This is a genomic window from Streptomyces sp. NPDC048255 (assembly GCF_040652415.1).
Lineage (GTDB): Bacteria > Actinomycetota > Actinomycetes > Streptomycetales > Streptomycetaceae > Streptomyces.
Window position 1 is genome coordinate 170987 of record NZ_JBEZMA010000004.1, and the last position, 55822, is coordinate 226808.

At 71.9% G+C, this 55822-nt stretch carries 52 protein-coding genes and 2 riboswitches (2 of these 54 cut by a window edge); of the genes, 18 read left to right on the forward strand and 34 right to left on the reverse strand.

Annotated elements, in window-relative coordinates; genetic code table 11:
- Positions 1-350 carry the 3' portion of a GNAT family N-acetyltransferase gene (locus tag AB0D94_RS06135; protein WP_362046477.1) on the forward strand. Its footprint begins 448 nt before the window's first position, so the window shows 350 of its 798 coding nt (coding positions 449-798); its start codon lies off the left edge, out of view; it ends in the stop codon at positions 348-350.
- A gap of 143 nt (positions 351-493) precedes the next feature.
- On the forward strand, positions 494-994 hold the full coding sequence (locus AB0D94_RS06140; protein WP_362046196.1) for a DinB family protein: 501 nt from the start codon (positions 494-496) through the stop codon (positions 992-994).
- A 57-nt stretch (positions 995-1051) separates the two neighbouring features.
- On the opposite strand, the gene gatB is transcribed toward AB0D94_RS06140, so the two are convergent.
- The 10 genes from gatB to AB0D94_RS06190 form a co-directional block, all read right to left on the reverse strand.
- Positions 1052-2566, reverse strand: coding sequence for an Asp-tRNA(Asn)/Glu-tRNA(Gln) amidotransferase subunit GatB (gene gatB / locus AB0D94_RS06145; protein WP_362046199.1), 1515 nt, complete (start codon positions 2564-2566; stop codon positions 1052-1054).
- Positions 2567-2582: 16 nt separating this feature from the next.
- Positions 2583-2828, reverse strand: a complete 246-nt coding sequence (locus AB0D94_RS06150) for a hypothetical protein (RefSeq protein ID WP_362046202.1) — start codon at positions 2826-2828, stop codon at positions 2583-2585.
- Positions 2825-4321 carry an Asp-tRNA(Asn)/Glu-tRNA(Gln) amidotransferase subunit GatA gene (gatA, locus tag AB0D94_RS06155; protein ID WP_362046205.1) on the reverse strand — a complete coding sequence of 499 codons (1497 nt, stop codon included), beginning with the start codon at positions 4319-4321 and terminating at the stop codon, positions 2825-2827. Before gatA ends, AB0D94_RS06150 begins: the two co-directional genes overlap by 4 nt.
- Positions 4322-4326: 5 nt before the next feature.
- Positions 4327-4623 (reverse strand): Asp-tRNA(Asn)/Glu-tRNA(Gln) amidotransferase subunit GatC, encoded by a 297-nt coding sequence (gene gatC / locus AB0D94_RS06160; protein ID WP_030010586.1) that lies wholly within the window; start codon positions 4621-4623, stop codon positions 4327-4329.
- Between the two features lie 301 nt (positions 4624-4924).
- Positions 4925-7105 carry a bifunctional diguanylate cyclase/phosphodiesterase gene (locus AB0D94_RS06165; protein ID WP_362046209.1) on the reverse strand — a complete coding sequence of 727 codons (2181 nt, stop codon included), beginning with the start codon at positions 7103-7105 and terminating at the stop codon, positions 4925-4927.
- A gap of 388 nt (positions 7106-7493) precedes the next feature.
- A complete protein-coding gene (gene ligA, locus AB0D94_RS06170; protein ID WP_362046212.1) occupies positions 7494-9695 on the reverse strand; it encodes an NAD-dependent DNA ligase LigA in 2202 nt (733 codons plus the stop codon).
- A 30-nt stretch (positions 9696-9725) separates the two neighbouring features.
- Positions 9726-10709, reverse strand: a complete 984-nt coding sequence (locus AB0D94_RS06175; RefSeq protein WP_362046215.1) for a methionine synthase — start codon at positions 10707-10709, stop codon at positions 9726-9728.
- The gene (locus tag AB0D94_RS06180) at positions 10706-11395 is read right to left on the reverse strand and encodes an SDR family oxidoreductase (protein ID WP_362046218.1); all 690 of its coding nucleotides are present in this window, start codon (positions 11393-11395) and stop codon (positions 10706-10708) included. Before AB0D94_RS06180 ends, AB0D94_RS06175 begins: the two co-directional genes overlap by 4 nt.
- Before the next feature lie 158 nt (positions 11396-11553).
- Positions 11554-11898, reverse strand: coding sequence for a DUF1330 domain-containing protein (locus AB0D94_RS06185; protein WP_362046221.1), 345 nt, complete (start codon positions 11896-11898; stop codon positions 11554-11556).
- Positions 11899-11986: 88 nt separating this feature from the next.
- Positions 11987-12973, reverse strand: coding sequence for a helix-turn-helix domain-containing protein (locus AB0D94_RS06190; protein WP_362046224.1), 987 nt, complete (start codon positions 12971-12973; stop codon positions 11987-11989).
- 103 nt (positions 12974-13076) lie between these two features.
- On the opposite strand from AB0D94_RS06190, the gene AB0D94_RS06195 reads away from it, so the two are divergent.
- The gene (locus AB0D94_RS06195; protein ID WP_362046227.1) at positions 13077-14027 is read left to right on the forward strand and encodes an NADP-dependent oxidoreductase; all 951 of its coding nucleotides are present in this window, start codon (positions 13077-13079) and stop codon (positions 14025-14027) included.
- On the opposite strand, the gene mnmA is transcribed toward AB0D94_RS06195, so the two are convergent.
- Positions 14024-15154 carry a tRNA 2-thiouridine(34) synthase MnmA gene (gene mnmA, locus AB0D94_RS06200; protein ID WP_362046230.1) on the reverse strand — a complete coding sequence of 377 codons (1131 nt, stop codon included), beginning with the start codon at positions 15152-15154 and terminating at the stop codon, positions 14024-14026. The two genes, AB0D94_RS06195 and mnmA, sit on opposite strands and share 4 nt — an antisense overlap.
- Before the next feature lie 69 nt (positions 15155-15223).
- Between mnmA and AB0D94_RS06205 the strand changes: the two genes are divergently transcribed.
- A complete protein-coding gene (locus AB0D94_RS06205; protein WP_362046233.1) occupies positions 15224-15892 on the forward strand; it encodes a peptidoglycan recognition family protein in 669 nt (222 codons plus the stop codon).
- 24 nt (positions 15893-15916) lie between these two features.
- Here the strand turns inward: AB0D94_RS06205 and AB0D94_RS06210 are convergent, their stop codons facing one another.
- From AB0D94_RS06210 to AB0D94_RS06260, 11 genes are all read right to left on the reverse strand, one after another.
- Positions 15917-17080 carry a cysteine desulfurase family protein gene (locus AB0D94_RS06210; RefSeq protein WP_362046236.1) on the reverse strand — a complete coding sequence of 388 codons (1164 nt, stop codon included), beginning with the start codon at positions 17078-17080 and terminating at the stop codon, positions 15917-15919.
- A gap of 187 nt (positions 17081-17267) precedes the next feature.
- Positions 17268-18125 carry a thioesterase family protein gene (locus AB0D94_RS06215; protein WP_362046239.1) on the reverse strand — a complete coding sequence of 286 codons (858 nt, stop codon included), beginning with the start codon at positions 18123-18125 and terminating at the stop codon, positions 17268-17270.
- A 47-nt stretch (positions 18126-18172) separates the two neighbouring features.
- Positions 18173-18829 (reverse strand): trimeric intracellular cation channel family protein, encoded by a 657-nt coding sequence (locus AB0D94_RS06220; protein ID WP_362046242.1) that lies wholly within the window; start codon positions 18827-18829, stop codon positions 18173-18175.
- Positions 18830-19243: 414 nt separating this feature from the next.
- On the reverse strand, positions 19244-20332 hold the full coding sequence (locus AB0D94_RS06225; RefSeq protein WP_362046480.1) for a dipeptide ABC transporter ATP-binding protein: 1089 nt from the start codon (positions 20330-20332) through the stop codon (positions 19244-19246).
- 5 nt (positions 20333-20337) lie between these two features.
- Positions 20338-21360 (reverse strand): ABC transporter ATP-binding protein, encoded by a 1023-nt coding sequence (locus AB0D94_RS06230; protein ID WP_362046484.1) that lies wholly within the window; start codon positions 21358-21360, stop codon positions 20338-20340.
- A gap of 89 nt (positions 21361-21449) precedes the next feature.
- Complete coding sequence (locus AB0D94_RS06235) at positions 21450-22451, reverse strand: ABC transporter permease (RefSeq protein WP_362046245.1); 1002 nt, start codon at positions 22449-22451, stop codon at positions 21450-21452.
- Positions 22452-22597: 146 nt separating this feature from the next.
- Positions 22598-24364: an ABC transporter substrate-binding protein gene (locus AB0D94_RS06240; RefSeq protein WP_362046248.1), complete on the reverse strand. Its 1767-nt coding sequence runs from the start codon at positions 24362-24364 to the stop codon at positions 22598-22600.
- A 41-nt stretch (positions 24365-24405) separates the two neighbouring features.
- A complete protein-coding gene (locus tag AB0D94_RS06245; protein WP_362046251.1) occupies positions 24406-25398 on the reverse strand; it encodes an ABC transporter permease in 993 nt (330 codons plus the stop codon).
- 474 nt (positions 25399-25872) lie between these two features.
- Positions 25873-26613, reverse strand: coding sequence for an enhanced serine sensitivity protein SseB C-terminal domain-containing protein (locus AB0D94_RS06250; RefSeq protein ID WP_031150347.1), 741 nt, complete (start codon positions 26611-26613; stop codon positions 25873-25875).
- A gap of 61 nt (positions 26614-26674) precedes the next feature.
- The gene (locus tag AB0D94_RS06255) at positions 26675-27421 is read right to left on the reverse strand and encodes an enhanced serine sensitivity protein SseB (RefSeq protein ID WP_362046255.1); all 747 of its coding nucleotides are present in this window, start codon (positions 27419-27421) and stop codon (positions 26675-26677) included.
- Between the two features lie 149 nt (positions 27422-27570).
- Positions 27571-28251, reverse strand: a complete 681-nt coding sequence (locus AB0D94_RS06260; RefSeq protein ID WP_362046488.1) for an AAA family ATPase — start codon at positions 28249-28251, stop codon at positions 27571-27573.
- A 181-nt stretch (positions 28252-28432) separates the two neighbouring features.
- Positions 28433-28536: riboswitch (glycine riboswitch) on the forward strand.
- Positions 28537-28701: 165 nt separating this feature from the next.
- On the opposite strand from AB0D94_RS06260, the gene gcvT reads away from it, so the two are divergent.
- The 4 genes from gcvT to AB0D94_RS06280 all read left to right on the forward strand — a co-directional run bounded on the left by gcvT (position 28702) and on the right by AB0D94_RS06280 (position 33257).
- Positions 28702-29817 (forward strand): glycine cleavage system aminomethyltransferase GcvT, encoded by a 1116-nt coding sequence (gcvT, locus tag AB0D94_RS06265; RefSeq protein ID WP_362046258.1) that lies wholly within the window; start codon positions 28702-28704, stop codon positions 29815-29817.
- A gap of 112 nt (positions 29818-29929) precedes the next feature.
- Positions 29930-30310 (forward strand): glycine cleavage system protein GcvH, encoded by a 381-nt coding sequence (gene gcvH / locus AB0D94_RS06270; protein WP_362046261.1) that lies wholly within the window; start codon positions 29930-29932, stop codon positions 30308-30310.
- A gap of 15 nt (positions 30311-30325) precedes the next feature.
- Positions 30326-31582 carry a serine hydroxymethyltransferase gene (gene glyA, locus AB0D94_RS06275; RefSeq protein WP_362046264.1) on the forward strand — a complete coding sequence of 419 codons (1257 nt, stop codon included), beginning with the start codon at positions 30326-30328 and terminating at the stop codon, positions 31580-31582.
- Between the two features lie 292 nt (positions 31583-31874).
- Positions 31875-33257: an L-serine ammonia-lyase gene (locus AB0D94_RS06280; protein ID WP_362046267.1), complete on the forward strand. Its 1383-nt coding sequence runs from the start codon at positions 31875-31877 to the stop codon at positions 33255-33257.
- Positions 33258-33412: 155 nt separating this feature from the next.
- Here AB0D94_RS06280 and AB0D94_RS06285 read toward each other — a convergent pair whose 3' ends face one another.
- Positions 33413-34030, reverse strand: a complete 618-nt coding sequence (locus AB0D94_RS06285) for a hypothetical protein (protein WP_362046270.1) — start codon at positions 34028-34030, stop codon at positions 33413-33415.
- A gap of 213 nt (positions 34031-34243) precedes the next feature.
- Here AB0D94_RS06285 and AB0D94_RS06290 point away from each other — a divergent pair, with 213 nt between their 5' ends.
- Positions 34244-34771 carry a hypothetical protein gene (locus tag AB0D94_RS06290; RefSeq protein ID WP_362046273.1) on the forward strand — a complete coding sequence of 176 codons (528 nt, stop codon included), beginning with the start codon at positions 34244-34246 and terminating at the stop codon, positions 34769-34771.
- 41 nt (positions 34772-34812) lie between these two features.
- Here AB0D94_RS06290 and AB0D94_RS06295 read toward each other — a convergent pair whose 3' ends face one another.
- Positions 34813-35529 (reverse strand): hypothetical protein, encoded by a 717-nt coding sequence (locus tag AB0D94_RS06295; protein ID WP_362046276.1) that lies wholly within the window; start codon positions 35527-35529, stop codon positions 34813-34815.
- Positions 35530-35591: 62 nt separating this feature from the next.
- Entirely contained in the window at positions 35592-35972 is a 381-nt protein-coding gene (locus tag AB0D94_RS06300; protein ID WP_362046278.1) for a hypothetical protein, read from the reverse strand.
- Positions 35973-36112: 140 nt separating this feature from the next.
- Between AB0D94_RS06300 and AB0D94_RS06305 the strand changes: the two genes are divergently transcribed.
- Positions 36113-39067, forward strand: coding sequence for a BTAD domain-containing putative transcriptional regulator (locus AB0D94_RS06305; protein ID WP_362046280.1), 2955 nt, complete (start codon positions 36113-36115; stop codon positions 39065-39067).
- Positions 39068-39074: 7 nt separating this feature from the next.
- Here AB0D94_RS06305 and AB0D94_RS06310 read toward each other — a convergent pair whose 3' ends face one another.
- Both AB0D94_RS06310 and AB0D94_RS06315 read right to left on the reverse strand, forming a co-directional pair.
- Positions 39075-39788, reverse strand: coding sequence for a flavodoxin family protein (locus AB0D94_RS06310; RefSeq protein ID WP_362046283.1), 714 nt, complete (start codon positions 39786-39788; stop codon positions 39075-39077).
- A gap of 62 nt (positions 39789-39850) precedes the next feature.
- The gene (locus AB0D94_RS06315) at positions 39851-40768 is read right to left on the reverse strand and encodes a methylglyoxal synthase (RefSeq protein ID WP_362046287.1); all 918 of its coding nucleotides are present in this window, start codon (positions 40766-40768) and stop codon (positions 39851-39853) included.
- A 130-nt stretch (positions 40769-40898) separates the two neighbouring features.
- Positions 40899-41094, forward strand: a riboswitch (cobalamin riboswitch).
- Between the two features lie 28 nt (positions 41095-41122).
- On the opposite strand from AB0D94_RS06315, the gene AB0D94_RS06320 reads away from it, so the two are divergent.
- Genes AB0D94_RS06320 through AB0D94_RS06340 form a run of 5 tightly spaced genes read left to right on the forward strand, consistent with a single transcriptional unit; the run spans position 41123 to position 44385 of the window.
- The gene (locus AB0D94_RS06320; RefSeq protein WP_362046290.1) at positions 41123-41833 is read left to right on the forward strand and encodes an energy-coupling factor ABC transporter permease; all 711 of its coding nucleotides are present in this window, start codon (positions 41123-41125) and stop codon (positions 41831-41833) included.
- Positions 41830-42198 carry an energy-coupling factor ABC transporter substrate-binding protein gene (locus AB0D94_RS06325; protein ID WP_362046293.1) on the forward strand — a complete coding sequence of 123 codons (369 nt, stop codon included), beginning with the start codon at positions 41830-41832 and terminating at the stop codon, positions 42196-42198. The genes AB0D94_RS06320 and AB0D94_RS06325 overlap by 4 nt, the downstream gene beginning before the upstream one ends.
- Positions 42199-42201: 3 nt before the next feature.
- Complete coding sequence (gene cbiQ / locus AB0D94_RS06330; protein WP_362046296.1) at positions 42202-42951, forward strand: cobalt ECF transporter T component CbiQ; 750 nt, start codon at positions 42202-42204, stop codon at positions 42949-42951.
- Positions 42948-43769: an ATP-binding cassette domain-containing protein gene (locus AB0D94_RS06335; RefSeq protein WP_362046299.1), complete on the forward strand. Its 822-nt coding sequence runs from the start codon at positions 42948-42950 to the stop codon at positions 43767-43769. Before cbiQ ends, AB0D94_RS06335 begins: the two co-directional genes overlap by 4 nt.
- A gap of 55 nt (positions 43770-43824) precedes the next feature.
- On the forward strand, positions 43825-44385 hold the full coding sequence (locus AB0D94_RS06340; protein ID WP_362046302.1) for a PadR family transcriptional regulator: 561 nt from the start codon (positions 43825-43827) through the stop codon (positions 44383-44385).
- Positions 44386-44524: 139 nt separating this feature from the next.
- Here the strand turns inward: AB0D94_RS06340 and AB0D94_RS06345 are convergent, their stop codons facing one another.
- Positions 44525-44737, reverse strand: a complete 213-nt coding sequence (locus AB0D94_RS06345; protein WP_362046306.1) for an EF-hand domain-containing protein — start codon at positions 44735-44737, stop codon at positions 44525-44527.
- Between the two features lie 254 nt (positions 44738-44991).
- Here AB0D94_RS06345 and AB0D94_RS06350 point away from each other — a divergent pair, with 254 nt between their 5' ends.
- Positions 44992-45795, forward strand: coding sequence for a tRNA-dependent cyclodipeptide synthase (locus AB0D94_RS06350; RefSeq protein WP_362046309.1), 804 nt, complete (start codon positions 44992-44994; stop codon positions 45793-45795).
- The gene (locus AB0D94_RS06355) at positions 45776-47014 is read left to right on the forward strand and encodes a cytochrome P450 (protein WP_362046312.1); all 1239 of its coding nucleotides are present in this window, start codon (positions 45776-45778) and stop codon (positions 47012-47014) included. The genes AB0D94_RS06350 and AB0D94_RS06355 overlap by 20 nt, the downstream gene beginning before the upstream one ends.
- Before the next feature lie 73 nt (positions 47015-47087).
- Here AB0D94_RS06355 and AB0D94_RS06360 read toward each other — a convergent pair whose 3' ends face one another.
- The 6 genes from AB0D94_RS06360 to AB0D94_RS06385 all read right to left on the reverse strand — a co-directional run bounded on the left by AB0D94_RS06360 (position 47088) and on the right by AB0D94_RS06385 (position 53680).
- On the reverse strand, positions 47088-48275 hold the full coding sequence (locus AB0D94_RS06360) for a YncE family protein (RefSeq protein WP_362046316.1): 1188 nt from the start codon (positions 48273-48275) through the stop codon (positions 47088-47090).
- A complete protein-coding gene (locus AB0D94_RS06365; protein WP_362046319.1) occupies positions 48272-49069 on the reverse strand; it encodes a polysaccharide deacetylase family protein in 798 nt (265 codons plus the stop codon). The genes AB0D94_RS06360 and AB0D94_RS06365 overlap by 4 nt, the downstream gene beginning before the upstream one ends.
- Before the next feature lie 389 nt (positions 49070-49458).
- Positions 49459-49962: an ATP-binding protein gene (locus tag AB0D94_RS06370; protein WP_266934163.1), complete on the reverse strand. Its 504-nt coding sequence runs from the start codon at positions 49960-49962 to the stop codon at positions 49459-49461.
- A gap of 247 nt (positions 49963-50209) precedes the next feature.
- Positions 50210-50977, reverse strand: coding sequence for an enoyl-CoA hydratase-related protein (locus AB0D94_RS06375; protein ID WP_362046324.1), 768 nt, complete (start codon positions 50975-50977; stop codon positions 50210-50212).
- An 87-nt stretch (positions 50978-51064) separates the two neighbouring features.
- A complete protein-coding gene (locus AB0D94_RS06380; protein ID WP_362046491.1) occupies positions 51065-52282 on the reverse strand; it encodes an Ig-like domain-containing protein in 1218 nt (405 codons plus the stop codon).
- Positions 52283-52483: 201 nt separating this feature from the next.
- On the reverse strand, positions 52484-53680 hold the full coding sequence (locus AB0D94_RS06385) for an Ig-like domain-containing protein (RefSeq protein ID WP_362046327.1): 1197 nt from the start codon (positions 53678-53680) through the stop codon (positions 52484-52486).
- 373 nt (positions 53681-54053) lie between these two features.
- Here AB0D94_RS06385 and glgX point away from each other — a divergent pair, with 373 nt between their 5' ends.
- Positions 54054-55822 carry the 5' portion of a glycogen debranching protein GlgX gene (gene glgX, locus AB0D94_RS06390; RefSeq protein ID WP_362046494.1) on the forward strand. 439 nt of this gene lie beyond the right edge of the window, so the window shows 1769 of its 2208 coding nt (coding positions 1-1769); it begins with the start codon at positions 54054-54056; its stop codon lies beyond the right edge, outside the window.

The window sequence follows — 55822 nt, forward strand, 5'->3', positions numbered from 1 at the left end:
TCGGCGCCGAGCACCCGCACATCCGCGAGCAGATGCTCAGCCGGCTCACGCACGAGCCGGACACCATCACGGCCGTGCTGGCGATGGCGGGCGACACCCCGGTGAGCGCGGCCCGGATGGAGATGCGGGCGGGGACCTCGTTCGCGGGCCTGTGGGGCGGCGGCACGGTCCCGCAGTGGCGCGGCCGCGGCATCTACCGCCTCCTGGTGGCCCATCGCGCCCGCGTCGCGGCCGAGCGCCGGATCCCGTACCTCCAGGTGGACGCGTCGGACGACAGCCGCCCGATCCTGGAACGGCTGGGATTCGGCGTCCTGGGCGTGACGGTGCCGTACCTGTGGACGGCCGCGTAGCCGCTACGGGAACACGGCGCGGCGCGGGCGGGGCCGAGCACCTCGGCAGGGACCCGGCAGGGCGGGCACCGCGTGCGTCGGCAGGCGCCCAGGTCCGCCCCGCGCCCTTCCGCCCCCGCCCGGGCACCCGGCAGGATCACCGCATGGAACGCATCAGCCCGCCGATGACCGGCGACGAACGCGAAACCCTCCGCGCCTACCTCGACTTCCACCGGGCCACCCTCGCCATGAAGTGCGAGGGCCTCACCGACGAGCAGCTGCGCCGCGCCTCGATGCCCCCGTCCACCCTGTCCCTGCTGGGGCTGGTCCGGCACATGGCGGAGGTCGAGAGGCACTGGTTCCGCCGGGTCCTGAGCGGCGAGGACCTTCCCCACCTGTGGTCGGACACGCACGACTTCCAGGCCGCCTACGACGCCTCCGGCTCCAGCCGCGCCGAGGCGTTCACCGCCTGGGAGGCGGAGGTGGCCCGCTCCCGCCGCATCGAGGCCGCCGCCGAGTCCCTGGAGGTGACGGTGCTCGTACCGCGCTGGGAGGAGAAGGCCTCGCTGCGCCTGCTGATGCTCCACCTCATCCACGAGTACGCCCGTCACAACGGCCACGCCGACTTCCTGCGCGAGGCGATCGACGGCACGACCGGCGCCTGAGCTGCCGAAAGGGCCCCGCACCCTCATGGGTGCGGGGCCCTTCGCGGAGTACGGGGATCAGCCCTCGGAGACGCCCAGGCGCTCCAGGATGAGCTCCTTGACGCGGGCCGCGTCGGCCTGGCCGCGGGTGGTCTTCATGACCGCGCCGACCAGGGCGCCGACGGCGGCGACCTTGCCGCCGCGGATCTTGTCCGCGATGGCCGCGTTGCCGGCGATGGCCTCGTCCACGGCCGCGCCGAGCGCGCCCTCGTCCGAGACGACCTTCAGGCCGCGCTTCTCGACGACCTCGTCCGGGGTGCCCTCGCCGGCGAGGACGCCTTCGAGGACCTGGCGGGCCAGCTTGTCGTTCAGCTCGCCGGCCGCGACCAGCGCCGCGACCCGGGCGACCTGCGCCGGGGTGATCGGCAGCTCGTCGACGACGACGCCCTGCTCGTTGGCGTTGCGGGCGAGCTCGCCCATCCACCACTTGCGCGCGGCGGCCGAGTCGGCACCCGCCTCGATCGTGGCGACGATGGAGTCCACCGCGCCCGCGTTGAGGATCGACTGCATGTCGTGCTCGCTGACGCCCCACTCCTCGCGGAGCCGGTTGCGGCGCACGCGCGGCATCTCGGGCAGGCCGGCGCGCAGCTCCTCGACCCAGTCGCGGGCCGGGGCCACGGGGACCAGGTCGGGCTCCGGGAAGTACCGGTAGTCCTCGGCGTTGTCCTTGATGCGGCCGCCCGTGGTGGAGCCGTCCTCCTCGTGGAAGTGCCGGGTCTCCTGCACGATCGAGCCGCCCGACGAGAGCACCGCCGCGTGGCGCTGGATCTCGAAGCGGGCCGCGCGCTCGACGGAGCGCAGGGAGTTGACGTTCTTGGTCTCCGAGCGGGTGCCGAAGGGCGCCTCGGGGTTCGGGCGCAGCGACAGGTTCACGTCGCAGCGCATCTGGCCCTTGTCCATGCGGGCCTCGGAGACGCCGAGCGCCTTGATGACCTCGCGCAGCTCGGCGACGTACGCCTTGGCGACCTCGGGGGCCCGCTCGCCCGCGCCCTCGATGGGCTTGGTGACGATCTCGATGAGCGGGATGCCGGCCCGGTTGTAGTCCAGCAGCGAGTGGGACGCGCCGTGGATACGGCCGGTGGCGCCGCCGACGTGCAGCGACTTGCCGGTGTCCTCCTCCATGTGGGCGCGCTCGATCTCCACGCGGAAGATCTCGCCGTCCTCCAGCTGGACGTCCAGGAAGCCGTTGAAGGCGATGGGCTCGTCGTACTGGGAGGTCTGGAAGTTCTTCGGCATGTCCGGATAGAAGTAGTTCTTCCGGGCGAAGCGGCACCACTCGGCGATCTCGCAGTTGAGCGCGAGGCCGATCTTGATGGCGGACTCGATGCCGATCGCGTTGACGACCGGGAGCGCGCCGGGCAGGCCCAGGCAGACCGGGCAGGTCTGCGAGTTGGGCTCGGCGCCCAGCTCGGTCGAGCAGCCGCAGAACATCTTGGTCCTGGTGCCGAGCTCGACATGGACCTCAAGGCCCATGACGGGGTCGAACGAGGCGAGAGCGTCCTCGTACGACAGCAGTTCGGTGAAGGTGGTCACGGTGAAACTTTCCCTCTCAGCCCAGCAGGACGTCGTCGTCGCCCAGGCGCTTCAGCTCGCGGTACAGGATCGCGAGGCCGGTGACGATGGCGGCGGCGGACACGGCGGCGTCGACGAGCTTCAGCACGTCGTGCTCGGTGCGGGCCTTCTTGACCTGCTTGATCACGCCGAGGGCGCCGAAGGCGGTGGTGCCGATCGACAGGTAGGTGCCGGTCTTGGACTTCTTGAAGCCCTTGGCCTTGGACAGTGCACTGGTGCTCACAGCGACGGTGCCTCCTCAAGCAGCGGGTGACCCCAGCGGGCGACGAAGGCGGCCTCGACGGCCGCGCCGACCTTGTACAGCCGGTCGTCCTTCATCGCCGGGGCGATGATCTGCAGTCCGACCGGGAGGCCGTCCTCCGGTGCCAGGCCGCAGGGGAGCGACATGGCGGAGTTGCCGGCCAGGTTGGTCGGGATGGTGCACAGGTCCGCGAGGTACATCGCCAGCGGGTCGTCGGTGCGCTCACCGATCGGGAAGGCGGTGGTCGGGGTCGTCGGGGAGACGATCACGTCGACCTGCTCGAAGGACTTCTCGAAGTCCCTGGTGATGAGCGTGCGGACCTTCTGGGCGGAGCCGTAGTACGCGTCGTAGTAGCCGGAGCTGAGCGCGTACGTGCCGAGGATGACGCGGCGCTTGACCTCGTCGCCGAAACCGGCTTCGCGGGTCAGGGCGGTGACGTCCTCGGCGGACTTGGTGCCGTCGTCGCCGACGCGCAGGCCGTAGCGCATGGCGTCGAAACGGGCCAGGTTGGAGGAGCACTCGGACGGCGCGATCAGGTAGTACGCGGCCATCGCGAGGTCGAAGGACGGGCAGTCCAGCTCGACGATCTCGGCGCCGAGCTCCTTGAGGAGCTCCACCGACTCGTTGAAGCGCTGGACGACGCCGGCCTGGTAGCCCTCACCGGCGAACTGCTTGACCACACCGACGCGCATGCCGGCGACGGAGCCGTTGCGGGCGGCCTCGACGACCGGCGGGACCGGGGCGTCGATGGAGGTGGAGTCGAGCGGGTCGTGGCCGGCGATGACCTCGTGGAGGAGCGCGGCGTCCAGGACCGTACGGGCGCAGGGCCCGCCCTGGTCGAGGGAGGAGGAGAAGGCGACCATGCCGTAGCGGGAGACGCCGCCGTACGTCGGCTTCACGCCGACGGTGCCGGTGACGGCGGCGGGCTGGCGGATGGAACCGCCGGTGTCCGTGCCGATGGCGAGGGGCGCCTGGTACGCGGCGAGCGCGGCCGCGGAGCCGCCGCCGGAGCCGCCGGGGATCCGGGTGAGGTCCCAGGGGTTGCCGGTGGGGCCGTACGCGCTGTTCTCGGTGGAGGACCCCATGGCGAACTCGTCCATGTTGGTCTTGCCGAGGATGACGACGTCGGCTTCCTTGAGCTTGCGCGTCAGGGTGGCGTCGTAGGGCGGGATCCAGCCTTCGAGGATCTTCGAACCGACGGTGGTCGGGACCCCGACGGTGGTGAAGATGTCCTTGAGGGCGAGCGGTACGCCGGCCAGCGGGCCGAGCTTCTCGCCGGCCGCGCGCTTGGCGTCGACGGCGCGGGCCTGGGCGAGCGCGCCCTCGCGGTCGACGTGCAGGAAGGCGTGGACCTTCTCGTCGGTCGCGTCGATGCGGGCCAGGTGGGCCTCGGTGACCTCGACGGCCGTGAGCTCGCCGGAGGCGATCTTCTCGGCGGTCTGGGCTGCCGTGAGCTTGATGATCTGGTCGTTCATGGTTGTTAGTCCTCCCCCAGGATCTGCGGCACCTTGAAACGCTGCTGCTCCTGGGCGGGAGCGCCGGAGAGCGCCTGCTCGGGGGTGAGCGACGGACGGACCTCGTCCGCGCGCATGACGTTCGTCAGCGGCAGCGGGTGGGAGGTCGGCGGGACGTCTTGGTCGGCGACCTCGGAGACGCGGGCGACCGCGCCGATGATGTCGCCGAGCTGTCCGGCGAAGTGATCCAGCTCGTTGCTGGACAGCTCAAGGCGCGCCAGCCGAGCGAGGTGGACGACCTCCTCGCGCGTAATGCCAGGCATGCAGCGATCCTCTGGGGGTGGGTGGATGTTTCGTTTCGGACCCAATCCTATGGGGCCCGGCCCCCGGCCTGCGAAACGGTTTGGCGCTGATGCCGGTACGGGGCGGGGCGCGGGCCGCTGCGCGGGGCTTCCCCGGCTCCGCCCGGCCCCGCGCCTCAAACGCCGGCGGGGCCGAAATTGCCGCTGCGCGGCGATCCAGCCGCGCCGGGCAGGCAGCATCAGCCAAATCCAGCCCCGGCCGGCGTTTGAGGCGCGGGATCTGGGGCGGAGCCCCAGCAGCGGCGGCGCGCCCGCGGGCTCGTCAGACGGCGTCGGCCTCGGCAGCGGCCAGCTCGGCCGTGATGTCCGCCGGACGGCGCCAGCCGCGCTCGCCGCGGGCCAGCAGCCACGCCGTGGCCTCCTGCGGCGGCATCGCGGCGGCGACCAGCCAGCCCTGCACCGCGTCGCAGCCCAGGTCCCGCAGCCGTTCCCAGGTCTCGTCGTCCTCGACGCCCTCGGCCACCACCAGCAGGCCCAGCGAGTGGGCCAGGTCCACCGTGCAGCGGACGATCTCCGCGTCCTGGGCGTCGACCGCCAGCCGGCCCACGAAGGACCGGTCGATCTTCAGTTCGCTGACCGGCAGGCGGCGCAGGTGCACCAGCGAGGAGTAGCCCGTGCCGAAGTCGTCCAGGGACATCTTCACGCCGTGGCCGGTGAGCCCTGCCATGGTGTCCGCCGCCCGCTGGGGGTCTTCGAGGAGGACGTGTTCCGTTATCTCCAGCTGGAGGCCGCTCGCCGGGACCCCGTGCCGGGCCAGCCGCGCGGCCACCGCCCCCGCGAAGCCCGGGGTGTGGACGTCGCGCGGCGAGACGTTGACGGCGACGGGCACCTTCAGGCCCTGGGCCCGCCAGCGGGCCACCTGGGCGAGGGCCGTCTCCAGGACGTACTCGGTCAGGTGCGGCATCAGTCCGGAGGTCTCGGCGATCGCGATGAACTCGTCGGGCGATACCCGGCCGCGTTCCGGATGCACCCAGCGGACCAGTGCTTCCAACCCCGCGACCTGTCCGTCGAAGCGGACCTTCGGCTGGTAGTGGAGTTCCACTTCACCGGCGTCCAGGGCCCGGCGGAGGTCGCCGAGGAGGCCGAGGCGGTCGGGGGTGTTGCAGTCCCGCTTGGACTCGTACACCTCCACGCCCGTGCGGTCGCGCTTCGCCTGGTACATCGCCACGTCGGCGCGCCGCAGCAGCCCCTCCGCGTCGAGGGCGTGGTCGGGGAAGACGGCGAGCCCTGCGCTGGCCTCCAGTACGAGCGTGAGGCCGTCCAGGTCCAGGGGGGAGCTGAGCTCCGCGACCAGGTGGCGGGCGACCCGCTGGGCGCTGGTGGTGGAGTCGGCGACGGGGAGCAGGACGGCGAACTCGTCACCGCCGAGCCGGGCCGCCTCGGCGTCCTCGGGCAGGGCCTGGCGCAGCCGGTCGGCGATCTGGAGGAGCAGCCGGTCGCCCGCGAGGTGACCGAGGGTGTCGTTGACCGCCCGGAAGCGGTCCAGGTCGATCAGCACAAGAGCTGACCGGGTGCCCAAACGTTCAGCCTCGTCCAGCGCGCTCCAGGCCCGCTCCAGCAGCCACTGCCGGTTCGGCAGCCCGGTCAGCGGGTCCCGCAGCTGTTCCTCGGCGCGGGCGCGGGCGATCCACAGGGTGGAGTCCAGCGCGATCAGCGGTACGGCGAACAGCGGCAGCAGCACCGGCTGCGTCACGGCGACCACGCAGATCAGCGGGGCGATGCCGAGCAGCGCGACGGCCACCAGGGCCTGCCGCAGCAGGGCCGTACGCGCGATGGTGGGCAGGCCCGCCACCTGCGGGGACAGCGCCAGCCACAGCAGGAACCGCGTGACGAGGAGGTAGGCGACCGCCACCAGGACGATCTCGGGTACGGCTTCCAGCCCCCAGGTGGCGGGCTTCCACGGCTTCTCCACGGTCGGCGACTCGCCGAAGGCGGCGAGTACGAGGGCCCCCGCGCCGATGCCGAGGATGTCGACGGAGCCGTGCAGCAGCCCCTGCCGCCAGCGGTGCCGGCGCGCGGCCCCGACCAGGGAGACCACCGCGAGCGAGACGAGTCCCGCCGGCACCCATCCGTAGAGGAGCAGGACGCCGAGGGTGAGCGCGGCGCCCGATCCGGTGCCGCCCCACCAGCGGTCGCGGCCGAGCGCGACGAGGTGGCCGACGATGACTCCGGTGAGGAGGGCGAGCGCCCAGCCCACCGCGCCTCCGGGGAACAGAGCGTGACGGCTCGTCAGCGCGGACACGATGCCGGCCGCGAGCACCACGACGGAGAGGCCCACGATGACGAAGGGCAGCGCGGTGGGCCGCTTCGGCCCGCCCGTGCAGGCGTCGAGCGGCCGCGTCTCCGGCGTCCTGGCACCCAGGACGCCGAACCGGCCCGCCCGCATGGACGGGAGGTCCCCGCCGAACTCAGGTGGCGGGTCGGCGCTTTCGGTGGGTTTCATGCCCGTCCCTCTCAGAGCCGGCGATGCCGATGTCACGCGATGGCCCCGATGTCATGCCATCACGGCTGGAATCGCACCACGCAGCCGTGCACGACAGGCGCACCCCTCAACAGTAGGACGCGAGAGGCTCCCAGGGGCAGCGGTCGGCGGCGGTTGCCCGAATGCGACCCAGCCATCCTCATCAGTACGGTATCCGCCGAACGGGTGAGTTTGGACTCGGCCCCCCCTGTCACCCCTCCGATGATCCGACAGGTCACCGCCCTGCGACCAGGCTTGTACCAGCCGTTTACCACCGGCCAACGCGCCTGGCGTGCGCCCGCACGTACGGCCGCACGCCACGCATCGGTCCGCATGCGCTACTCCTTGGGGACGGGCCCCCCTTGGGGTATTACTCCGCTCCGGCGTCGCCGTCCACCGGGAGCGCGGCCTCCCGCGCCGCGTCCGGGCCCTGTTCGAGCAGCACCGCGAAACCGGCGTCGTCGAGGATGGAGAGCTTCAACTGCACCGCCTTGTCGTACTTCGACCCCGGGTTGTCGCCCACCACGACGAACGAGGTCTTCTTCGACACGGAGCCGGTGACCTTGGCGCCGCGGCTCTGCAGGGCCTCCTTGGCCCCGTCGCGGGTGTGGCTCTGCAAGGTGCCGGTGACGACGACGGTCAGCCCCTCCAGCGGCCGCGGCCCCTCCTCCTCGGCGGAACCTTCCTCCTCCATCCGGACCCCGGCCTCCCGCCACTTGCGCAGGATCTCCTGGTGCCAGTCGACGGCGAACCACTCCTTGAGGGAGGCCGCGATGATCGCGCCCACCCCGTCGGTCGCCGTCAGCTCCTCCTCCGTGGCCTGCTCGATGCGCTCGATGGACCGGAACTCGCGGGCGAGCGCCTCGGCGGCGACCGGCCCGACATGACGGATCGACAGGCCGTTGATGATCCGGGCGAGCGGGCGCTCCTTCGCGGCCGCGATGTTCTCCAGCATCGCCAGGGCGTTCTTCTTGGGCTCGCCCTTCTGGTTGGCGAAGACCGTGACGATCTTCTCCTCGCCCGTCTTCGGGTCCCGCTTGGGCAGCCCGCTGTCCGGGTCCAGGACGTACGCCTTGATGGGCAGCAGGTCCTCGATGGTCAGGCCGAAGAGGTCGCCCTCGTCCAGCAGCGGCGGCCGGGCGGGCTCCAGCGGGGCGGTCAGCGCGGCCGCCGCCACCATGCCGAAGTTCTCGATGTCGAGGGACTGCCGGCCGCCCAGGTAGAAGAGCCGCTCGCGCAGCTGGGCCGGGCAGGTCTGCGCGTTGGGGCACCGGACGTCGATGTCCCCCTCCTTCATCGGCCGCAGCTCCGTCCCGCACGCGGGGCACTCGGCCGGCATGACGAACTCCCGCTCGCTGCCGTCCCGCAGGTCCACCACCGGCCCGAGGATCTCGGGGATGACGTCGCCCGCCTTGCGCAGCACGACGGTGTCCCCGATGAGCACGCCCTTGGCCTTGACGACCTCCTGGTTGTGCAAGGTCGCGAACTCGACCTCGGAGCCGGCCACCGTCACCGGCTCCACCTGCGCGTACGGGGTCACGCGGCCGGTGCGGCCGACGCCGACCTTGATGTCGATCAGCTTGGTGTTGACCTCTTCGGGGGCGTACTTCCAGGCGATCGCCCAGCGCGGGGCGCGCGCAGTGGAGCCGAGCCGCCCCTGGAGGGCGATCTCGTCGAGCTTGACGACCACGCCGTCGATCTCGTGCTCCACCGAGTGCCGGTTCACGCCGAAGCGGGTGATGAACTCGCGGACCTCCGCGAGCGTGGACACCACCTCGTTGTGCCGGGCGGTGGGCAGGCCCCACTCGCGCAGCAGCTCGTACGCCTGCGACTGGCGCTCGATCTCGAAGCCCTCGCGGGCGCCGATGCCGTGCACGACCATGTGCAGCGGGCGGGTCGCGGTGACCTTGGGGTCCTTCTGGCGCAGCGAACCGGCCGCCGCGTTGCGCGGGTTGGCGAAGGGCTTGCCCTCCGCCTCCACCAGGCGCGCGTTGAGCTCCTCGAACTTCTCCATCGGGAAGAAGACCTCGCCGCGGATCTCGACCACGGCCGGGATCCGGTCCCCCTTGAGCCGGTCCGGGATCTCCGCGATCGTGCGGACGTTGGGCGTGATGTCCTCGCCGGTGCGGCCGTCGCCGCGGGTGGCCGCGCGGGTGAGGCGGCCGTTCTCGTACGTGAGGTTCACGGCGAGGCCGTCGACCTTCAGCTCGCACAGGTAGTGGTAGTCCGAGGTGTTCACGTCGCGGGCCACCCGCTCGGCCCAGGCGGCCAGTTCCTCGTCGTCGAAGGCGTTGTCGAGGGAGAGCATCCGCTCCCGGTGCACGACGGAGGCGAAGTCGGTCTCGTACGCCCCGGCCACCTTCTGGGTGGGCGAGTCGGGCGTACGCAGCTCCGGGTACTGGTCCTCCAGCGCCTCCAGCGAGCGCAGCAGCTTGTCGAACTCGGCGTCGCTGACGACCGGCTGGTCGTTCACGTAGTACCGGAAGCGGTGCTCCTCGACCTGCTCGGCCAGCAGCGCGTGCTGCTCACGCACTGCCGTCGGTACTGCCGTGTCCTGCTGTTCGGCTGCCATGCCGTGTCCTCCCGTGGCCCGTCTCGACCGTCACTCAGGGTTGTCGGCGAGCGACCTCGCCGCCCTGACGCAGTGCGCCTGCACCGCGCGGGCGTAGGCGGGTGAGGCACCTGCCAGACCGCACGACGGGGTGACCACGACGGACTCCGCCAGAGTCCCCGGGGCCAGCCCCAGCCTGCGCCAGAGCTTCCTGACACCCATGACGCTACCGGCAGGGTCTGACAACGGGCCGTCGGTGCCGGGCACCACTCCGGCGAAGAGTTTCGTACCGCCTTCGACGGCCTCGCCGATGGCGTCGTCCTCGCGCTCGGTGAGCAAGGAGAAATCGAACGACACGCCCGTCGCCCCGGCCCGCCGCAGCAGTCCGAAGGGGACCTCGGGCGCGCAGGAGTGGACGACCACCTCCCCGTCGTGGACGGCGAAGAGCTCGCGCAGGGTGCCCTCCACCACCTGCCGGTCCACGGCGCGGTAGGTGCGGTATCCGCTCGCGGACCGGACGCGGCCCAGCAGTACGGCGGTCAGGGACGGCTCGTCGAACTGGAGCACGACCTCGGCGCCCGGGATGCGCTTGCGGACGTCGGCCAGGTGCCCGCGCAGGCCCTCGGCGAGCGATCCGGCCAGGTCGCGGCAGGCTCCCGGGTCCTGGAGCATCGCCTCGCCGCCGTGCAGCTCCAGGGCGGCGGCCAGCGTCCAGGGCCCGACCGCCTGGATCTTGAGGCGGCCTGTGTACCCCTGGGTGAACTCCTCCAGGGCGTCGAGGTCCTCGCCGAGCCAGGACCGGGCCCGGCGGGTGTCGCGTCCGGGGCGGTCGCTGATCCGCCAGCCGCTGGGCTCGACGTGCGCGTACATCTCGACGAGCAGCCCGAGGGAACGCCCGATCATGTCCGCGCCGGGCCCCCGGGCGGGCAGCTCGGCGAGGTACGGGAACTCCTCGAAGGACCCGGTCACGGTCTTGGCCGCCTCGCGGGCGTCGCCGCCGGGCAGCGAGCCGATGCCGGTGGCGCCCGCGCTCATCGGCCCGGCCTGACGCTCAGGTCGTTGACCTCGGCGTCGCGGGGCAGGTCGACGGCCATGACGATGGTGGTCGCCACCGACTCGGGGTCGATCCAGGCGGCGGGGTCGTACTCCTTGCCCTCCTGGGAGTGCACCTTGGCCTGCATGGGGCTGGCGGTGCGGCCCGGGTACACGGAGGTCACCCGGATCCCGTTGGCCTTCTCCTCCTCGCGCAGCGAGTCGGCGAGGGCCTTCAGCCCGTGCTTGGAGGCGGCGTACGCGCTCCAGTCCGCGTGCGCGTGCAGCCCGGCCCCGGAGTTCACGAAGACGATGGTGGCGTGCGAGGCCCGCAGGGTGGGCAGCAGCAGCCGGGTGACCTCGGCGGGGGCGATCAGGTTCACGTTGAGCTGCTGGTGCCAGGTCTTGGGCCGCAGCTCCCCCACCGGTCCGAGGTCCACGATCCCGGCGATGTGCAGCAGGGAGTCGATCCGCTCTGGGACGGCCTGCTTGGAGAAGGCCCACGAGAGCCGGTCGGGATCGGCGAGGTCGCCCACGAGGGCCGCGGCGCCGGGGTAGCGGTCGACGAGCTCGCGGGCGCGGCCGGCGTCACGGGCGAGGAGGACGAGGTCGTCGCCGCGGGCGTGCAGCCGGGCCGCGACGGCGGCGCCGATGCCGGAACCGGCACCGGTGATCAGGTGAGTAGCCATGAGGCCCATGCTCGCACCCCCGGCCCGCCCGGCCGGTACGGGCGGTACGGGCGGGCGGTGGGCGCCGCCTTCCGGCCGGCCTCCCCTCCGCTCGGGCGGGGCCGGCGGGCGCCCGGCCGCCCGGTGCGGAGGGGCGTGGTGCGGAGGGGCGTGGTGCGTCAGAGGCCGGCGGCCTCGCGCAGGGCGGCGGCCGTCTTGCGCGCGTCGTAGCCGGCGGGAACCCCTTCGACGAGGATGGCCGTGCCCTCGATGTGGTCGGTGCGCAGCGGGAGGAGCGCCTGGTAGGCGGGTGAGGCGTACCAGGCGCGGGCCTGCTCGATGTCCGGGAAGCCGATCATGACGACGGTGCCGGGGAAGGGGCCCTCCAGGACCTCGACCTCGGCGCCGTGGACGAGGAAGCGGCCGCCGAAGGGCTCCATGGTCGGCTGGATCTCCTCGATGTAGCGGAGGATGTCCTCGTTCATGGTCTCGGGGCGTATGTGGGCGATGGCGTACGCGGTCATGGTGGTCTCCCCTGTCAACCAGCCCGGCGATCCGGGCTGTTGACTCCATCCTGCTCGAACGCCACAGCCGGGGCGATTACCCCGGACGTCATGCCGGGGCGGCGGCGGGGGCGGGGGCGTGCGGCTGGAAGGTGCGTCGGTAGGCGATCGGGGAGATCCCGAGGGAGCTCCGCATGTGCTGGCGCAGGGAGTTGGCGGATCCGAAGCCGGCCCGGTGGGCGACCAGGTCCACGGGCAGGTCGCTGGACTCGAGCAACTGGCGGGCGATCTCGAGGCGTTGGACGGTGAGCCACTGGACCGGGGTCATGCCGACCTCGTCGCGGAACCGCCGGGTGAAGGTGCGCAGGCTCATCCGGGCGTGGGCGGCGAGCTCCGCGAGGGCGATCGGCTCGCCGAGGCGCTCCAGGGCCCAGGCGCGGGTGGCGGTGGTGGTGGCCACCGTGGGCTCGGGCACGGGCCGGTCGATGTACTGGGCCTGCCCGCCGTCGCGCCAGGGCGGTACCACGCACAGCCGGGCGGCGCGGTTGGCGACGGCGGCGCCGTGGTCCTGGCGGATCATGTAGAGGCAGAGGTCGACGCCGGCGGCCACGCCCGCCGAGGTGAGGATGTCCCCGTCGTCGACGAAGAGCACCTCCTCGTCGAGTCGGACCCGCGGGAAGCCGCGCTGGAACTCGGGTGCGTGCATCCAGTGCGTGGTGGCGGACCGGCCGTCGAGCAGCCCGGCGGCGGCGAGGACGTACGAGCCCGTGCACAGGGAGACCAGCCGGGTACCGGGCCGGATCGCGGCGAGGGCGTCGCTCAGCGCCTGCGGCAGGGGGGCGCCCTGTGCGAGCTCGTCCATGGCGTGCGTGGGCGTGATGATCACGGTGTCGGCCGCGGCGAGGGCCTCGGGACCTGCCGAGACGCCGACGGTGAAGCCCGCGTCGCTGGTCACGGGCTGCCCGTCGGCGGTGCAGACGGTCATCTCGTACAGCGGGTTCCCGGCCTCGTCGCGGGCATTGCCGAAGACCCGGGAGGGGATCCCGAGCTCGAACGGGGGGACGCCTTCGAGGGCCAGTACCGCAATCCTGTGCATGGCCAGATCCTGACACATGGTGGCCGTCCGGCCAATACTGCGGCCTCGCTCCCGCGCCGAAGCTGGTTCCACAGCAGCACCGGACACACCTGAGGAGAAACACATGCGCGCCGTCGTCGTCAGCCAGTGGGGCGGGCCCGAGGTACTCACCGAGACCGAGCTGGAGCGGCCGGAGCCGGCCATGGGCGAGATCCTGGTACGGGTCCACGCGGCCGGGGTGAACCCGGTCGACTGGAAGACCCGCGCCAGCGGCGCCCTGATCCCCTGGGGCCCCGTCCCGCAGGTCGGCTGGGACGTCTCCGGCACGGTGGAGGCGGTCGGGCCGGGCGTGACGCTGTTCCAGCCGGGCGACGAGGTCTTCGGCATGCCGCGGTTCCCGGCCCAGGCGGGCGGCTACGCCGAGTACGTGACGGCCACGGCCCGGCACTTCACCCGCAAGCCCGGGACGCTCGACCACGTCCAGGCGGCCGCCCTCCCGCTGGCCGCGCTCACCGCCTGGCAGGCGCTGACCGACACCGCCGGGCTGAAGGCCGGGCAGCGGGTCCTGGTCCACGCGGCGGCCGGCGGCGTCGGGCACTTCGCCGTCCAGATCGCCAAGGCCCTGGGCGCGTACGTGATCGGGACCGCCAGCGCCGCCAAGCACGAGGTGCTGCGCTCGCTCGGTGCGGACGAGCTGATCGACTACCGGACCACCGACTTCGAGGACGCGGTGTCCGGGGTCGACGTCGTGATCGACGCCATCGGCGGCGACTACGGAACCCGCTCCCTGAAGGTGCTGCGGCCCGGCGGACACCTGGTCACCCTCAACGGCCCGGACGACGTGCCGGCCGGGGCCGAGGGCTTCCGCACCGGCTGGACCCTCGTCGAGCCGGACTCCGCGGGTCTGAAGGCCATCGCCGCCCTGGCCGAAGAGGGCAGGCTCCGCCCGGTCATCGACACCGTCCTGCCGCTGGAGCAGGCCGCGAAGGCCCACGAGATCGGCGAGCAGGGCCGTACCACCGGCAAGATCGTCCTGACGGTCGCACCGGCCGCACCGGCCGCACCCGTCGCCTAGACGGCGGCGGTGGCCCGGGTGGTCGTGGCGATGGTGGCGGAGCCGACCACGCGGGTGCCGTCGTAGAGGACGATCGCCTGGCCGGGGGCCACGCCGCGGACCGGTTCGGTGAAGGAGACGCGCAGCTCGCCGTCCACGAGCTCGGCGAAGACCTCGGTCTCGCCGCCGTGGGCGCGCAGCTGCGCGGTGTAGGTGCCCGGGGCGGCGGCGGTCGAGCCGCACCAGCGGGGGCGGATCGCGGTCAGTGCGGTGACGTCCAGGGCCTCGACGGGGCCGACGGTGACGGTGTTGTTCACCGGGGAGATGTCGAGGACGTAGCGCGGCTTGCCGTCGGCGGCGGGGTGGCCGATGCGCAGGCCCTTGCGCTGGCCGATGGTGAAGCCGAAGGCGCCCTCGTGGGTGCCGACCTTCTCGCCGGACTCGTCGACGATGTCGCCCTCGGCCTTGCCGAGGCGGTTCGCGAGGAAGCCCTGGGTGTCGCCGTCGGCGATGAAGCAGATGTCGTGGCTGTCGGGCTTCTTGGCGACGGCCAGGCCACGCTCCTCGGCCTCGGCGCGGATCTCTTCCTTGGTGGTGAGGGTGTCGCCGAGCGGGAACAGCGCGTGGGCGAGCTGCTTCTCGTCGAGGACGCCGAGGACGTACGACTGGTCCTTGGCCATGTCGGAGGCCCGGTGCAGCTCGCGGGAGCCGTCCTCGTTCAGTACGACGGTGGCGTAGTGGCCGGTGCAGACGGCGTCGAAGCCGAGGGCGAGGGCCTTGTCGAGCAGCGCCGCGAACTTGATCTTCTCGTTGCAGCGCAGGCAGGGGTTCGGGGTGCGCCCGGCCTCGTACTCCGCGATGAAGTCCTCCACGACATCCTCGCGGAAGCGCTCGGCGAGGTCCCAGACGTAGAAGGGGATGCCGATGACGTCGGCCGCGCGGCGGGCGTCGCGGGAGTCCTCGATCGTGCAGCAGCCGCGGGCGCCGGTCCGGAAGGACTGCGGGTTCGCGGAGAGCGCGAGGTGGACGCCGGTCACGTCGTGCCCGGCTTCGACCGCGCGGGCGGCTGCGACGGCGGAGTCCACGCCGCCGGACATGGCGGCCAGGACACGGAGGGGGCGGGCGGTGCGCGGCAGGTTCTCAGTCATAGCACCGTCCAGAGTACGGGGAACCGCGCGGGGTCACAGCGCGTTATCGGGTGCAGGGGGGTGGATCACATGGGGATCAAGGACGAGAAGGCCGGAGCGGGGCGCGGCAGGACCCGCAGAGCCGTGCTGTTCGGCGGGCTGGGGGTGCTCACGGTCGCGGCCGTCGCCGGCCGGGAGGAGATCGCGCGGGGCTGGTGGCTGCTGCCGGGGGTGTCCAAGCCGCGCAAGGAGGGCGAGCTGGACCACGCGGGCGCGAGCTGGACCGCGGCCTCTCCGGCGAACTGGCGGCTGGCGGACCGGCCGGACGACTACCGGGTGGACCGGATCGTCGTCCATGTCACACAGGGCGGCTTCGAGTCCTCGGTGGACGCCTTCAAGAACCCGTGGCACAAGGCGTCGGCGCACTACATAGTGCGCCAGGACGGGCACATCGAGCAGATGGTGCGCGAGCTGGACGTAGCCTTCCATGCGGGCAACCGCTCGATGAACGAGCGCAGCATAGGCATCGAGCACGTGGGCTTCGTGGACCGCCCCCGGGACTTCACGGACGCGATGTACGCGGCCTCGGCGCGGCTGGCGGCCGACATCTGCCGCCGGTACGGCATACCGGCGGACCGCACCCACATCGTGGGCCACTCGGAGGTCCCGGGCGCCGACCACACGGACCCGGGCCGCCACTGGGACTGGGACCGCTACGTCCGCATGGTCGGCGAGGCGCTGCGGACCCAGGCCGCCTGAGGGTGTCCTCCTGGGCTCACAGCACTAGCTGAGTCCTGCCGTGCGGGCGCGTTCCACCGCCGGGCCGATGGCGGCGGCCAGGGCGGCGACGTCCTCCTTGGTGGAGGTGTGGCCGAGCGAGAAGCGCAGGGTGCCGCGGGCCAGTTGCGGGTCGGTCCCGGTGGCGAGCAGGACGTGGCTGGGCTGGGCGACGCCGGCGGTGCAGGCCGATCCGGTGGAGCACTCGATGCCCTGGGCGTCGAGCAGGAGCAGCAGGGAGTCGCCCTCGCAGCCGGGGAAGCTGAAGTGGGCGTTGGCCGGGAGCCGGTCGTCGGGGTCTCCGCCGAGGACCGCGTCCGGCACGGCCGCGCGGACGGCGCCGATCAGCTCGTCCCGCAGGGCGCCGACCTCGGCGGCGAAGCGCTCGCGCCGCTCGGCGGCGAGGACGGCGGCCACCGCGAAGGCGGCGACGGCCGGCACGTCGAGGGTGCCGGAGCGGACGTGCCGCTCCTGGCCGCCGCCGTGCAGGACGGGTACGGGGCTCTGGTCCCGGCCGAGGAGCAGGGCGCCGATGCCGTACGGGCCGCCGATCTTGTGGCCGCTGACGGTCATGGCCGCGAGGCCGCTGTCCCCGAAGCGGACGTCGAGCTGCCCGAAGGCCTGGACGGCGTCGGAGTGCAGCGGGATCCCGTGCTCCCGGGCGACGGCGGCCAGTTCGCGCACCGGCATCACGGTGCCGATCTCGTTGTTGGCCCACATGACGGTGGCCAGGGCCACGGTGTCGGGGGCGCGTTCGACGGCTTCCCGGAAGGCCTCGGGGTGCACCCGCCCGTAGCGGTCCACGGGCAGGTACTCGACCTGCGCGCCCTCGTGCTCCGCGAGCCAGTGGACGGCGTCGAGGACGGCGTGGTGTTCGACGGGGCTGGCGAGGACCCGGGTCCGGCGGGGATCGGCGTCCCGGCGGGCCCAGTAGAGGCCCTTCACGGCGAGGTTGTCGGCTTCCGTGCCGCCGGCGGTGAAGACCACCTCGCTCGGGCGGGCGCCGATCGCCTCGGCGAGGGCCTCGCGGGCCTCCTCGACGGTGCGGCGGGCGCGGCGGCCGGCAGCGTGCAGGGAGGACGCGTTTCCCGTGGCGGCGAACTGCGCGGTCATCGCCGCAGCGGCCTCCGGCAGCATCGGCGTGGTGGCGGCGTGGTCGAGGTAGGCCATGATCCCCCGATTCTACGAGTCCGCCGGCGGGTCTCCGCCCCGCGGGGCCATGCCCTGTGGGGCGGGGGCGAGTGGGGCCGCTGCGCGGAGCCGGTCCCCGCCCCGCCCTTTCTCCGCTTCCTGGGGCTCCGCCCCGGACCCCGCGGCTCGAACGCCGGCGGGACCGGGGTTGCCGGGCGGCGCCGGCCTACTGCTGGCGCGGCGCGCGGGCCAGCTGGCGGGACTGGGCCACCAGGCGGTCCGCCGAGTCCCAGACCTCGGCGTCCTCCTCGAGGAAGCCGCCGGCCAGGTTGCGGGTGGTGATGGAGACCCGCAGCGGGCCCGGGGCGGGGCGGCGGCGGATGTGGGTGGTGAGTTCGACGGTCGGCGCCCAGCCGATCAGGCCCAGGTCGAAGGCGGTGGGCGGCAGCGCGTCCACCGCGAGGAGCATGGACAGCGGATCGGCGTCGCGGCCGTCGGCCAGCTCGAACCAGGCGCGCATCTCCCCCTTGCCCGAGGGCGCGCCGACGGCCCAGCCCGCAGTCGCCGGGTCCAGCCGGAGCCGCAGCCGGTCCACGATGGCGGAGCTGCCGGGGATCGGGGCCGGGCCGGCCTCGGCGCCGAGGCAGTCCTCGTAGGCGGGCATGGCGGGCGGCAGCGCGACCGTGCGCACGTCGTCCGGCAGGGCCCCGAGGTCGCCGTAGGAGGCGAGGACGCGGATGCGCTCGATCTCGGCGCCGCTCTCGTCGTACTGGAAGAGGGAGGCCTGCCCGGTGGAAAGGGTGCGGCCGATCCGCACAACCTGCGTGCGGATCACGGCGGGGCCGGGCACGGAGGAGGTCAGGTAGTGCGCGGAGACGGTGAAGGGGTCCGGGTGCGGCAGGGCCGCCGACAGGGCCCGGCCGACCAGGGCCAGCAGATATCCGCCGTTGACGGCGGTGATGATCGTCCATCCCGCGGAGAGCTCCGCGTCGTACACTCCGGGCTCGTCCGCGCGCGGGACGATGGTGGTGTCGCGGTCGAACTCGCTGTCGCCGATGGATGCCTGGGCCGCTGCGTATGACATGAAATCGACGGTACACCGGCTTGCTACTAAGCGGTAGCTTTCTTTTGTTACGGCTCTTCGGCCACTGCCGACCGGCGGTTCCAGGCCAGCGGCGCCCGCCAGTGGTACCGCATGGCGAGGAGCCTCAGGACGAACGTGGTCACGATGGCGAGGCCGGTGGTGAAGGCGTTGAGGGCGTCCAGGCCGATGGAGACGGCGACCATCGCGGCGCCGACCGTGGCGGGTACGGCGTACATCTCGCGGTCGCGCAGCAGCGAGGGCACCTCGTTGACGAGGACGTCGCGCAGGACGCCGCCGCCGACGGCCGTGGCCAGGCCGAGCGCGGCGGAGGCGGTGAGGCCGAGGCCGTACTCGTAGGCCTTGGTGGTGCCCGTCACGCAGAACAGCGCGAGGCCGGCCGCGTCGAAGACGTTGATGGCCCGGTTGATCCGCTGGACCTCGGGGTGCAGGAAGAAGACGAGCGCGGCGGCGACCAGCGGGGTGACGAAGAAGCTGAGCTCGCCGAAGGCGGCCGGCGGGACGGCGCCGATCACCAGGTCGCGGAAGAGGCCACCGCCGAGGGCGGTGACGAGGGCGAGGACGGCGATGCCGAAGACGTCGAAGTTCTTGCGGACGGCGAGCAGGGCGCCCGCGGTGGCGAAGACGAAGATGCCGGCGAGGTCCAGGGCATGCTGGATCCCGGGCGGGAAGAGATCGTGGAGCACCGGGTCATTGTCGCCCGGCGATGGCGCGGGGCGCGCACGGCGGGGCTGGGCGGGGGCTCTGGCCGCCGTGGCTCCGGCCGCCGTGGCTCCGGCCGCCGTGGCTCCGGCCGCCGTGGCTCCGGCCGCCGTGGCTCCGGCCGCCGTGGCTCTGGCCGCCGTGGCTCTGGCCGCCGGGCCGGTGCGGGTTCAGGACCTGGGGCTCCGCCCCGGACCCCGCGCCTCAAACGCCGGCGGGGCTGGATTTGCCCCCGCCGGCCTCAGCGCGCGGCAAGGCTGGAATTGCCCCCGGCGGCCTCGGAACATGGCAAGGCCGGACGGCCCGACGCAGGCTCGGCCCTCGGCGGGGCTGGATGTGCCCGCAGGCGGGGCCGGGGCGCTGTGCGCGGTTCCGGCCCCGCCTGGGCGTGGCGGTCGTTACTCCGTCACCAGCGCCACCGCATCCGCGGCGCCCGGCAGGGGCTGGTCGCCCGGGGCCTGGTCCGGGGCGTTCTCCGGGTGGTGGCAGGCGACCTGGTGGCCCGTCTTCAGGGCCAGCATCGGCGGTTCCTGCGTGGTGCAGATCTGCGTCGCCTTCCAGCACCGCGTGTGGAAGCGGCAGCCGCTCGGCGGCGAGATCGGCGACGGCACGTCGCCCTTGAGCAGGATGCGGCCGCTCTTGGCGCCCCGCCTCCTCGGGTCCGGAACCGGTACGGCCGACAGCAGGGCCCGGGTGTACGGGTGCATCGGGGACTCGTACAGCGACTTGCGGTCGGTCAGCTCCACGATCTTGCCGAGGTACATCACCGCGATGCGGTCGGAGACGTGCCGGATGACCGACAGGTCGTGCGCGATGATCACGTACGTGAGGCCGAGCTCCTCCTGGAGGTCGTCCAGCAGGTTGACCACCTGGGCCTGGATCGACACGTCCAGCGCCGAGACCGGCTCGTCGGCCACGACCAGCTTCGGGTTCAGCGCCAGCGCCCGCGCGATGCCGATGCGCTGGCGCTGGCCGCCTGAGAACTCGTGCGGGTAGCGGTTGTAGTGCTCCGGGTTCAGACCGACCAGGGACAGGAGCCGCTGCACCTCCCCCTTGATCCCGCCGTCCGGGGTGACGCCCTGGAGCTTGAACGGGGCGGAGACGATCGCGCCGACCGTGTGCCGCGGGTTCAGCGATCCGTACGGGTCCTGGAAGATCATCTGCACATCGCGGCGCAGCGGCCGCATGCCCGCCACCCCGAGGTGGGTGATGTCCTTGCCCTCGAACTCGACGGTTCCGCCCGTCGGTTCGAGCAGCCGCGTGATCAGCCGGCCCATGGTGGACTTGCCGCAGCCGGACTCGCCGACCACGCCCAGCGTCTCACCGCGCCGGACGTCGAAGTCGATCCCGTCCACGGCCTTGACGGCCCCGACCTGCCGGCGCAGCAGCCCCTTGTTGATGGGGAAGTGCTTGACCAGCCCGGTCACCTTCAGCAGCGGTTCCGCGGACGCCTCTCCGGAGGCCTCCGGCGCGCCGGTCTTCTTCATGTCGCTCACAGCTTCGGCGCAATCTCTTCGGTCCAGATCCGGGTCCGCTCCTCCTGCGACATGTGGCAGGCGGACCAGTGCCGGCTGTCGTCCTGGATCAGCTCGGGCCGCTGGGTGCGGGTGATGCCGCCCTTGGGGACGTCGGCGTACGGGCAGCGCGGGTTGAAGGCACAGCCGCTCGGGATGTTGATGAGGCTGGGCGGCGATCCCTTGACCGGGATGAGGCGCTCGGTCTGGTCGCGGTCGATGCGGGGCATCGAGCCCAGCAGCCCCCAGGTGTACGGGTGGCGGGGCTCGTAGAACACCTTCTCGGCGGTGCCGCGCTCGACGCACCGGCCGCCGTACATCACGAGGATCTCGTCGGCCATCTCGGCGACGACGCCGAGGTCGTGCGTGATCATGATGACCGCGGAGCCGAACTCCTTCTGCAGATCGCGGATCAGGTCCAGGATCTGCGCCTGGACGGTGACGTCCAGGGCGGTGGTCGGCTCGTCCGCGATGAGCAGCTCGGGGTTGTTGACCAGCGCCATGGCGATCATCGCGCGCTGGCGCATACCGCCGGAGAACTCGTGCGGGTACGCGTCCACGCGCCGGTGCGGCTCCGGGATGCCCACCCGGTCGAGCATCTCGACCGCCCGCTTGCGGGCCGTCTTCTTGTCGACGTCCTGGTGGGTCCGGTAGGCCTCGATGATCTGCGCGCCGACCGAGTAGTACGGGTGCATCGCGGACAGCGGGTCCTGGAAGACCATGGCCATCTTGCGGCCGCGGAGCCGGCGCACGTGGTCGGCGTCGGCGCTGACGAGGTCCTCGCCGTCGAGCCGTACCTCGCCCGAGATGTGCGGGCGGCTGCGGGCGTTGCCGGTGCGGTGCAGGCCCATGATGGCCAGCGAGGTCACCGACTTCCCCGAGCCGGACTCGCCGACGATCCCGAGCGTCTTGCCGCGTTCGAGGTCGAAGGAGAGCCCGTCGACGGACTTGACCAGTCCGTCGTCGGTGGGGAAGTGCACCTTGAGGTCGCGCACGGACAGGTAGGCCCCGTCCCGTGGCCCGGCCTGCTCGGGAACGAAGGCGGGCTCGCCGGAGGTACCGGTGCCGGAGGAAGAGGTGGGGTTCTCGGTCACGTCAGCCTCACGCGCGGGTCGATGACGGCGTACAGCAGGTCCACGATCAGGTTGGCCATCACCACGAAGAGCGCGGCGAGCAGGGTGACTCCCATGATCACGGGGAGGTCGCCGGCGCCGATCGCCGCCACGGCGGCCGTTCCCAGACCCTGGAAGTTGAAGGTCGTCTCGGTGAGCACCGCACCGCCGAGGAGTCCGCCGAGGTCGAGGCCGAACATGGTGACGATCGGGGTGAGGGTGGAGCGCAGGGCGTGCTTGCGGATGACCACGCCCTCCTTGAGCCCCTTGGCGCGGGCCGTACGGATGTAGTCCTCGCCGAGGACCTCCAGCATCGTGGCGCGGGTGATGCGGGCGTAGGTGGCGGCGAAGAGGAAGGCCAGGGTGACCCAGGGCAGGATCAGGCTGTTGAGCCAGGCTCCTGGATCCTCGGTCAGGGGTTGGTAGTTGGAGACGTCCAGCCAGCCGAGGCTGTAGACGAAGATCGCGGGGGCCACCATGCCGGTGAAGAAGATCGGCAGGGAGACGCCGGCGAGCGCGCCGACCATGACGGTGCGGTCGATGGCGGTCCGGCGCTTGAGCGCCGAGACCACGCCGGTGGCCACACCGGCGATCACCCAGATCACGGCCGCCCCGAGGGCGAGCGAGAGGGTGACCGGCATCCGGTCGAGCATGGTCTCCCAGACGGGCGCCTCGGTCTTGAACGAGTACCCGAAGCAGGGCGCCGCGCAGTGCGTGACATCCGTGCCGCCGTCGTAGTCGCGGCCGGCGAAGATGCCCTTGAGGAAGAGCAGGTACTGCTCGGAGATCGGCTTGTCGAAGCCCATCTTCACGCGGATGCCCGCCAGGGCGGTCTCGTTGGTCTCGCGTCCGGCGTACATGAGCGCGGGGTCGCTGCCGGTCAGCTTCGGGACCGCGAAGAAGATGCCGAAGGTGACCACGGAGACCACCAGCAGCGTGGCGGCGACATTGAACAGACGCCGTATGAGGTAGACGAGCACTGCAGTCGGCCGCCCGGGGCGGGTGGCCGCCGCCCCTTGTGGGGACGGCGGCCACCGCCTGCGGCCTTCACCTGCCCTTCGGACTAGCGCATGTGCGGTGAAGGCACTTACTTATGTGCTGAGTTGGTTCTCCGCCGGGGCGGCGACTACTTGGCGGCGATGCCCACGGTGGCGAGGTCGATCTTGCCCATGGAGTCGTTGAAGTAGACGTTGGTCAGGCGCGGGTTGTGGTACACGAACGCCTTGTCGAAGTTGATCGGGAGGTAGAGGGCCTTCTCCATGATCTTCTTGTTGATGTCCGTGTAGAACGGGGCCGCGGCCTCGGGCGTCGCGGCTGCGGCGGCCTTGTCGAAGAGCCCGTTGACCTCGGGGTCGTTCAGCTCGGTGTAGTTGTTGTTGCCGTTCGGCAGGATGAACGATCCGTCAACCAGCGGCTGCAGGAAGCCCGCGCCGGAGTTGTAGTCGGCGCCCCAGCCCATGACGATGATTCCGTAGTTCTTCTTCTTCACGTTCTCGGGCGAACCGATCGTGGAGGAGGAGAGCTTGCCGTCGTACTGGTCGATCGTGGCCTTGATGCCGACCTTCGCGAGCGCCGCCTGGAGGGACTCCGCGGACTTCACCTCGGGGGCGCGGTTGTTGCGCACGGCGATGGTGGTCTCGAAGCCGTCCGGCTTGCCACAGGCCTTGAGGGCCTCCTTGGCCTTGGCCTCCTGCGGCTCGCCCTTCGTCAGACCGAAGGGGTCGAAGGACTTGTCCGAGCCGGGGATGCCGGGCGGCAGCATGTTGGCGCCGAGGTCACCGCTGGTCGGGCCGCCTCGGGCGGTCTGCAGGGACTTCGGGTCGGCCGCGTAGATGACGGCCTTGCGGCACTCGATGTTGTCGAACGGCGCGACCGTCTGCGGGAAGGCGAAGTAGCGGATGTAGCCCGTGAACGGGTTGTCCGCGTTCTTCTTGAGCGCCTCGTCCTTGAGGACCTTGTTCTTGCCGGCCTGCTGCATGCCCGTGCCGTCGACCGCGAGGTCGATGTCGCCCGACAGCAGGCGCTGGTCCATGTCGTCCGGGTTGGTCGTCACCGTGAAGGAGACCTTGTCCGGCAGACCCTTGCGGATCGTGTCCGTCTTCGGGTCCCAGTGCTCGTTGCGGACGAAGGTGGCGCCCTTGCCGGCGGTGAAGCTCTCCACCTTGTACGGGCCGGTGGCGACCGGCTTGTTGGTGTAGGTGGCGCCCTCGTCCCTGGCCTTCGGGACCGGCGAGGAGGACGGCATCGCCAGCAGGTAGCTGAAGTCGGAGTTGGCGCTCGCCAGGTTGAAGACGATCGTCTTGTCGTCCGGCGTCTGGACGGACTTCAGACCCATCTTGTCCGGGTCGGTGTCCTTGTACGGGCCGGGGTACTTCTGGCCCTGGTCGAGCAGGTCGATCAGGTAGGTGGGACCGCCGGACAGCACGTCCTGCGCGAAGACGCGCTCGATGCCGTACTTGATGTCCTTCGAGGTGACCGGGGTGCCGTCGTCGAACTTCACCCCGTCCTTGAGCTTGACGGTGTACGTCTTGCCGTCGTTGCTCAGGACCGGAAGGGCCTCGGCGAGGTCCGGGACCAGCTTGGTGCCCGCCTCACCCGGCTTGCTGTCGTACGCGAGCAGCTGGCGCACGTAGAGGCGCTGCATGTTCCACACGAAGCCGTAGTAGGCACGCGCCGGGTCGAGGTAGTCGACGTCCTGGGGGGACCAGAGCTTGAGCTCGCCGCCCTTGGCGTCGGAAGGGTTCACGACGCCGGTGGTGGCGGCGTTGAAGGCTGCGGCGCCGCCGCCCTTGCCCTCGGGCTTCTTCTCGCCGTCCTTGCCACCGCACGCGGCGGTCAGGGACAGGGCGGCGATCACGGCGGTGATCGCGAGTGCCTGCTTTCTGCGGATCACGGTTGTCCAACCTCCATAGGTGGGTGAATCGTTGAAGCTGTTCAGCTGCCCTTGGGGTCGAGTGCGTCACGCAGCCCGTCCCCGAAGAGGTTGAACGCCAGGACGGTGATGAAGATCGTGATACCGGGGACCACCATGTACATGGGGTCGTCCTGGTAGATGGGGACGGCGTCGGAGAGCATCTTTCCCCAGGAGGCCGTCGGCGGTTTGACGCCGGCGCCGAGGAAGCTGAGGGCCGCCTCCGTCAGGATGTTGGTCGGGATGATCAGCGTCGCGTAGACGAGGATCGGGGCGACCAGGTTGGGCAGCAGCTCCTTGATCAGGATGTAGCCGCGGCCTGCTCCGAGGCTGCGTGCGGCCTCGACGTACTCGCGCTCCCGCAGGGAGATCGTCTGACCGCGGACGATGCGGCCGATGTACGGCCATCCGAAGAAGCCGATGACGACGACCAGTACGCCCATGCGGACGCCCGAACCCTCGAATCCCCAGAGGGAGTTGGGCACCACGGAGACCAGGGCGATGGTGAACAGCAGCTGCGGGAAGGCCAGCAGCAGGTCCATCACGCGGCTGATGACGCCGTCGACCCAGCCGCCGAGGAAGCCGGCGAGCGCGCCGAGCAGGCTGCCGATGACGACCGATACGAAGGCCGCCAGGAAGGCGACGACCAGCGAGATCCGGGCGCCGTAGACGATCCGGCTGAAGACGTCGCGCCCGTTGGTGGGTTCGACGCCCAGCAGGAAGTCGGAGCTCATGCCGCCGAACGAACCGATCGGCGTGCCCAGGTCCGGGTCGATCAGGTCCTCGTGGAACTCGTTGGGCGGGTGGCCCAGCAGGCTCACGATCTGCGGCGCGAAGATTGCCACCAGGATCAGGAGGATCACGACCACGCCGCCGGTCAGCGCGACCTTGTCGCGCTTGAGCCGCATCCAGGCGATGCGGCCGGGCGAGCGGCCTTCGATGGCCTTGGCAGGGACATCGGCTACGGACACGGGAGCGGGGGTTTCCGCGCTCGTGTCATGCAGTGGTGCCGTCATCGTGGTGGGGACCCCTCTCGGCCGACGGGTGGCCGGCCCATGCCCGCCGCTGTGGCGGCGTTGGTGCGGAGTGGCGCTCGGAGTGCGTGGGATACACAGGACGCGTGTGAAATGCAGGAATTACATGCAGGAAGTGCGGGCAGTGCTGTGCGGAGCAACAAGCGAAGTGCGCGTACCGAGCCGGGTCTCGGAGGACTGACCGGCTCTTGGGTGGGGAGTCTTCATCGGTCGCTCAATCGCCCGCCAGACCTCCCGGGGATGTGATGCGCAACCGTGATCTGCACCGACACCTTCCGTTATCCGAACCGTGGGCTCTGTTGAGCGGTGAAACACTGCCCGTTCGGCCCGGAACGGACATCCCGCCCAACTGCCATTTGCGGCATGGTTCTTGGGCGCATTCCCGGATATACCGAAGGCCGCACCGATGAGCTCCGGTGCGGCCTTCGAGACGGATGTCTCAATATGCGGATGCGGTCAGTACGACGGGGCCTGGCCCTCGCGGTCGTAGAAGGGGCGGGTCTGCGCGCGCAGCCACATCGCGACGGGGTCGTGCTCGTCGGCCAGCGCGACCGTGCACACGGGGACGCCCTCGGGGACCACGCCTACCGACTGGCGCATCATCTCCCGCACGGATTCCAGCGCGGGCGCGGAGGCGTCGTACAGGTCGAGCCCCACCGCGAGGTACGGCGACCCGAGCGCCGGCTGCACCCAGGCCCGGCGCAGCGACCGGACGGCCGGCGTGCGGTGCGCGTGCTGGGTCAGCAGCCCGTAGAACTGCGGGAGCTCGATGGCGGGCTCCGACAGCCGCAGCGGCCCGGCCGGCATCCGGTCCAGGCCGGTCGCGATCCGGCGCAGGTCGGCCCAGGGAACGCCGAGGCCGCCGCCCTGGGCGTGCGGATTGAGCCACAGTCCCCAGCGGTCGGGGTAGAGGGCGCGGGCGATGTCCCGCCCGGTGACCACCTCGTAGCCCCGGTTCCAGCCGCTGGCGGCCAGTTCCTGGGGCGAGGTCACGCAGGGCGCGTAACCCAGGCTCTCGACCTCCATGCCCCCGTACTGGGCGTCCGGGGAGCCCGGCCGCCCTTGCCAGAGCAGCATCCACAGCCGGCCCTCGGCGAGGGCGTGCAGGAGTGACTCGTAGCTCTCATAGCGCCCGGGAGTCACCTGGCGCAGCATGTGCTCGACCTGCCCGGCCGCGGCCGTGCCTGACGCACTCACCCGGTACCCCTCTTCGTCTCTTCTTCCGCCCGTCGTCAACGCGTGAACAGCTTAAGCGGCGCTACGGGACGTAGAAGGGGCGTACGCGCTCACGAATCCAGTCGGTCACCGGGTCCTGCGCCGCGTCCAGGAGGATCAACTGCACGGGCCAGGGCGCCGGGACGCGGGCCAGGGCCCGCCCGAGGGCCTCCATCGGGGCGCTCTGCGTCCCGGGGTCCCATCCCACCAGGCGGACGCCGATGAACAGCTGCGGCTCCCCGCCCTCGACGCTGGCGAGGCAGCGGTGGGCCGCGGCGACCGCCCCGACGGCGCGGAACTCCTCGGCGGCGGCGGCCAGGAAGTCCACCGGGTCGTCCTGCCAGTCGGGCTCGTACAGCCGGACCCGGCCGCCGGTGGCCGGGCCGTCGAGCGGGGTCCGGCCGGTGCGGCACAGCTCGGCGACGGCGGCGGGGGGCAGCGGGACGCCGACGGCGCCCTCGGGGTTCACGGCGATGCCGAGCTGCGGGGGCAGCCCGCGGGCGAACTCGACGGCGGGGGCCACGGCGAAGTCCATGCCGGGGCCGACGCAGGCGCGGAACTGGGCCTCGGAGCTGTACACCGGGACGTACGCCGCCCCGCCGATGTCCATCGTGGGCAGGCTGAGGCCGGCCGAGTCGGGGCCGCCGCCGCCGGGCAGCGGCACCCAGACCATGCTGCGCCCGAGCACCTCCAGGATCCGCCCCCCGGCGTCCGGCTGCCCGAGCGCCGCCCCGAGCACTTGCTCCAGCTCATTGTCCGGCCAGCCGCCGCCGCTGCCGTTGCCTTGCATGTGCCGCTGCCTCCGTCTGTGGTCCCGCCGAACGTCGTGCCGAGGTTATCGGTGCGGCGCCGCTGCTGGGGCTCCGCCCCAGACCCCGCTCCTCAAACGCCGGAGGGGCTGGATTTCACGCGGGTCCGGGCAGAGCCCGGCACCGGCGCTCAGCCGTGGAAGGCGATCCGGCTGACCGCGGCAGCGGAGCGGCGGTCCAGGAGGGTCACCGAGGCGCAGCCGGCCGGGGGGAGGCCGGACTCGGCGTCGCGGAGCAGGCGGGCCACGGCCCCGCGGTGCCGGGCGAAGGCGTACGCGGACACGTGCCGGCCCCGGGCGGCCTGCCCGGCCAGGGCTTCCTCGGCGCTGCTGTCCAGCAGCAGGAGGTGCAGCGCCCGGCCCCGGCGGCGCGCGGAGGCCGCGAGCAGGGCCCGTACCCAGGTCTGCGTACCGCAGTCGTGGACGACGACCGAGGCGCCGGAGCGCAGGGTCCGCCACAGCCCCCAGTAGTGGTCGGCCCGGACCAGCGGCCGGTACACGGCGTACGGCAGCGCGGCCGGCATCCGGCGCTCCCAGCGCTCACGGGTGTCCTGGGAATCGATGGAGCCGCCCGCGGCGGCCGCCCGCTTGATCAGGGTGCTCTTGCCGCCGCCCGGCAGGCCGGAGACCACGACGATGTCCCCCTCCGCGAAACCGAGCCGCTGGGGGCCGCCGACGCCCGGCCCGCGCAGGTCCCGGACCCGGCCGAGACCGGCTTCCGGCGCGGTGGTGCGCCCGCGCGCGCCGCGCTGGGGCGGTACCCCGTCCACGGTCCCGGTCGTCGCCAGCAGTCCGAATCTCCGCACAGTGATCGCCTCCCCCGAATCGGGTCACCAGGACCCTTGCCCACTGAGTGTAAAGAGACGGTAATCCGGCAGTCCCGGTTCCGGTCCGGCCGTCCGAAGCCCGGACAGACTTCCGGGCCCGCACGCCCGATCACGACCGTGGCGTGCAATGATGTGCGCCATCTGGACCAACTGCATACCGGCCGCTTGAATCCGCGCGGGAGAGTCCCGGCACGCCGCAAGGCCGTGCGCGGGCGCCGAAGGAGCAAGAACCTCCCTTGAATCTCTCAGGCCCCGTACCGCGTGGATGAGGCAGATCTGAAAAGCGAGCTGCGCCGCAGCAGCTCCACCCAAGGTGCAAGTCGACGCTCCCCGGTGACCGGGGGCTCTCGGCGAACCTCTCAGGTTCCGATGACAGATGGGGAGGAACGTCCTCGTCATGTCATGTCGATGCCCTGGGACCCGGGAGCCACACCCATGAGCACTGCCCCCCGTCTGACCGCCCTCGATGCGCTGCACCGTTCCCTCGGTGCGACCATGACCGATTTCGCGGGCTGGGACATGCCGCTGCGGTACGGCAGCGAGCGCGACGAACACAACGCCGTGCGCACCAAGGCCGGCCTCTTCGACCTCTCCCACATGGGCGAGATCACGCTGACCGGCCCCGAGGCCGTCAAGGTCCTGGACTACGCGCTGGTCGGCAACATCTCGACCGTCGGTGTCGGCCGCGCCCGCTACACGCACATCTGCCAGGAGGACGGCGGAATCGTCGACGACCTGATCGTCTACCGCCTGGGCGAGACGGAGTACATGGTCGTCGCCAACGCCTCCAACGCCCAGGTCGTCCTGGACGCCATCACCGAGCGCGCCGCCGGTTTCGACGCCGAGGTCCGTGACGACCGCGACGCCTACGCGCTGCTCGCGGTGCAGGGCCCGGAGTCCCCCGGCATCCTCGCCTCGCTCACCGACGCCGACCTGGACGGCCTCAAGTACTACGCCGGCCTGCCGGGCACGGTCGCCGGGGTGCCCGCGCTGATCGCGCGTACGGGCTACACGGGCGAGGACGGCTTCGAGCTGTTCGTCTCCCCCGAGCACGCCGTGGAGCTGTGGCAGGCGCTGACCAAGGCGGGCGAGGGCGTCGGCCTGGTCCCGGCCGGCCTGTCCTGCCGCGACACCCTGCGCCTGGAGGCGGGCATGCCGCTGTACGGGCACGAGCTGAGCACCTCCCTCACCCCGTTCGACGCGGGGCTGGGCCGGGTCGTGAAGTTCGAGAAGGAGGGCGACTTCGTCGGCCGCGCCGCCCTGGAGGCCGCCGCCGAGCGCGCCGCCACGAACCCGCCGCGCAAGCTGGTCGGCCTGATCGCCGAGGGCCGCCGCGTCCCGCGCGCCGGGTTCCCGGTCGTCGCCGGCGGCCAGGTGATCGGCGAGGTCACCTCGGGCGCGCCCTCCCCGACCCTGGGCAAGCCGATCGCGATGGCGTACGTGGACGCGGCGCACGCCGCGCCCGGCACCTCCGGCGTCGGCGTCGACATTCGCGGTACGCATGAGCCGTACGAGGTCGTGGCCCTGCCGTTCTACAAGCGGCAGAAGTAGTTCCGCGACGATCTCCGCTGTACGGCAGGGCCTCCGGGCAGCCGTACGGCTCCGTCTCAGTACCCAAGACCACTGTTCGTATCCACTCCCCCGCATCCAGGAGAATCAGGTCATGAGCAACCCCGAGAAGCTGCGTTACACCAAGGAGCACGAGTGGCTGTCGGACGCCGTGGACGGCGTCGCGACGGTCGGCATCACGGAGTTCGCGGCCAACGCGCTCGGTGACGTCGTCTACGCCCAGCTCCCCGAGGTCGGCGAGACCGTGACCGAGGGCGAGACCTGCGGCGAGCTGGAGTCGACCAAGTCGGTCAGCGACCTGTACTCCCCCGTCTCCGGCGAGATCGTCGAGTCCAACCAGGACGTCGTGGAGGACCCCTCGCTGGTGAACTCCGCTCCCTTCGAGGGTGGCTGGCTCTTCAAGGTGCGCATCTCGGAGGAGCCCAAGGACGTGCTCTCCGCCGAGGAGTACGCCGCCCTCACCGCCGGTAACTGACCCCAGGGGACCCTGATGTCTGTACTGAACACCCCTCTCCACGAGCTCGACCCGGACGTCGCCGCCGCCGTCGACGCCGAGCTCGTGCGCCAGCAGTCCACCCTGGAAATGATCGCGTCGGAGAACTTCGCTCCGGTCGCCGTCATGGAGGCCCAGGGCTCGGTCCTGACCAACAAGTACGCCGAGGGCTACCCCGGGCGCCGCTACTACGGCGGCTGCGAGCACGTCGACGTGGTCGAGCAGATCGCGATCGACCGGATCAAGGCGCTGTTCGGCGCCGAGGCCGCTAACGTCCAGCCGCACTCGGGTGCGCAGGCGAACGCCGCCGCGATGTTCGCGCTGCTCAAGCCGGGCGACACGATCATGGGTCTGAACCTGGCCCACGGCGGTCACCTGACCCACGGCATGAAGATCAACTTCTCCGGCAAGCTCTACAACGTGGTCCCGTACCACGTCGACGAGAGCGGCCAGGTGGACATGGCCGAGGTCGAGCGCCTCGCCAAGGAGTCCAAGCCGCAGCTGATCGTCGCCGGCTGGTCCGCGTACCCGCGCCAGCTGGACTTCGCCGCCTTCCGCCGCATCGCGGACGAGGTCGGCGCGTACCTGATGGTCGACATGGCGCACTTCGCCGGTCTGGTCGCCGCGGGTCTGCACCCGAACCCGGTGCCGCACGCCCACGTCGTCACCACCACCACGCACAAGACCCTCGGCGGTCCGCGCGGCGGTGTCATCCTGTCGACGCAGGAGCTGGCCAAGAAGATCAACTCTGCGGTCTTCCCGGGTCAGCAGGGCGGCCCGCTGGAGCACGTGATCGCGGCCAAGGCCGTCTCCTTCAAGATCGCGGCCTCGGAGGACTTCAAGGAGCGCCAGGTGCGCACCCTGGAGGGCGCGAAGATCATCGCCGAGCGCCTGGTGCAGCCCGACGTCACCGAGGTCGGCGTCTCCGTCCTCTCCGGCGGTACGGACGTCCACCTGGTCCTGGTCGACCTGCGCAACTCCGAGCTGGACGGCCAGCAGGCCGAGGACCGGCTCCACGAGATCGGCATCACGGTCAACCGGAACGCCATCCCGAACGACCCGCGGCCGCCGATGGTCACCTCGGGTCTGCGGATCGGCACCCCGGCGCTGGCCACGCGCGGTTTCGGCGCGGAGGACTTCACCGAGGTCGCGGAGATCATCGCGGCCGCGCTGAAGCCCGCCTACGACAGCGAGGACCTCAAGGCGCGCGTCTCCGCGCTCGCCGCGAAGTTCCCGCTGTACCCGACGCTCTAAGCAGCGCCACGGGAGGGGCCCGGCCTTTGTCTGCGCACAGGCCGGGCCCTTCCCGTGGTCCGGGGCGCGGTCCTCGATGTCGGGGCCGCGAAAGCCGCCGTACAGGTCGGCGTAACCGAGCCCCTCACGAACTGACGTACGCTGATTAACCGGGGCAAGGGCGCCCACGAGGCGATCTTTGCCCGCAATCCCTGCACATTCCGCACACTCCGTCGGCCGCCTCGCTACGCTGCGAGAGCGACTGGACGGTCCGTTCCCCGCCACCGCGGGGATGACCCGGGAGTCCGCCAACGTGGCCATTTCCGTTTTCGATCTCTTCTCGATCGGCATCGGTCCGTCCAGCTCGCACACCGTGGGTCCGATGCGGGCCGCCCGCATGTTCGTGACGCGGCTGAAGAAGGACGGTCTCCTCGCCCAGACCACCTCCGTCCGCGCGGAGCTGTACGGCTCGCTGGGCGCCACCGGCCACGGGCACGGCACCCCCAAGGCGGTCCTCCTTGGCCTGGAGGGGCACTCCCCCCGCACCGTGAACGTCGAGACCGCCGACGACGAGGTCGAGCGCATCCGCAAGAGCGGCCGCCTGCGCCTGCTGGGCGCGGAGATAGGCGATGGCCACGAGATCGCCTTCGACGAGCCGAACCAGCTGATCCTCCACCGCCGGCGCTCGCTGCCGTACCACGCGAACGGCATGACGCTCTTCGCGTACGACGCCGCCGGGACCCCGCTGCTGGAGAAGACCTACTACTCGGTCGGCGGCGGTTTCGTCGTGGACGAGGACGCGGTCGGCGAGGACCGGATCAAGCTCGACGACACGGTGCTGAAGTACCCCTTCCGCTCCGGCGACGAGATGCTGCGCCTCGCGAACGAGACGGGCCTGTCGATCTCCTCGCTGATGCTGGAGAACGAGAAGGCCTGGCGTACGGAGGGGGAGATCCGCGAGGGCCTCCTGGAGATCTGGCGCGTCATGCAGTCCTGCGTCTCGCGCGGCATGTCCCGCGAGGGCATCCTCCCCGGCGGCCTGCGCGTCAAGCGCCGGGCGGCCTCCACGGCGCGCCAGCTGCGCACCGAGGGCGACCCGATGATGCACCGCAGCGAGTGGACGACCATCTACGCGATGGCGGTCAACGAGGAGAACGCGGCGGGCGGGCGCGTGGTGACCGCCCCGACCAACGGCGCGGCGGGCGTCCTGCCGGCGGTCCTGCACTACTACACGAACTTCGTGCCGGGCGCGGACGAGGACGGCGTGGTCCGCTTCCTCCTCGCGGCGGGCGCGATCGGCATGCTCTTCAAGGAGAACGCCTCCATCTCCGGCGCCGAGGTCGGCTGCCAGGGCGAGGTGGGCTCGGCCTGCTCCATGGCGGCCGGCGCCCTCGCCGAGGTCCTCGGCGGCACCCCCGAGCAGGTCGAGAACGCGGCCGAGATCGGCATGGAGCACAACCTGGGCCTCACCTGCGACCCCGTCGGCGGCCTGGTCCAGATCCCGTGCATCGAGCGCAACGGCATGGCCGCGGTCAAGGCGGTCACTGCCGCCAAGATGGCGATGCGCGGCGACGGCACCCACAAGGTCTCCCTCGACAAGGTCATCAAGACCATGAAGGAGACGGGTGCGGACATGAAGGTCAAGTACAAGGAGACGGCCCGCGGCGGCCTCGCGGTCAACGTCATCGAGTGCTGATCCCGTCCCTGATCCCGTCCGGGTGACCCGCGGGGGCCCGGCGCGCGTGCGCCGGGGCCGCCGGTGCGGCCCTGCTGCGCGCGGCCCTGCTGCGCGCGGCCCTGCTGCGCGCGGCCCTCGGTCTCGTGGCCCTACGGTCCCCCGCGCCCCCGCGGCTAGCCGCGCAGGGCCTTGAGGGCGCCCCGGGCGAAGTCGTCCACCGAGGCGTCGAAGGCCTTCAGGCTCTCGGGGGTGGGGGGCGTACGGGCCTCGGCCGTGACGGTCACGTCGATCATCAGGTTGCTGTCCCGCAGGCGCAGCTCGCGCACCTGGCGCAGCTCGGTCGGTTTGTTGAAGAGGATCCGGTACGCCTCCTTGCCGACCCCCTGCACCTCGGCCAGGCCGCCTTCCGGCTGCACCCGGGCCGGGTCGGACTTCACCCTGCCGAAGACGTCCTTGGCGAAGTCGACGCTGTTGCCGTAGGAGAGGTCCAGCTCCACCTTGACGTTCCCGTACTTCGCCGGGCCGGTCTCGACGAGCGGCTGGACGCACTGCACGCCCGGGGAGCCCCCGCCCGCCCTCTTGTTCCGGTCGGCGGCCTCCTCCCGCGCGCCCAGCGGATCGGCGAGCTCCCCGTACGGCAGCGCGTTGCAGATCTCGTCCGTGGCCTTCCAGGGGTAGCCCCCCGCACCCTCCTGCGAGACCTCGCCGTCCGCGTCGCCGCCGCAGGCGGTGGCCGCCAGGACGAGGGCCGCGGCGACCAGTACACGGCGGGGAAAGCGGTGAAGACGCATCCGGTTCTCTCCAGTCACACGGGGCCCTCGGTCAGTCAACCACCCTGCCATCAAAGCGAGTTGCGCACCCGAGGATTCGCGGCTTCCCGGCCGCCGACGGCGGGCAGGAACCGGACGGCCATCTTCCGCCCCCGGGGTGCAACCATCGGCGTCCGGCCGGTGTCTCTACGGGTGACAGCACTGTCCCCGTCTCTGGAGAATCGGGGGGACGTCATGAACCGCCTACGTTCTCGTCTACGCCGTCGGCAGCTCGTGGCCCTGGCCACAGGTGCCCTGCTCACCGCCGGGATCGCGCTCGCGGCCCCGGCATCCGCCGCCACCACGGCCACCGCCGCCAGCACCCAGACCCCGCTGGTCGTCAACGCCCGCTGGGGCGGGCACTGCACGTACGACCGGCTCGTCATCGACATCGAGGGCTACGTCCCCGGGGTCACCGTCACTCCCGTCTCCCAGCTGTTCTACGACGGGTCCGGCAAGCCCGTCCCGCTGGCCGGGAAGCACTTCCTGGAGATCCGCCTGAACCCGGCCGCCGGGCACGACGACGCGGGTCAGAACGTCTACCGGGGCCCGCGGCTCCAGAAGATCTACCTGAGCAAGCTCAAGGGCATCGCCCTGACCGGCGACTACGAGGGCTACGTGACCTTCGGCGCCGCCTTCGACACGAAGCCGTACTACAGCACCACCGTCCTGCACTCGCCCGAGCGGCTCGTGGTGGACATCTCGCACCCGAACGTCTGCTGAGAAGGGCCGCCCGGGGCCTCGCAGGCCCCGGGCGCCCCGTGTCAGCCCGCCGGGCGGATCCGCATCATGCTCGGGTCCCCGTCGCCGAACCAGTCCTGCGTGCACGCGTACCGGCCCGGAGCCGCCGCACCCACCAGGCCCAGGCAGGCCGCCATCGCCCGCTGGCCGTGGGCGTTGGGGTGCATGGACTCATCCAGCGTGCCCTGCGTGTTGACGTGGTCCAGGAAGCGGAACCACTCGTGCTCACGCGGGTCCGGCCCGCCCTGGCCCACCTGTTCCGTGCCCAGCGCGCACACCTCGTGTCCGGCCAGCGCGTCCCTCAGGTCCAGGTAGTCGGTGCCGCGCGCGCCCGCCACCGCCTTGACCATGTCGCCGATCCTGGGGACGAGGGTGTACGCCGCCCAGTCCGCGTCCCGGTCGTTGAAGGGGCAGCCGTCCTTGAACATCCGGTCCGAGTCGTTCTGGTCCAGCCGGAAGGACTCCCCGCCCGGGATCGGCGACGGGTAGGACTGCAGGACGAGCCGGTAGTCGCCGTCCGCGTACCCGGCGGCCCGCATCGTGGCCCGGATGTCGTCCACGACCGCCGTGACCTTGACCTTCACGCCCGGCAGCTGGTGCTCGACCACCGGTGCCTGCTTCTTCCAGCACAGCCGCTTGAAGTACCAGTCGTACGCGCAGTCGCCGATGATCCGGCCGAAGCCGAGGTCGTTGCCGCCGATGGACAGGGCGATCAGCCTGACCCGCGAGGTCCGCGCCACGGCGGCCAGCTGATCGGTCTGCGGGGCCTCCCCCTGGTAGGGCTGCCCGCCCGCCGCCGCGCTCAGGACGTTGCCGTCTCGGCCCCCGAGCAGGCCAGGTTGACCCGCTGCTCGATGCCGGGCAGCGGGGCGGTGGCGATCTCGGAGACGTCGGAGCGGTGGCAGCCGCCGACCTCGCCGGTGGCTCCGTAGACCTTGGCGGGGTCGTAGTCCGAACCCCCGGTCCAGGCCCGGTCGGTGCCGTTGCGGGCGCCCTGGTAGCGGTCGGTGTTGCCGAGCCAGCGGCCGCCCTCGCCGGAGATGAAGCTGTCGCCCATCGCCACCGCGACGGTGGGCCCGGCGGGGGCGGCCGAGGCCTCGGGGGCGGTGAGTCCGGCCAGGGCGAGCAGCGCGACGGTCAGCAGCGCGGCGCCCCGGGAGGCGGTGCGCGTGCGGAGGGGCATGGGGGTGTCCTCTCTGGGTGGCAGCCGAAGCGGAAGGGGATCCACCCCTGCTCCGGCGGGTGGCGAGAGGCTACGATCGGCGCCCACCGGCGGCCCATCCGCCGGCCATCCGTCCACCACGCAGTGCCGCGGAGTCCGCCATGGCCTTGGTCTTCTCCCTGCTGGGCCCGGTGCTCGTCACCCTGGACGACCGGCCGTTGGAGCTGGCCGGGCCGCGCGGGCGGCGCGTGCTGGCGGCGCTGGCGCTGGAGGCGGGCCGGGTGGTGCCGGCCGCCGGGCTGGCGCAGGCGGTGTGGGACGACCCGCCGGCCACGGCGCGGGAGCAGCTGCAGAACGCGGCGGGTGCGCTGCGGAGACGGCTCGCGGGCTCGGGCGCCTCCGTGAGCCGCACGGAGGCCGGCTTCGTCCTGGATCCCGGTCAAGCAGCTCTGGACGTACGGGAGTTCGCGCACCTGCGGTCGGCTGCGGAAGCCGCCGCCGACCCGGCCGAGGCGCGGCGGCTGCTCGGCGGGGCGCTGGAGCTGTGGCGGGGCCCCGTCGCGCTGGGCGGGCTGCGCGGGCGGATCTTCGAGTCGGCGGCGGCCCGGCTGGAGCAGGAGCGGCTCGACTGCGTGGAGCGGGCGCTGGCCGCGGATCTGGAGCTGGGCCGACACGCCCGGGTGTGCACCGAGCTGGCCGGGCTGACGGCCGAACACCCCTTACGGGAACGGCTGGTGGAGCTGCACATGCTGGCCCTGTACCGGTCGGGGCGGCGCGGGGAGGCGCTGGAGGCCTTCGACCGGGCCCGCCGGCACCTCGCCGGCCGGGCGGGCCTGGATCCCGGCCCGGAACTGCGGGCCCTGCACGCGGCGGTCCTCGCCGACGCCCCTGCACTGCGCGGGCCGCGGCCGGTACGGGTGCCGGCCGCACCGCACGGGACCGGCGACGCCCCGCTCTCGCGGGCCGAGCTGCACGGCACCGGCAGCGCCCCGCCCCCGCGGGCCGAACCGCCCCGAGGCCCCGCCGTCCCGGCCCAACTCCCCGCCCAGACCTTGGCGTTGGTCGGGCGGGAGAGCCAGGCCGGCACCCTGCGGCGCGGGCTGCGCGCCGCCGAGGGCGGCGTCTGCCTGGTCACCGGGCCGCCCGGCATCGGCAAGACCGCGCTCGCCCTGCGGGTCGCGCACGGCCTGCGCGAGGAGTTCCCCGACGGGCAGCTCTACGCCGACCTGCGCGGCGCCGACCCCACGGCGGCCGCGGACCCGGCGGAGGTCCTGGCGGGCTTCCTGCGCGGCCTCGGCGTGGACGGCCGGGCGGTGCCCGCGGACGCCGGGGAGCGCGGGGCCCTGTACCGCAGCCTGCTCGCGGGGCGTCGGGTGCTGGTGGTCCTGGACAACGCGGGCGGCGAGGCCCAGGTCGAACCCCTGCTCCCCGGGGCGGGCTGCGCCGTACTGGTCACCAGCAGGCACCGGCTGACCGGGCTCGACCTGCGGGTCGCCCTTGGCCTGCCGCTCCTGGACGAGCGGGACGCGCTCGGGCTCCTGGCGCACATCGCCGGGGCGCGGCGGGTGGCCGCCGAGGCGGAGGCGGCGCGGGAGCTGGTGCGGCTGTGCGGGCGGCTGCCGCTCGCCCTGCGGATCGTCGGGGCCGAACTGGCCGCGCTGCCGCACCGGGAACTGGCCCGGCTGGCGGCCCGGCTGGGCGACGAACGGGCCCGGCTGGACGTGCTCGACGGGGTGCGGGCCGGGCTGCGGCTCGGCTACCGCGCGCTCCCGGGCGAGGCCCGGGCCCTGCTGCGCGGGCTCGCCCTGCTCGACGCCCCGGACTGCGCGGCCTGGACGGCGGCGGCCGTGCTGGGGTGCCGCCTCGGCGCGGCGGAGGAGGCCCTGGACGCCCTGGTGGCGGCGCACCTGCTGGAGGTGGCCGGCCGGGACGAGGCGGGGCAGCAGCGCTACCGGATGCACGACCTGGTCCGCGCCTTCGGCCGGGAGCTCGCGGGGCCGCCGCGGGCCGAGCCGCTGCGCCGGGTGCTGTCCTGCTGGGTGGCGCTGGTGCGCGAGGGGCGGCGGGCCCACCAGGGCCTGGACTACCCCGGGCTCGGCGGCCGGACGGCCGCCCGCGTACCGGACCCGGCGGTGCTCGCGGGGCCGCGGGCCGAGCCGGTGCGCTGGCTGGGGGCGGAGCGGGAGGCGCTGGTGGCGACCGTACGGCAGGCCGCGCGGGTGGACCCATACGCCTGCTGGGAGCTCGCGGCGGCCGGGGAGTACCTCTTCGACCTGCGCAGCGACCTGGCCGGCTGGCAGACGGTCCAGGAGCTCGGGCTGGCCGCCGCGCGGGCCGCCGGGGACCGCACCGGGGAGGCGGTGATGCTGGTCGGGCTGGGCCGGCACCGGACCTGCCGCGAGGAGTGGGGGCCGGCCCGGGCCGTACTGACGGCCGGGGAGGCGCTGTTCGAGGAGCTCGGCGACGCGCACGGGGCGGCGTACGCGGGCTGGCTGCTCTCCTACCTGGACCGGATCCAGGGCCGGCTCGACGAGGCGATGCGGCGGTGCCGGCGGATCGCGGTGGTGTTCGAGGCGGCGGGCGACCGCTACGGCCAGGCCCACGCGCTGCGCGGCATCGGCCAGGTGCTGCTCGCCCGCGGCGAGGGCGGGCACGCCCTGCCGGTGCTGCGCGAGGCCCTGGCGGTGGCGGAGCTGGGCGGCGCGGCCTGGCCCCGGATGTGCATGCTCCGCTGGGTCGCCGACGCCCAGCGGACCCTCGGCCGGCTGGACGAGGCCGAGGCGGGCTTCCGGGAGGTCCTGGCCCACACCCGGGGCAGCGGCGACCTGGCCGGGCAGAGCGCGGCCCGCATCGGGCTCGGCCGGATCGCCCTGGACCGGGGGGAGGCGGCCGAGGCCCTGCGTCAGCTGCGGGCGGCGGACGAGCTGGGCCGCCGCTCGGGGCAGAGCCTGGTGCGGGCCCTGGCGGTGGAGCCGCTGGCGCGCGCCCTGCTGGCCTCGGGCGACGCGGCCGGGGCCCGGGCCGTACTGGAGGAGGCCCTCGCGAGCTGCCGCCGGATGGACGCACGGCCGCTGCTGGCGCGGCTGGAGTCGACGCTGGCGGAGGTGCCGGTGTAACGGGGCTTCAGCGGTGCTCGGGGTTGGGGAAGTCGAAGCGGCAGCCCGCGTCCCACAGCGAGCGCTGGTTGCCGTGCGCCGGGATGCCGCCGGAGCGTTTGAGCAGGGCGGCCAGGTGCATCAGGTTCCACGACATGAAGGCGGTGTTCCGGTTGGTGAAGTCGTTCTCGGGGCCGCCCGAGCCCGGGTCCAGGTAGGAGGGGCCGGGCCCGGCCTCGCCGATCCAGCCCGCGTCGGCCTGCGGCGGGATCGCGTAGCCCAGGTGCTGGAGGCTGTAGAGCACGTTCATGGCGCAGTGCTTGACGCCGTCCTCGTTGCCGGTGATCAGAGCGCCGCCCACGCGGCCGTAGTAGGCGTACTGGCCCTGCTCGTTCAGGATCGAGGAGCAGGCGTAGAGGCGTTCGACGACCTGCTTCATCACCGAGCTGTTGTCGCCGAGCCAGATGGGGCCGCAGAGCACCAGGATCTCGGCGTCCATGATCTGGCTGTAGAGGACCGGCCACTGGTCGCTCTCCCAGCCGTGCTCGGTCATGTCCGGCCAGACGCCCGTCGCGATGTCGTGGTCGACGGCGCGGATCAGGGAGGTCCGGGCACCGGCCGCCTCCATGACCGCCCGGCTCTTGTCGATCAGACCTTCGGTGTTGCTGGTCTCGGGCGAGCGCTTGAGCGTGCAGTTCACGTAGACGGCGGTCAGGTCGGAGTAGTCGTAGTCGGCAGCCACCCCCTCAGCCTGCGCAGCGTGGGGCGCGGACGCCAGCCGACCGCGCCCGCCCGTGGCACTCCCTAGAGGCTTTCGATCATCGCGTCCGCACTCGCCGCGTTCAGCGCGAGCCGGACGTCGGCCAGCGCCACGAGGCGGATCAGCGCGCGGACGTCGTCCCCGTGCGGGTGCGAGGCGAGCGGGTCGAAGAAGAAGACCAGCATGTCGATCTCACCCTGGGTGACGAGGGCCCCGATCTGCTGGTCGCCGCCGAGCGGGCCGCTGCGCAGCGGGGTGACGTCCAGACCGATCAGACGGTTGATCAGGGTGCCGGTGGTACCGGTGCCGTAGAGGCGGTGCGGCTTGAGGTCGGCGGCCCGGCGCTCCGTCCAGGCCAGCAGGTCGGCCTTGCGGGAGTCGTGGGCGACCAGGGCGATGCCGCGCGGGCGGTCGGGGCGGGCGCCCCCGCCGCTCAGCCAGCTGGGGTCGGCCAGCGGGAAGAGGTACACGGCTGCGGCGCGCAGTTCCTCGCGGCTGACGGACCCGTCGCCGTCGGCGTCGACGCTGTCGAAGGCCAGGGCGTCCGTGGCGCCGGACAGACCCGTCGCGCCGAAGATCCGCTCGTACTCCTCCCGGTCGATGCGGCCGTCGCCGTCCCGGTCGAGGGCGTCCGCGAGCGCGTCGAGGGCGCGCAGGGTGGAGGCGCGGAAGGAGGCGTCCCCGTCGAAGGCGTCACGGGCGGCTGCCGCGACGAACTCCTGCTCGCTGATGCGGCCGCCCCGGTCGGTGTCGGCGGCGGCCTGGAGCTGGGTCCACAGTTCCGCGTACACGTCGTACAGCGCGGCCCGGCGGCGGGTGTCCCCGGGCTCGGTGAGCTGCTCGGCCAGCCGTCCGGCGTAGGCGATCAGGTCCTCGCGGCCGAGCTGGCCGTCGCCGTCCAGGTCGTACGCGCGGAACAGCGCGGCGATGCGGGGCAGCCAGTCCTCGGCGGTCACGGACATGCGGAACTCCCTCGTCAGGTGCGGTTGTTGGTGCATATGGTAGCGGGTCGAACACGCACAGTGAGCGCAAGCGGAATCCGAGCTCCGCCGGCGGTTCCGAGGGTGGGTTGGTACCCGTCCGCGCGGCCGACTAGGGTCAGCGGGCCTTGGTGTTCGGGAAACCGGTGTGAAACCGGTGCGGCCCTCGCCACTGTGATCGGGAAGTCCGGCTCCACTCCTGCGGGAAGCCACTGGGCCCGCGCGGGAGACCGCACGGCCCCGGGAAGGCGGAGTCCGGGCATCAGTACCCGTGAGCCAGGAGACCGGCCGGGGCGCGTTGTCCATCCACGAGGTGCTGGAGAGGTCTCCCTACTCATGCATATTGCCGAGGGGTTTCTGCCCCCCTTGCACGCGGTCGCCTGGGGCGCCGCGTCCGCTCCCTTTGTCGTGCACGGCGTGCGCGCCCTCACCCGCGAGGTGAAGGCCAACCCGGAGAGCACCCTGCTCCTCGGCGCGTCCGGAGCGTTCACTTTCGTCCTGTCCGCCCTGAAGATCCCTTCGGTGACGGGCAGTTGCTCGCACCCCACCGGTACGGGGCTCGGGGCCATCCTGTTCCGGCCGCCGATCATGGCGGTGCTCGGCACCATCACCCTGCTCTTCCAGGCGCTGCTGCTGGCGCACGGCGGGCTCACCACCCTCGGCGCCAACGTCTTCTCGATGGCGATCGCCGGGCCCTGGGCGGGCTACGGCGTCTACCGGCTCCTGCGGAAGTTCGACCTGCCGCTGATGGTGACCGTCTTCTTCGGCGCCTTCTTCGCCGACCTGGTGACCTACTGCGTGACCTCCGTCCAGCTGGCGATGGCCTTCCCGGACGCGAGCAGCGGCTTCGTGGGCTCCCTGGAGAAGTTCGCGGGCATCTTCGCGGTCACCCAGATCCCGCTCGCCGTGAGCGAGGGGCTGCTGACCGTCCTCGTCGTACGGCTGCTGATGCAGTCCAGCAAGTCCGACATGGTGCGCCTCGGCGTCGCCAAGCTGACCGGGGGCAAGGCGAAGCAGGAGACCGACCAGGAAGCGGTGGCCCGATGACCAGGAACGCGAAGATCAACACCCTGCTGCTGCTCCTGGTGGCGGCGCTGGCCGTGCTCCCGCTCGCGCTGGGGCTCGGCGAGGGCAAGGAGGAGCCGTTCACGGGTGCGGACGCGCAGGCGGAAGCGGCGATCACCGAGCTGAAGCCGGACTACGAGCCGTGGTTCACACCGCTCTACGAGCCCCCCTCCGGCGAGATCGAGTCGGCGCTGTTCGCCCTCCAGGCGGCGCTCGGCGCGGGCGTGCTCGCGTACTACTTCGGAGTCCGCAAGGGCCGCCGCCAGGCCGCTGCCGCCGCGGCGGCCACGGCAGCCCCGGCCGCCGCCGCTCCGGCGGGTACGGCGGGCACCGCCGCGGAGTCGTAGGCGGTGCTGCCGATCGACGTGGCGGCGCACAGCAGCCGCTGGCGTCACCGCCATCCCCTGGAGAAGGCCCTGCTGGGGATCGGGCTGACCGTCACGGCGGTGTGCCTGCCGCCCTGGCCCGGCGGGCCGCTGGTCGCCGCCGCCACCCTGGCGGTGCTCCTCGGGCCCGCCGGGGTGTCCGGACGGCAGCTGTGGCGGGCCTTCCGGATCCCGCTCGGCTTCTGCTTCACCGGGGCGCTGCCGCTGCTGGTCTCGGTGGGCGGGCCGGCCGGGTTCGTGGTGCTCGCCCCGGACGGCCCCCGGCACGCGGCGGAACTGCTGCTGCGCACCTCGGCGGCCTCCCTCGGGGTGCTGCTGTTCGCCTTCACCACCCCGGTCTCGGACGTACTGCCCCGGCTGGTGCGGGCCGGGGTGCCGGCTCCCGTGGTGGACGTGGCCCTGGTCATGTACCGGATCGGGTTCCTGCTGCTGGACTCGATGGCCCAGATCCGCCGGGCCCAGGCGGCCCGTCTCGGGCAGCGCGGCCGGGCGGCGGTGTGGCGTTCGCTGGCAGGGCTGGCGGCGACCTCGTTCGTACGGGCCTTCGACCGTGCGGCGCGGCTCCAGGACGGGCTGGCCGGGCGCGGCTACGACGGCGCGCTGCGGGTGCTCGTACCGGAGGCGACGCTGTCCTGGCGGTTCCTGGCCGGCTCCGGCGCGCTGCTGACCGGCCTGGCCGTCCTGACCCTCGTACTGAAGGAGCTGTATCTGTGACCCCGTTGGTGGAACTGGTCGGCGCGGGCTACGCCTACGAGGACGGGCCGTCCGTGCTGTCCGGCGTGGACTTCGCCATCGAGGAGGGCCGCGCGCTGGTCCTGCTGGGCCGCAACGGCAGTGGCAAGACCACGCTGATGCGGCTGCTGAGCGGGGGTCTGCGGCCGGGTTCGGGTCAACTGCGGCTCGACGGAGCGGTGGTGGCGTACGACCGGAAGGGTCTGACCCGGCTGCGGACCGGCGTCCAGCTGGTGGTGCAGGACCCAGACGACCAGCTGTTCGCGGCCTCCGTCGAACAGGACGTGTCCTTCGGCCCGATGAACCTGGGCCTGCCCGCGCCGGAGGTCCGCCGGCGGGTCGACTCCGCCCTGACGTCGCTGGACATCACCGCGCTCCGGGATCGCCCGACGCACCTGCTGTCGTACGGGCAGCGCAAGCGCGCGGCGATCGCGGGGGCGGTGGCGATGGCTCCGCGCGTGCTGATCCTGGACGAGCCCACGGCCGGGCTGGACCCGGACGGGCAGGAGCGCCTGCTGGACGTGCTGGCGGGGCTGCGGGCGGACGGCACCACGGTGGTGATGGCCACCCACGACGTGGAGCTGGCGGTCCGCTGGGCCGACGACGCGGCGGTCCTCACCCCGTCGGGCATCCGGACGGGGGCGGCGCGGGACCTCCTGTCGGACCCGGAACTGCTCGCCTCGGCGGGCCTGCGCCAGGCCTGGTCCCCGGCGGTCACCGCGTTCCTGCGCGCCCACGGCTTCCTCGACGCGCACACCCCCGGTCCGCGCGTGCCGGAGGCGCTGGCCGCCTGGCGCTAGACCCTCCCCCGCGGGCGTCAGGGCCCGCCGGGACGGCACTCCCTAGGATGGCCGCATGTCGCTCCCGCACGCCATCCTCACCGCCCTCCTCGAGAAGCCCTCGTCGGGGCTGGAGCTGACCCGGCGCTTCGACAAGTCGATCGGGTACTTCTGGTCCTCCACGCACCAGCAGATCTACCGGGAGCTGGGCCGGCTGGAGGAGGCCGGGCTGATCCGGGAGCTGCCCAGCGAGGTGCCCGTCCGCGGGCAGAAGAAGGAGTACGAGGTGCTGCCCGACGGCAGCGCGGAGCTGGCGCGGTGGGTCGACGAGAGCCAGGACCCCAAACCGCTGCGCGACGCGCTGCTGCTGCGGATCCGCGCGGCGGCGGTCGTCGGGCCGCCCCGGCTCGGGCCCGAGCTGCGGCGCCATCTGGAGCTGCACCGGGAGCAGTTGGCGAAGTACGAGGCCATCGAGGCGAAGGACTTCCCGCCGGAGCGCGCCGCGGTGGAGGACCGGCTGCGCCGGCTCGTCCTGCACGGCGGGATCGCCCTGGAGACGTTCTGGCTGAGCTGGCTGGAGGAGGCCCTGGCGGAGGTCGAGGACATGACGCCGCCGGACGGCACCACGACGGCCTGACGCGCCCCCGCCCCGGGCAGGTGGGGCGACGGCGCGTGGGGCCGGACGTGGGGCCGGAGCGGGCCTGCTCGTTCAGCCGGACCCTGCTCGTTCAGGCGGGCCCTGCTCGTTCAGCCGGGCCCTACCTGTCCAGGCGGGCCTACTTGTTCAGGGAGGCCCAGAACTCGTCGAAGCTCAGCAGGCCGTCGCCGTTCGCGTCCTTCGCGGCGATGACGGCGTCCGCGACCGGGCCGGTGACGAACGGGTCGCCCATGGCCGCCAGGGCCGCCCGGAACTCGTCCGCCGTGACGAAGCCGTCACCGTTCACGTCGAACTTGCCGAACGTCGTCCGTGCGCTCTCGATGTCCGCCACTGGGTCCACCCCTTCTTGGTGCTTGTTGACCGGCTCAGGGTAGCGGCCTGCGCGGAGCTCCCCCGCCGCGGGTCCCGTTCGAGCGGCAGATAGAAATTCCATTACCCTTCCGTAATGCGGAAGCGATAATTCCAGCCAACAAATCCGGCCCGGACTTGTCACGCTCCGGCACCACGGCATAACGTACCGACATTGCCGCCACACCAGGAGCGCAGGGCTCCCAGGGACAAGCGGCAATGAGGGCGATCACACAGGTGACGATCACAGCCGACGCATCATTCGAAGTTCTGCCCTTCACCCGCACCTGCCGCCATATCTGGGAAGACGGCGACCATGTGCTCATCGGAGTGAGTCCTGGAAACAGCTACTTCAGCTCCGAGCGCATCACCGGTCTCGCCCAGTGGGCCACGACCCGCTTCGCGCAGGTCGACTTCGTCTACGCAGACCTCCACGTGGACCGGATGTTCGCCGCCTTCGGCTACACCCAGGAGCACGCGGAGAAGCGCGCCACGAAGGAGATCAAGGCGGTCCGGAGAAGGATCCTCAAGGGCGTGGAACAATCAGGGACCTCACACGCCGAGATCCGCGTCAGAGCACTTTCGGAGTTCCAGGAGAACCCCGTCTACCAACTACTGCACCGGCGCGTACTGCATTTCCTGGAGACCGACGACGAATTCCGTAAGGGCTGCGAGAAAATGGCCCTGCACTTTGTCGGCTCCAAGTTGCCGGAAGGTGAATCCATCACTGCGGAGCAGTTGCAAGTCTGTTTCGATTACATGGCGGCCGAGCTGCCGTTCTTCGTGGACACCCCGAGCATTCTCGACGTGCCGTCCTCGGTGGCGGCCTACCACGTCAAGATGCCGCTGACGGATGTCCTCTTCGCACGCGGCGGGGGCCTGCGCGCGACCAGGAACCAGGCGTACGCCGTCGTACGGCCCGAGGCCGCCGAATCGGTGCGCGAGGTGCCCGAGCGCGGAGCGCCCGAGGGCACGGCACCACAGCACAGCGTGAACCACGTACCGACCGAAAGGATCGTCGATGAGCGTCGAGCAGCTTGAGGGCCGGGGGACTCAGGAGCAGCCGCTCCTCGACTTCCCGCTCTCGCGGCGCGGAGACGTGCTTCCGGAGGAGTGCGGCTGGCTCCGCGAGAAGGCCCCAGTCGCCAAGGTCCGTACCCTCACCGGGGATCCGGCCTGGCTGGTCAGCAGCTACGCGCTGGCCAAGCAGGTGCTGGAGGACGAGCGGTTCAGCCTCAAGGACACGGCGAACGCCGGGGTCCCGCGCCAGTACGCGCTGACGATCCCGCCCGAGGTCGTCAACAACATGGGCAACATCAACAGCGCCGGTCTGCGCAACGCGGTGATGAAGGCGCTCAACCCGCGCCAGAAGGGGCTCCAGGACCGGCTGCGCGCCATCGCCGGCGAGCTCATCGACCAGATCGTGGCCGAGGGCGGCCCGGCCGACCTCCGGGCGGGGTTCGCCGACCCCTTCTCGGCGGCGATGCACTGTCAGGTGCTCGGGGTGCCCTTCGAGGACTGGCGCCGGCTGATGTCGGGGCTGGACGTGGCCTTCATGACGGCGCGCGAGCCCTTCGCCGACTCCGCGCTCAACTGGTACAAAGACGTTGGCTACTTCGCCGACCAGCTGGGCGCCCAGCTCGCCCGGCCCGCCGAGGAGCGTACGGGGCTCCTCGGCAAGTTCGCCGAGCTGAAGGAGGCCGACCCCGAGTCGGCGCACCTGACCGACGACATGTTCGCCACGGTCGCCGTCTCGCTCTTCGGCGCGGGCGCGGTGTCCACCTCAGCCTTCCTCACCCTCGCGGTCCTCGCGCTGCTCCAGAAGCCCGAGCTCATCGGGTACCTGCGCGAGCACCCGGAGCGCATGGGCAAGGCCGTGGACGAACTGCTGCGCTGGAACCTGTCCGTCGGCGACGGCCTGCCGCGCATCGCCCTGGCGGACATCCAGCTCGGTGACGTCCTGGTGAAGGAGGGCGAGCTCGTCCTCGTCCTGCTGGAGGGGGCCAACTTCGACCCCGAGGCCTTCGAGAACCCGGACGTACTGGACCTGGAGCGCGAGAGCCCCCACGCCAACCTCGCCTTCGGCGCCGGCCGGCACTTCTGCCCGGCCTCCGCGCTGGGCCGGGCGCACGCCGAGATCGCCCTGGAGGTGCTGGTCGAGCGGCTGCCCGAGCTGCGGCTCGCGGTACCCGCGGAGAACCTCGTCTGGCGTACGGGCTTCATCAAGCGGCTTCCGGAGCGGCTCCCCGTCGCCTGGTAGTACGGCGGCGGCGAGCGTGTGCCGGTGTCCCGGGAGCTGTGCGAGCTCCCGGGGCACCGGCATACCCGGGCCGCTAGCGGAAGATGCCGGTGTGGCCGAGCGAGTAGCGGCCGGGCTGCGGGTACACGGCGAGGCCGTGCGGACCGCCGCCGACCGGGATGCGGGCGAGCTGCTTGCCCGTCACGGTGTCGATCGCGTAGACCTCGTCGTTGTAGCGGCCCGACAGCCACAGCACCTTGCCGTCGGCGGAGACGCCGCCCATGTCGGGGCTGCCGCCGTCCGGCAGCTCCCACTTCTTGGTCAGCTTGTTCTGCGGGAAGTTGAAGACGGAGACCGTGCCCTCGCCCCGGTTGGACACGTACATCTCCTTGGAGTCACGGCTCACGTACAGACCGTGGCAGCCCTTTCCGGTGGGCAGCAGCTTGGGGGTCTCGAAGGTGTCGCCGCTGAGCACCCACATCCCGTGCGCCATCATGTCCGCGACATAGAAGGTCTTTCCGTCGGGCGAGACCTTGACGTCCTGCGGCATCGCGCCCTCGAAAGGCAGTTTCTGCTGCCCGACGACCTCCATCCGCTCGGTGTCGACCTTGAGCAGTTCGCCCGAGAACTCGCAGCTCACGATGAAGTACCGGCCGTCGGCGGAGAAGTCGGCGTGATTGACGCCGAAGCAGCTCACGGGAACGGTCTTCACCCGGTCCATGGTGTGCGGGTCGCGGAAGACCAGCTCTTTGTCGAGCGAGGCCATGACGATCGCGTACTTGCCGTTCGGCGTGAAGTAGAGGTTGTACGGGTCGTGCACCTCGACGGGCTTTCCGGCCTCGCCGGTGGCCGGGTTGATGGGGGTGAGCGTGTGGCCGCGGTTGTTGTTGACCCACAGCGTCTTCATGTCCCAGGAGGGGACCACGTGCTGGGGCTGGATGCCGACCGGGATGGTGTCGATGACCTGGTAGGTCACCGGGTCGATGACGGACACCGTGTTGGAGTTGGTGTTCGGGACGTAGACGCGGGACGGGAAGTCCTTGACCACCGGGGAGAGCTGGTTGGGCCGGTCCGCCGCGTACACGTCGTGCGGATCGAGGAGCGGGGGCATGCCGGGCAGTCCGGGCGGGGCCGCCGGGACCACCTTGACGGGCTTGGCCGGGCCCTTGGTGCCGAGTGCCTCGGCGGGTCCCTTGTCGGCTGATCCGCAGCCGGCCAGGGCGGCGAGGACCAGACCGGCGAGCAGCACGGTGGCCTTCCGGGGAAGGCGGATGGTCGTCATGGCGTCAGCAGCTCCGTGGTGGTCACCGCGCGCAGTTCGCGGCGCGCGAGTTCTTCGAGGAGGGGCGGCATCGCGTCGACCGTGTCCGCGTAGCCGAAGTGCAGGCTCACCACCGATCCGCTGCGGATCGTCCCGGTGACGGTGCGGATGACGGCCGCGGCACCGGGCGAGGTGAAGTCGAGTGAGTCCACGTCGTACGAGAGGACGTGCGGGTAGCCCGCGCGCTGGGCCAGCTTCTGGACGAGCGGGGTCGCGTACTGGGTCCGGGAGGGCCGGAACCAGGCGCCGATGGAGCCGGTGAGGCGCCGGAGCCGCTGGGCGCAGCCGGTGATCTCGGCGTAGGCCTCCGCCTCCGGCATGGTGTTGATCGAGAGGTGGCGCTGGGTGTGGTTGCCGAGCTCGTGGCCGCCGTCGAGGATCCGGCGGGCGAGCTCCGGGTGGGCGTCGAGCCAGCTGCCGATCGCCAGTACGGTGACCCGCGCGCCCGCTCTCTCGGCCTCGGCCAGGACCGACCGGGCGGTGGCGGGGTCCCCGTTGCCGTGGAAGGTGAGGGCGACCCGGGGCCGGTCGCGCGGACCGTGGCCGATCTCGACGGGCTGCCCGGCGAACCGGCGCGGCGCGGCCGGCGCCGCCTTGGCCGCCTTGGCCGGTCCGGCCGAGCCCGGGGGCGCGGCGGAGGGTGCGGAGGCGGGGCGGCCCGGTCCGCAGGCGGCGCTGAGAGCGGCCGCGGCGGCGCCGGCCGTGGCGAGACCGGTCGCGCGCAGGACCGTACGGCGGCCTGGATGTGAGAGCACTTGCCCATTTAAGGGGTGGATGACGCGGAAGGTAATGATTGACCCAATTCGGGACGTCTACCGGAAGGGGCCGAACGAGCGGCCTGACCGCTATGTGATCAACGATTCACACAGAGCGGTCGATATTTATTCATTGATTACCAGGCGAGTGGCCCATCTCACCTAGGATTTAGCTAGAAACTCTCACTATTTGCACACTTATGTCCGACTAGGGACTTTTGGCATTCGGGGCCACGTCTGCCATAGTCGGAACCACGACTTCCCCATTGACCCGAGCGAAGTCACCACGCCGAGGATCACACCCCAATCGATCCTCGGCGCACCCATGAAACCCCCGCGACGCCCCACCACGGCGACAGGGGGTTTCTGGCGTTCCGGGGCCGGGTCGCCTAGCGGTCGGCGACCCGCATCTCGAACCAGGTGATCTTTCCGCGGGGCAGCAGGTCCGCGCCCCAGCGGTCGGAGAGCTTGTCGACGAGGAAGAGCCCCCGGCCGGTGGTGTCCAGCTCGTGGACCGGCATCAGGCAGGGCAGCCCGCGCGAGGGATCGCGCACCTCTACGCGGATCCAGCCGCGCCGGCGCAGCATGCGTAAGCCGAAGGAGCGGGCCCCGGTGTGCCGGACCGCGTTGCCGACGAGTTCGGAGACCAGCAGGACGGCGTGCTCGGCGATCTGCGGCGAGAGGCCCCACATGCGGACCACCACGCACTGGGTGAGGCGGCGCGCGGTGCTGGCCGACTCGGGCTCGGACGGCAGGGTCACTTCCGCCTCGGCCGGGTTCCCGTACAACTCCAGTGCCTTGAGGCCCTGTTCGTCCTCAAGAGCCGCCGTGAGCCGTACGGCCGAAGCGCTGCTGCGCTGCCGCGGCTGTTCCACACCCTCCAGGCCCGCCATGCACCCATCATGGACGGCCGACCTGCCCGTCCGGGCAGTTCCGCGGGAAAACACCCCCCGGATTCAACGACTCCCGGGGGGTGTTCTGTCATATGCGTAAGGCAAGCGGAGGGCCTCGATACACAGGATGACCTGGTGTGACGCACCGCATTTCGGCGATCACCGTGAGTGGATCACCCATTCCCCTTAAGGCTCCCTTAAGGCCTGGCTAATCCACCCACAGGGAGGAACGCCGGCCGGCGCCCGATTAGAGGAACTTGGCCTTGCCCGGGCCCTCTTCGACGAAGCTGCGCATGCCGCGCTCACGGTCCTCGGTGGCGAACAGGCCCGCGAACCAGTTGCGTTCGATGGTCAGGCCGGTGTCGATGTCGGTCTCCAGGCCCGCGTCCACGCACTCCTTGGCGGCGCGCAGCGCGATCGCCGGACCCTGGGCCAGCTTCGCCGCCCAGGCGTGGGCCTGCTCGTACACCTCCGCGGCCGGTACGACCCGGTCGACCAGGCCCAGGGACAGCGCCTCGTCGGCCTTGACCATGCGCCCGGTGAAGATGAGGTCCTTGGCCTTGGACGGGCCGACGAGCCGGGACAGCCGCTGCGTGCCGCCCGCTCCCGGGATCAGGCCGAGCAGGATCTCGGGCTGGCCGAGCTTCGCGTTGTCGGCGGCGATCCGGAAGTCGGCGCACAGCGCGAGCTCGCAGCCGCCGCCCAGCGCGTAGCCGGTGACGGCCGCGACGACGGGCTTGGGGATGCGGGCCACGGCGGTGAAGGCGTCCTGCAGCCCGCGGGACCGGGCGATCATCGCCGCGTGGTCCATGGTCTGCATTTCCTTGATGTCCGCTCCGGCCGCGAACACCTTCTCGCCGCCGTAGATGACGACCGCGCGGACGTCGGACCGGTCGGTGGCCTCCACCGCGAGCTCGCGCAGCCGGTCCTGGGTGGCGATGTCCAGGGCGTTCATGGGCGGCCGGTCCAGGCGGAGGGTGCCGACGCCTTCGGAGACTTCGAGAGAGAGGGTCATACGGGCCAGGTTAGTGCCGGTTAACGGACAGCGGCCCGGTGCTGTGTGTCACAGCACCGGGCCGGCCGTACTACGGGGCGGGGAGGACTACTTGATCCACTCCGACCACGCCATGTTCCAGCCGTTGAGGCCGTTCTCCGGGGCGATCTGCTTGTCCTTGGAGTTCTTCACGACGACCACGTCGCCGATCAGCGACTCGTTGAAGAACCAGGCGGCGGGCTGGTTCCCGTCGCCGCCGCCGCGGGCGTCCTTCAGGCCGACGCAGCCGTGGCTGACGTTCTCCGAGCCGAACGTGCCGGAGGAGGCCCAGTAGTTGCCGTGGACGAAGGTGCCGGAGTTCGACAGCCGCATCGCGTGCGGGACGTCGGGGATGTCGTACTCGCCGCCGAAGCCGACGGTCGCGCCGTTCATCCGCGTCACCTTGTACTTCTCGCTGATGACCATCTGCCCGTTGTAGGTGGTCGTCGACGGGGCGCCCGCGGTGATCGGGACGGTCTTGAGCACCTGGCCGTCACGGACGACCTCCATCTGCTTGGTGCTCGCGTCGACCGTGGAGACCTGGGAGCGGCCGATGGTGAAGGTGACCGTACGGGTCTGCTTGCCGTAGACCCCGGGGCGGCCTTCGACTCCGTCGAGGGCGATCTTCACGGTGACCTTGGTGCCCGCGGCCCAGTAGTTCTCGGGGCGGAAGTCGAGGCGGTCGTTGCCGAACCAGTGGCCCTCGACCGGAACGGACGGCTCGGCCGTCACCGTGATGGCCTTCTCCACGGCCTCGGGGTTGGTGATCCCGCGCGTGAAGTTGATCGACACCGGCATGCCCACGCCGACGGTCGAACCGTCCTCGGGCGTGTAGTGGCCGATGAAGGTGTTCGTCGGGGTCAGGGTGGTGAAAGTGGTGTCCTTGGCGGACTCCCGGCCGGCCTCGTCCTTGGCGACCGCGTGCACCTTGTACTCGGTGGCGGAGGCCAGGTGGCGGGCGGGCTCCCAGCTCGCGCCGTCGTCGGCGATCTTGCCCTCGACCGCGTTGCCCTTGGTGTCGGCCACGGTCACGGTGGCCAGCTTGCCGCCGGTGGTGGATATCTTCAGGACGCCGCTCGTCGCGACCTCCTTGGCAACGTCGTCCGGCTTGATGCTGACCACGGCCTTGGACGCCTCGTTACCGGTCTGGCCGCCACCCCCGGCCTTGTCACCGCCACCGCTGCCACTGTTGCCGCCACCGCCGCTGCAGGCGGTGGTGAACAGCAGGGCCGCCCCCAGCAGGAGGGCCGGCAGGCCGGTGCGGCCGCGGCCGCGTATCGGCTGCAGGTTCACTCTTGTTCTCCCCATGTCCCCCGCGCGCGTGCAGTCGCGCGCTTGCCGACAGGTAATCACATGGGGACAACACGAATAGGCACGGTCTTGTCACCGTTCCGTCCCAAGTGCCGGAAGCGGGACGGGGCGGGGCGGAACGGGACACGGCGCCGCGCTCGCACGAGTCGCCCTTCCGGGCAGGGGGCGGCCCGCAGGTCAGGCGATGGCGGAGCCCGCCACCCAGTCCGTCCAGGACATGTTCCAGCCGCCCAGGCCGTTGTTCGGGGAGACCGTCTTGTCCTGCGAATTGACGACCTCCACCACGTCCCCGACCAGCGTGCGGTCGAAGAACCAGCCGGCCGGGGTGTCCGAGCCGCCGCCCTTGTCGTCGCGCAGGCCGACGCATCCGTGGCTCACGTTGGTGGTGCCGAAGGTGTCGGGGCTGGCCCAGTAGTTCCCGTGCAGGAAGGTGCCGGAGCTGGTGAGCCGCATGGCGTGCGGGACGTCGGGGATGTCGTACTCGCCGCCGAAGCCCACGGTCTGGCCGTTCATCCGGGTCACGTCGAAGAGCTCCATGACCACCATCTTCCCGTTGTACGTGGTGGTCTTCGGCGCCCCCGCGGTGATCGGCAGGGTCGACACCAGCTGTCCCTCCCGGCGGACCTCCATCGTGTGGTCGGCCGCGTCCACGGTGGAGATCTGGGAACGGCCGACGGTGAAGGTGACGGTCTTGTCCTGGATGCCGTACGAGCCGGCCGCGCCCTCGACGTCGCGCAGCTTCAGCCGCACCGTGACCACGGTGCCGGGCTTCCAGTACTGCTTCGGCCGGAAGTCGAGCCGCTCGTCGCCGAACCAGTGGCCGACCACCTCCACGGGCGGGCTGGAGGTGACGGTGATGGCCCGCTCCACCTCCGCGCGGCGCTCGATGGAGCGGTTGAAGCTGAAGGAGACGATCATGCCGGTGCCGACGGTCGAGCGGTTCTCGGGCTTGAAGTAGCCGATGAACCGCTCCTCGGGCACGTAGGTGGTGAAGGTGGTGTGGCGGGCCTGGCGGCGGTTGTGTCCGTCGAGGGCGACCGCGTCCACGGTGTACTTGGCCGCGAGCGCGAGCCGGCCCGCCGCCGGATCGGGGCTCCAGCTGAGCCCGTCGGCGGCGATGGCGCCGGGGACCTGCTCCTGCTGGGCGTCCTCCACCTTGGTGACCACCACCCGCTCCAGCCGGCCCTCGGGCACGCTGACCGTCAGCCGCCCGTCGGCCGGGACCCCCTTGGCGTTGTCGTCGGGGCTGATCCGGATGGCCTCCTCCGGCGAGCGGGGTTTTCCGGGCAGCTGGATCTCGACCGGCGATCCGCCGTCCTTGGTGCACCCGGCCAGGCCGCCCAGGAGGGCCGCCCATGCCGCCACGGCGGCCAAGCCCGCCCCTGCCCGCCTCGTCAGAAAAGTCACGAACCGTCCAACGACCGCGCCCCTCCGGGGGAAACGTGAGCGCGGCGTACGTTCCGGGCAGAACAGTCGGGGCAGAACAGTGGGAAGGACCACACGGGGGCAGGCCCGGGCCGGGACGCCGGGGCCGCACTCCCCTCCCCCTGCCGGTACCCAGGAGCCGTGGAGGCGGGCAGTGTCGAGCGCAGCCGAGCAAGAGGCGGTGGAAGCCGTCGGGAACGCCGGGAACTCCCCGGAAGCGGTACGGGGCGGCCCGGCCGTGCCCGCACCGCAGACCGAGGAGCAGCTGAAGACCGAGGAGCAGCCGAACAGCCGCAACGGTCGGCACGGCCGGCCCGAGGGCCTGCCGAACGGTCAGGTCAGAGGGCAGGTGTTACGCGTGTCCGCGCGCCCGGGGCCACCGGTGTGGCCCGGCTCCGCGCACCCCCTGGGGGCCCGCTTCCACACCGGCCCGGACGGGACGGCCGGCACCAACTTCGCGCTGTGGGCCCAGGGCGCGGAGGCGGTGGAGGTCTGCCTGTTCGACGAGGACGGGGGCGAGGCCCGCTGCTCCCTGACGGAGCTCACCCACGAGATCTGGCACGGTTTCGTGCCGGGCGTGCGCCCCGGACAGCGGTACGGGTTCCGCGTGCACGGCCGCTGGGACCCGTGGACGGGCGCCCGGTTCAATCCGGCGAAGCTGCTCCTGGACCCGTACGCGCGGGCCGTGGACGGCGACTTCACCCTGCCGCCCGAGGTGTACGGGCACGTCCGGGACTGGCCCCAGCAGTACATCGCGGACACCGTGCGCGACGACCGGGACTCGGCCCCGTACGTCCCCAAGGGGGTCGTGGTCCACGATGACGACAACTGGGCCGACGACGTGCGGCCGAAGACGCCGTGGGCCGACTCGGTCATCTACGAGCTGCACGTGCGCGGCTTCACCATGCGCCATCCCGGCATTCCGCGGGAGCTGCGCGGCACGTACGCGGGGCTCGCCCACCCGGCGGCGGTCGAGCACCTGCTGAAGCTGGGCGTGACGGCGGTCGAGCTGCTGCCGGTGCACCAGTTCGCGCACGAGGACCACCTGCTGCGCCGCGGGCTGCGCAACTACTGGGGCTACAACTCGGTCGGCTACTTCGCCCCGCACGCCGGCTACTCGTCCTCCGGTACGGCCGGGCAGCAGGTCGGCGAGTTCAAGCGGATGGTCAAGGCCCTGCACGCGGCCGGGATCGAGGTCATCCTCGACGTGGTCTACAACCACACGGCCGAGGCGGGCGAGCTGGGGCCGACGCTGTCGCTGCGCGGGATCGACAACCGGGGTTACTACCGGCTCCAGTCCGACCAGCGCCGGTACGCCGACTACACCGGCTGCGGGAACACCCTGCACGCCGGGCGCCCCCACGTGCTGCGCCTGATCACGGACTCCCTGCGGTACTGGGTGACGGAGATGGGGGTGGACGGCTTCCGCTTCGACCTGGCGGCGGCCCTGGCCCGTTCGATGCACGACGTGGACATGCTGTCGCCCTTTCTGGCGGTCATCGCCCAGGACCCGGTGCTGCGGCGGGTCAAGCTCATCGCCGAGCCGTGGGACGTGGGCTCGGGCGGCTACCAGGTGGGGGCGTTCCCCCCGCTGTGGACGGAGTGGAACGACCGCTACCGGGATGCCGTACGGGATTTCTGGCGGGGCGCGCTGCCCGACGTACGGGATCTGGGCTACCGGCTGTCGGGGTCCAGCGACCTCTACGCGTGGGGCGGGCGGCGCCCGTACGCCTCGGTGAACTTCGTGACCGCGCACGACGGCTTCACCCTCCGCGACCTGGTGTCCTACGAGCGCAAGCACAACGAGGCGAACGGGGAGGCGGGCCGGGACGGGACCAATGACAACCGCTCGTGGAACTGCGGGGTGGAAGGGGAGCCGCCCGAGGGCACGGACCCCCGGATCGCGGCGCTGCGGCGGCGCCAGCTGCGCAACCTGCTGACCACGCTCCTGCTGTCGACGGGGGTGCCGATGCTGGTGGCGGGCGACGAGTTCGGGCGTACCCAGGGCGGCAACAACAACGCGTACTGCCAGGACAACGAGACGGGGTGGGTGGACTGGTCGCTGCTGGAGGACCCGGCCTGGGCCGGGCT

What these genes read in the sequence shown, in the direction of transcription:
- AB0D94_RS06340 (WP_362046302.1), top strand. Translation starts at nt 43,825, where the DNA reads ATGTCGCTCCCGCACGCCATCCTCACCGCCCTCCTCGAGAAGCCCTCG.
- gatC (WP_030010586.1), bottom strand. Translation starts at nt 4,623, where the DNA reads ATGCCTGGCATTACGCGCGAGGAGGTCGTCCACCTCGCTCGGCTGGCG.
- AB0D94_RS06205 (WP_362046233.1), top strand. Translation starts at nt 15,224, where the DNA reads ATGGGGATCAAGGACGAGAAGGCCGGAGCGGGGCGCGGCAGGACCCGC.
- AB0D94_RS06175 (WP_362046215.1), bottom strand. Translation starts at nt 10,709, where the DNA reads ATGAGCGCGGGCGCCACCGGCATCGGCTCGCTGCCCGGCGGCGACGCC.
- AB0D94_RS06290 (WP_362046273.1), top strand. Translation starts at nt 34,244, where the DNA reads ATGAACCGCCTACGTTCTCGTCTACGCCGTCGGCAGCTCGTGGCCCTG.
- gcvH (WP_362046261.1), top strand. Translation starts at nt 29,930, where the DNA reads ATGAGCAACCCCGAGAAGCTGCGTTACACCAAGGAGCACGAGTGGCTG.
- AB0D94_RS06165 (WP_362046209.1), bottom strand. Translation starts at nt 7,105, where the DNA reads ATGAAACCCACCGAAAGCGCCGACCCGCCACCTGAGTTCGGCGGGGAC.
- gatA (WP_362046205.1), bottom strand. Translation starts at nt 4,321, where the DNA reads ATGAACGACCAGATCATCAAGCTCACGGCAGCCCAGACCGCCGAGAAG.
- AB0D94_RS06195 (WP_362046227.1), top strand. Translation starts at nt 13,077, where the DNA reads ATGCGCGCCGTCGTCGTCAGCCAGTGGGGCGGGCCCGAGGTACTCACC.
- AB0D94_RS06320 (WP_362046290.1), top strand. Translation starts at nt 41,123, where the DNA reads ATGCATATTGCCGAGGGGTTTCTGCCCCCCTTGCACGCGGTCGCCTGG.
- AB0D94_RS06370 (WP_266934163.1), bottom strand. Translation starts at nt 49,962, where the DNA reads ATGGCGGGCCTGGAGGGTGTGGAACAGCCGCGGCAGCGCAGCAGCGCT.
- AB0D94_RS06215 (WP_362046239.1), bottom strand. Translation starts at nt 18,125, where the DNA reads ATGTCATACGCAGCGGCCCAGGCATCCATCGGCGACAGCGAGTTCGAC.
- gcvT (WP_362046258.1), top strand. Translation starts at nt 28,702, where the DNA reads ATGAGCACTGCCCCCCGTCTGACCGCCCTCGATGCGCTGCACCGTTCC.
- AB0D94_RS06375 (WP_362046324.1), bottom strand. Translation starts at nt 50,977, where the DNA reads ATGACCCTCTCTCTCGAAGTCTCCGAAGGCGTCGGCACCCTCCGCCTG.
- AB0D94_RS06300 (WP_362046278.1), bottom strand. Translation starts at nt 35,972, where the DNA reads ATGCCCCTCCGCACGCGCACCGCCTCCCGGGGCGCCGCGCTGCTGACC.
- AB0D94_RS06315 (WP_362046287.1), bottom strand. Translation starts at nt 40,768, where the DNA reads ATGTCCGTGACCGCCGAGGACTGGCTGCCCCGCATCGCCGCGCTGTTC.
- mnmA (WP_362046230.1), bottom strand. Translation starts at nt 15,154, where the DNA reads ATGACTGAGAACCTGCCGCGCACCGCCCGCCCCCTCCGTGTCCTGGCC.
- glyA (WP_362046264.1), top strand. Translation starts at nt 30,326, where the DNA reads ATGTCTGTACTGAACACCCCTCTCCACGAGCTCGACCCGGACGTCGCC.
- AB0D94_RS06210 (WP_362046236.1), bottom strand. Translation starts at nt 17,080, where the DNA reads ATGGCCTACCTCGACCACGCCGCCACCACGCCGATGCTGCCGGAGGCC.
- AB0D94_RS06360 (WP_362046316.1), bottom strand. Translation starts at nt 48,275, where the DNA reads ATGACGACCATCCGCCTTCCCCGGAAGGCCACCGTGCTGCTCGCCGGT.
- AB0D94_RS06285 (WP_362046270.1), bottom strand. Translation starts at nt 34,030, where the DNA reads ATGCGTCTTCACCGCTTTCCCCGCCGTGTACTGGTCGCCGCGGCCCTC.
- AB0D94_RS06140 (WP_362046196.1), top strand. Translation starts at nt 494, where the DNA reads ATGGAACGCATCAGCCCGCCGATGACCGGCGACGAACGCGAAACCCTC.
- AB0D94_RS06225 (WP_362046480.1), bottom strand. Translation starts at nt 20,332, where the DNA reads ATGAAGAAGACCGGCGCGCCGGAGGCCTCCGGAGAGGCGTCCGCGGAA.
- AB0D94_RS06325 (WP_362046293.1), top strand. Translation starts at nt 41,830, where the DNA reads ATGACCAGGAACGCGAAGATCAACACCCTGCTGCTGCTCCTGGTGGCG.
- AB0D94_RS06355 (WP_362046312.1), top strand. Translation starts at nt 45,776, where the DNA reads ATGAGCGTCGAGCAGCTTGAGGGCCGGGGGACTCAGGAGCAGCCGCTC.
- AB0D94_RS06255 (WP_362046255.1), bottom strand. Translation starts at nt 27,421, where the DNA reads ATGCAAGGCAACGGCAGCGGCGGCGGCTGGCCGGACAATGAGCTGGAG.
- AB0D94_RS06190 (WP_362046224.1), bottom strand. Translation starts at nt 12,973, where the DNA reads ATGCACAGGATTGCGGTACTGGCCCTCGAAGGCGTCCCCCCGTTCGAG.
- AB0D94_RS06185 (WP_362046221.1), bottom strand. Translation starts at nt 11,898, where the DNA reads ATGACCGCGTACGCCATCGCCCACATACGCCCCGAGACCATGAACGAG.
- AB0D94_RS06245 (WP_362046251.1), bottom strand. Translation starts at nt 25,398, where the DNA reads ATGACGGCACCACTGCATGACACGAGCGCGGAAACCCCCGCTCCCGTG.
- ligA (WP_362046212.1), bottom strand. Translation starts at nt 9,695, where the DNA reads ATGGCAGCCGAACAGCAGGACACGGCAGTACCGACGGCAGTGCGTGAG.
- AB0D94_RS06180 (WP_362046218.1), bottom strand. Translation starts at nt 11,395, where the DNA reads ATGGCTACTCACCTGATCACCGGTGCCGGTTCCGGCATCGGCGCCGCC.
- AB0D94_RS06305 (WP_362046280.1), top strand. Translation starts at nt 36,113, where the DNA reads ATGGCCTTGGTCTTCTCCCTGCTGGGCCCGGTGCTCGTCACCCTGGAC.